At 69.9% G+C, this 57,671-nt stretch carries 50 protein-coding genes and 1 other RNA gene (2 of these 51 running past the window's edge); 12 read left to right on the top strand and 39 right to left on the bottom strand.

The genetic code is table 11. The features are described from left to right. The 8 genes from MBA17_RS35170 to MBA17_RS35135 all read right to left on the bottom strand — a co-directional run. A protein-coding gene (locus MBA17_RS35170; protein WP_238501734.1) for an acyltransferase family protein crosses the window boundary here: on the bottom strand, positions 1-1,275 show its 5' portion. The gene continues 696 nt to the left of window position 1, outside the view; the window shows 1,275 of its 1,971 coding nt (coding positions 1-1,275); its start codon is at positions 1,273-1,275; its stop codon lies off the left edge, out of view. Positions 1,276-1,487: 212 nt separating this feature from the next. Then, on the bottom strand, positions 1,488-2,474 hold the full coding sequence (locus MBA17_RS35165; protein ID WP_238501732.1) for an ABC transporter ATP-binding protein: 987 nt from the start codon (positions 2,472-2,474) through the stop codon (positions 1,488-1,490). After that, complete coding sequence (locus MBA17_RS35160) at positions 2,471-3,460, bottom strand: ABC transporter ATP-binding protein (protein ID WP_238501730.1); 990 nt, start codon at positions 3,458-3,460, stop codon at positions 2,471-2,473. The genes MBA17_RS35165 and MBA17_RS35160 overlap by 4 nt, the downstream gene beginning before the upstream one ends. Then, on the bottom strand, positions 3,457-4,308 hold the full coding sequence (locus MBA17_RS35155; RefSeq protein ID WP_238501729.1) for an ABC transporter permease: 852 nt from the start codon (positions 4,306-4,308) through the stop codon (positions 3,457-3,459). Before MBA17_RS35155 ends, MBA17_RS35160 begins: the two co-directional genes overlap by 4 nt. Position 4,309: 1 nt before the next feature. Then, positions 4,310-5,287: an ABC transporter permease gene (locus MBA17_RS35150; RefSeq protein WP_238501728.1), complete on the bottom strand. Its 978-nt coding sequence runs from the start codon at positions 5,285-5,287 to the stop codon at positions 4,310-4,312. Beyond that, positions 5,284-6,915 carry an ABC transporter substrate-binding protein gene (locus tag MBA17_RS35145; protein ID WP_238501727.1) on the bottom strand — a complete coding sequence of 544 codons (1,632 nt, stop codon included), beginning with the start codon at positions 6,913-6,915 and terminating at the stop codon, positions 5,284-5,286. Before MBA17_RS35145 ends, MBA17_RS35150 begins: the two co-directional genes overlap by 4 nt. After that, positions 6,912-7,622 (bottom strand): PIG-L deacetylase family protein, encoded by a 711-nt coding sequence (locus MBA17_RS35140; RefSeq protein WP_238501726.1) that lies wholly within the window; start codon positions 7,620-7,622, stop codon positions 6,912-6,914. The genes MBA17_RS35145 and MBA17_RS35140 overlap by 4 nt, the downstream gene beginning before the upstream one ends. Then, complete coding sequence (locus tag MBA17_RS35135; protein WP_238501725.1) at positions 7,619-8,572, bottom strand: GNAT family N-acetyltransferase; 954 nt, start codon at positions 8,570-8,572, stop codon at positions 7,619-7,621. The genes MBA17_RS35140 and MBA17_RS35135 overlap by 4 nt, the downstream gene beginning before the upstream one ends. Before the next feature lie 740 nt (positions 8,573-9,312). Here MBA17_RS35135 and MBA17_RS35130 point away from each other — a divergent pair. Continuing rightward, entirely contained in the window at positions 9,313-10,506 is a 1,194-nt protein-coding gene (locus tag MBA17_RS35130) for an SGNH/GDSL hydrolase family protein (protein WP_238501724.1), read from the top strand. A gap of 207 nt (positions 10,507-10,713) precedes the next feature. Here MBA17_RS35130 and MBA17_RS35125 read toward each other — a convergent pair whose 3' ends face one another. Together MBA17_RS35125 and MBA17_RS35120 are read right to left on the bottom strand one after the other, a co-directional pair. Further along, positions 10,714-11,283 (bottom strand): hypothetical protein, encoded by a 570-nt coding sequence (locus tag MBA17_RS35125; RefSeq protein ID WP_238501723.1) that lies wholly within the window; start codon positions 11,281-11,283, stop codon positions 10,714-10,716. After that, positions 11,268-11,480, bottom strand: coding sequence for a hypothetical protein (locus MBA17_RS35120; protein WP_238501722.1), 213 nt, complete (start codon positions 11,478-11,480; stop codon positions 11,268-11,270). The genes MBA17_RS35125 and MBA17_RS35120 overlap by 16 nt, the downstream gene beginning before the upstream one ends. Positions 11,481-11,624: 144 nt before the next feature. On the opposite strand from MBA17_RS35120, the gene MBA17_RS35115 reads away from it, so the two are divergent. Beyond that, positions 11,625-11,903, top strand: coding sequence for a hypothetical protein (locus MBA17_RS35115; RefSeq protein WP_238501721.1), 279 nt, complete (start codon positions 11,625-11,627; stop codon positions 11,901-11,903). A gap of 241 nt (positions 11,904-12,144) precedes the next feature. On the opposite strand, the gene ssrA is transcribed toward MBA17_RS35115, so the two are convergent. The 5 genes from ssrA to ftsE form a co-directional block, all read right to left on the bottom strand. Further along, positions 12,145-12,532, bottom strand: a transfer-messenger RNA (tmRNA) gene (gene ssrA / locus MBA17_RS35110). Between the two features lie 844 nt (positions 12,533-13,376). Next, complete coding sequence (locus MBA17_RS35105) at positions 13,377-15,254, bottom strand: penicillin-binding transpeptidase domain-containing protein (RefSeq protein ID WP_238501720.1); 1,878 nt, start codon at positions 15,252-15,254, stop codon at positions 13,377-13,379. Continuing rightward, positions 15,251-15,718 carry an SsrA-binding protein SmpB gene (gene smpB, locus MBA17_RS35100; protein ID WP_238501719.1) on the bottom strand — a complete coding sequence of 156 codons (468 nt, stop codon included), beginning with the start codon at positions 15,716-15,718 and terminating at the stop codon, positions 15,251-15,253. Before smpB ends, MBA17_RS35105 begins: the two co-directional genes overlap by 4 nt. Positions 15,719-15,741: 23 nt before the next feature. Then, positions 15,742-16,647, bottom strand: a complete 906-nt coding sequence (ftsX, locus tag MBA17_RS35095) for a permease-like cell division protein FtsX (RefSeq protein WP_238501717.1) — start codon at positions 16,645-16,647, stop codon at positions 15,742-15,744. Between the two features lie 27 nt (positions 16,648-16,674). Further along, the gene (gene ftsE / locus MBA17_RS35090) at positions 16,675-17,364 is read right to left on the bottom strand and encodes a cell division ATP-binding protein FtsE (protein ID WP_238501715.1); all 690 of its coding nucleotides are present in this window, start codon (positions 17,362-17,364) and stop codon (positions 16,675-16,677) included. Positions 17,365-17,585: 221 nt separating this feature from the next. Between ftsE and MBA17_RS35085 the strand changes: the two genes are divergently transcribed. Then, positions 17,586-17,777: a hypothetical protein gene (locus tag MBA17_RS35085; protein WP_238501713.1), complete on the top strand. Its 192-nt coding sequence runs from the start codon at positions 17,586-17,588 to the stop codon at positions 17,775-17,777. On the opposite strand, the gene prfB is transcribed toward MBA17_RS35085, so the two are convergent. Next, entirely contained in the window at positions 17,774-18,889 is a 1,116-nt protein-coding gene (gene prfB, locus MBA17_RS35080; protein ID WP_238501711.1) for a peptide chain release factor 2, read from the bottom strand. The genes MBA17_RS35085 and prfB overlap by 4 nt on opposite strands. Before the next feature lie 89 nt (positions 18,890-18,978). Here prfB and MBA17_RS35075 point away from each other — a divergent pair, with 89 nt between their 5' ends. After that, on the top strand, positions 18,979-20,007 hold the full coding sequence (locus tag MBA17_RS35075) for a DUF8094 domain-containing protein (protein ID WP_238501710.1): 1,029 nt from the start codon (positions 18,979-18,981) through the stop codon (positions 20,005-20,007). Positions 20,008-20,051: 44 nt separating this feature from the next. Here MBA17_RS35075 and MBA17_RS35070 read toward each other — a convergent pair whose 3' ends face one another. Then, entirely contained in the window at positions 20,052-24,923 is a 4,872-nt protein-coding gene (locus MBA17_RS35070) for an NAD-glutamate dehydrogenase (protein WP_238501708.1), read from the bottom strand. A 55-nt stretch (positions 24,924-24,978) separates the two neighbouring features. After that, positions 24,979-25,791: a tryptophan 2,3-dioxygenase gene (locus MBA17_RS35065; RefSeq protein WP_238501706.1), complete on the bottom strand. Its 813-nt coding sequence runs from the start codon at positions 25,789-25,791 to the stop codon at positions 24,979-24,981. Between the two features lie 249 nt (positions 25,792-26,040). Here MBA17_RS35065 and MBA17_RS35060 point away from each other — a divergent pair, with 249 nt between their 5' ends. Then, on the top strand, positions 26,041-27,477 hold the full coding sequence (locus tag MBA17_RS35060; protein WP_238501704.1) for an FAD-binding oxidoreductase: 1,437 nt from the start codon (positions 26,041-26,043) through the stop codon (positions 27,475-27,477). Positions 27,478-27,480: 3 nt separating this feature from the next. On the opposite strand, the gene MBA17_RS35055 is transcribed toward MBA17_RS35060, so the two are convergent. Genes MBA17_RS35055 through MBA17_RS35045 form a run of 3 tightly spaced genes read right to left on the bottom strand, consistent with a single transcriptional unit; the run spans position 27,481 to position 31,247 of the window. Next, on the bottom strand, positions 27,481-29,412 hold the full coding sequence (locus MBA17_RS35055) for an acetoacetate--CoA ligase (protein WP_238501703.1): 1,932 nt from the start codon (positions 29,410-29,412) through the stop codon (positions 27,481-27,483). Positions 29,413-29,457: 45 nt separating this feature from the next. After that, the gene (locus MBA17_RS35050; protein WP_238501702.1) at positions 29,458-30,327 is read right to left on the bottom strand and encodes a serine hydrolase; all 870 of its coding nucleotides are present in this window, start codon (positions 30,325-30,327) and stop codon (positions 29,458-29,460) included. Further along, positions 30,324-31,247: a LysR family transcriptional regulator gene (locus MBA17_RS35045; RefSeq protein WP_238501701.1), complete on the bottom strand. Its 924-nt coding sequence runs from the start codon at positions 31,245-31,247 to the stop codon at positions 30,324-30,326. Before MBA17_RS35045 ends, MBA17_RS35050 begins: the two co-directional genes overlap by 4 nt. Before the next feature lie 103 nt (positions 31,248-31,350). Here MBA17_RS35045 and MBA17_RS35040 point away from each other — a divergent pair, with 103 nt between their 5' ends. Next, complete coding sequence (locus MBA17_RS35040) at positions 31,351-32,931, top strand: penicillin-binding transpeptidase domain-containing protein (RefSeq protein WP_238501700.1); 1,581 nt, start codon at positions 31,351-31,353, stop codon at positions 32,929-32,931. 101 nt (positions 32,932-33,032) lie between these two features. Here the strand turns inward: MBA17_RS35040 and MBA17_RS35035 are convergent, their stop codons facing one another. The 10 genes from MBA17_RS35035 to MBA17_RS34990 form a co-directional block, all read right to left on the bottom strand. Further along, the gene (locus tag MBA17_RS35035; RefSeq protein ID WP_238501753.1) at positions 33,033-33,743 is read right to left on the bottom strand and encodes an HAD family hydrolase; all 711 of its coding nucleotides are present in this window, start codon (positions 33,741-33,743) and stop codon (positions 33,033-33,035) included. A gap of 106 nt (positions 33,744-33,849) precedes the next feature. Then, complete coding sequence (locus tag MBA17_RS35030; protein WP_238501699.1) at positions 33,850-34,482, bottom strand: HAD family hydrolase; 633 nt, start codon at positions 34,480-34,482, stop codon at positions 33,850-33,852. A gap of 52 nt (positions 34,483-34,534) precedes the next feature. Beyond that, on the bottom strand, positions 34,535-35,041 hold the full coding sequence (locus MBA17_RS35025) for a DUF6912 family protein (protein WP_238501752.1): 507 nt from the start codon (positions 35,039-35,041) through the stop codon (positions 34,535-34,537). Positions 35,042-35,181: 140 nt separating this feature from the next. Continuing rightward, positions 35,182-35,832: an HAD family hydrolase gene (locus MBA17_RS35020; protein ID WP_238501698.1), complete on the bottom strand. Its 651-nt coding sequence runs from the start codon at positions 35,830-35,832 to the stop codon at positions 35,182-35,184. Between the two features lie 372 nt (positions 35,833-36,204). Further along, the gene (gene nagZ / locus MBA17_RS35015) at positions 36,205-37,518 is read right to left on the bottom strand and encodes a beta-N-acetylhexosaminidase (RefSeq protein ID WP_238501697.1); all 1,314 of its coding nucleotides are present in this window, start codon (positions 37,516-37,518) and stop codon (positions 36,205-36,207) included. 28 nt (positions 37,519-37,546) lie between these two features. Further along, positions 37,547-39,220, bottom strand: coding sequence for a phosphoenolpyruvate--protein phosphotransferase (gene ptsP, locus MBA17_RS35010; protein ID WP_238501696.1), 1,674 nt, complete (start codon positions 39,218-39,220; stop codon positions 37,547-37,549). A gap of 10 nt (positions 39,221-39,230) precedes the next feature. Beyond that, positions 39,231-39,488, bottom strand: a complete 258-nt coding sequence (locus MBA17_RS35005) for an HPr family phosphocarrier protein (protein WP_238501695.1) — start codon at positions 39,486-39,488, stop codon at positions 39,231-39,233. Positions 39,489-39,607: 119 nt separating this feature from the next. After that, on the bottom strand, positions 39,608-40,054 hold the full coding sequence (locus MBA17_RS35000; protein WP_238501694.1) for a PTS sugar transporter subunit IIA: 447 nt from the start codon (positions 40,052-40,054) through the stop codon (positions 39,608-39,610). 15 nt (positions 40,055-40,069) lie between these two features. Beyond that, the gene (locus MBA17_RS34995; protein ID WP_238501692.1) at positions 40,070-40,306 is read right to left on the bottom strand and encodes a PTS sugar transporter subunit IIB; all 237 of its coding nucleotides are present in this window, start codon (positions 40,304-40,306) and stop codon (positions 40,070-40,072) included. A 34-nt stretch (positions 40,307-40,340) separates the two neighbouring features. Next, the gene (locus MBA17_RS34990; RefSeq protein ID WP_238501691.1) at positions 40,341-41,375 is read right to left on the bottom strand and encodes an SIS domain-containing protein; all 1,035 of its coding nucleotides are present in this window, start codon (positions 41,373-41,375) and stop codon (positions 40,341-40,343) included. A 156-nt stretch (positions 41,376-41,531) separates the two neighbouring features. Here MBA17_RS34990 and MBA17_RS34985 point away from each other — a divergent pair, with 156 nt between their 5' ends. The 4 genes from MBA17_RS34985 (at position 41,532) to MBA17_RS34970 (ending at position 45,923) form a co-directional block, all read left to right on the top strand. Then, a complete protein-coding gene (locus MBA17_RS34985; protein ID WP_238501690.1) occupies positions 41,532-42,272 on the top strand; it encodes a GntR family transcriptional regulator in 741 nt (246 codons plus the stop codon). A gap of 34 nt (positions 42,273-42,306) precedes the next feature. Further along, entirely contained in the window at positions 42,307-43,641 is a 1,335-nt protein-coding gene (locus MBA17_RS34980) for a PTS transporter subunit EIIC (RefSeq protein ID WP_238501689.1), read from the top strand. Between the two features lie 313 nt (positions 43,642-43,954). Further along, a complete protein-coding gene (locus MBA17_RS34975) occupies positions 43,955-45,238 on the top strand; it encodes a PTS transporter subunit EIIC (RefSeq protein ID WP_238501688.1) in 1,284 nt (427 codons plus the stop codon). A gap of 187 nt (positions 45,239-45,425) precedes the next feature. Then, positions 45,426-45,923: an Rv3235 family protein gene (locus MBA17_RS34970; RefSeq protein WP_238501687.1), complete on the top strand. Its 498-nt coding sequence runs from the start codon at positions 45,426-45,428 to the stop codon at positions 45,921-45,923. Between the two features lie 261 nt (positions 45,924-46,184). Here MBA17_RS34970 and secA read toward each other — a convergent pair whose 3' ends face one another. Continuing rightward, positions 46,185-48,986: a preprotein translocase subunit SecA gene (secA, locus tag MBA17_RS34965; protein WP_238501686.1), complete on the bottom strand. Its 2,802-nt coding sequence runs from the start codon at positions 48,984-48,986 to the stop codon at positions 46,185-46,187. Positions 48,987-49,236: 250 nt separating this feature from the next. On the opposite strand from secA, the gene MBA17_RS34960 reads away from it, so the two are divergent. Then, positions 49,237-49,521, top strand: coding sequence for an HGxxPAAW family protein (locus tag MBA17_RS34960; RefSeq protein WP_238501685.1), 285 nt, complete (start codon positions 49,237-49,239; stop codon positions 49,519-49,521). Between the two features lie 128 nt (positions 49,522-49,649). After that, positions 49,650-50,858 carry a winged helix-turn-helix domain-containing protein gene (locus tag MBA17_RS34955; RefSeq protein WP_238501684.1) on the top strand — a complete coding sequence of 403 codons (1,209 nt, stop codon included), beginning with the start codon at positions 49,650-49,652 and terminating at the stop codon, positions 50,856-50,858. A gap of 18 nt (positions 50,859-50,876) precedes the next feature. Here the strand turns inward: MBA17_RS34955 and MBA17_RS34950 are convergent, their stop codons facing one another. The 7 genes from MBA17_RS34950 to mtrB all read right to left on the bottom strand — a co-directional run. Beyond that, positions 50,877-51,578: a response regulator gene (locus MBA17_RS34950; protein WP_238501683.1), complete on the bottom strand. Its 702-nt coding sequence runs from the start codon at positions 51,576-51,578 to the stop codon at positions 50,877-50,879. 64 nt (positions 51,579-51,642) lie between these two features. Further along, complete coding sequence (locus tag MBA17_RS34945; protein WP_238501682.1) at positions 51,643-51,831, bottom strand: hypothetical protein; 189 nt, start codon at positions 51,829-51,831, stop codon at positions 51,643-51,645. Positions 51,832-51,928: 97 nt separating this feature from the next. Continuing rightward, complete coding sequence (hpf, locus tag MBA17_RS34940) at positions 51,929-52,588, bottom strand: ribosome hibernation-promoting factor, HPF/YfiA family (protein WP_238501681.1); 660 nt, start codon at positions 52,586-52,588, stop codon at positions 51,929-51,931. A 704-nt stretch (positions 52,589-53,292) separates the two neighbouring features. Continuing rightward, on the bottom strand, positions 53,293-54,012 hold the full coding sequence (locus MBA17_RS34935) for a ComF family protein (protein ID WP_238501680.1): 720 nt from the start codon (positions 54,010-54,012) through the stop codon (positions 53,293-53,295). Between the two features lie 202 nt (positions 54,013-54,214). Next, positions 54,215-54,976, bottom strand: a complete 762-nt coding sequence (locus tag MBA17_RS34930; protein ID WP_238501679.1) for an LpqB family beta-propeller domain-containing protein — start codon at positions 54,974-54,976, stop codon at positions 54,215-54,217. A 69-nt stretch (positions 54,977-55,045) separates the two neighbouring features. After that, the gene (locus MBA17_RS50675) at positions 55,046-55,999 is read right to left on the bottom strand and encodes an LpqB family beta-propeller domain-containing protein (protein WP_238501678.1); all 954 of its coding nucleotides are present in this window, start codon (positions 55,997-55,999) and stop codon (positions 55,046-55,048) included. Next, positions 55,996-57,671, bottom strand: partial view of an MtrAB system histidine kinase MtrB gene (gene mtrB, locus MBA17_RS34920; protein WP_238501677.1) — the 3' portion only. The gene runs 67 nt beyond the window's last position; the window shows 1,676 of its 1,743 coding nt (coding positions 68-1,743); its start codon lies off the right edge, out of view; its stop codon occupies positions 55,996-55,998. The genes MBA17_RS50675 and mtrB overlap by 4 nt, the downstream gene beginning before the upstream one ends.

Here is a 57,671-nt window from a genome sequence, read left to right as displayed (position 1 = left end):
GTTCGCGTAGGTGAGCGGACGGTCGTCGGCGGCGTCGGCGGGATCGGGCACGATGGCGCTCCCCTTGGCGACCCGCTGCCTCGTCTGGTTCTCCAGGTAGGCGGTCCAGCCGGTGGCGGCGACCAGCACCGGAAGCAGGCAGGCCAGCCCCACGGCGAGCGAGCGCGCCGTGGCCGGTCTGCCGCGTTTCGCCCGCTGCAGCGGGCCGGCGGTGAGGCGGGTCGTCGCGGCGGCGAGAAGGAGGGCGGCGGCCAGGACCAGGAGCCCGCCCAGCAGGCTCGCCCTGGTGCGGCCGGTCGCGGTGAGGTAGAAGACGAGGAGCGGCCAGTGCCACAGGTAGAGGGCGTAGGAGATACCGCCGACGTACATCACCGGTTTGAGCGTGAGCAGCCGGTCGGCCCCGCCGGCGACCCCGGCCACAATGATCATGACACCGGCCAGCGTGGGCCACAGCGCCGCGTAGCCGGGGAAGACCGCTCCGACCTGGAGCAGCAGCCCGCACGAGACCAGCGCGGCGAGGCCGAGCCAGCCGAGCACGAGCCTGACCGCGCGAGGCGTACGCAGGTACGGCAGGGCGATGGCGAGGATCCCGCCGAGCGCCAGCTCCCACAGCCGGGCCCCGGTGTCGAAGTAGGCCCACGCCTGGTCGGTCCCCGTGCGCACGACCGAGTAGCCGAGCGAGACGAGGAACACCAGCACGTTCACGCCGAGGAAGACCGTCCGCGTGCTCCACCGGGTCACCAGCGCCGACACCAGCACCGCCCCGGCCAGCAGCACCGGCCAGACCAGGTAGAACTGTCCCTGGATGCCCAGCGACCAGAAGTGCTGCACCGGGCTGGGAGGCGTGCCACCGGCGAGATAGTCGACGGCCGTGACGGCCAGGCGCCAGTTCTCGTAGTAGAGCCCGGACGCGAGCACCTCGCTCAGCGTGTCGCCCCACCGGGTGCGCGGCAGCCACACCCAGGTCCCGGCCAGTACGGCTAGCAGCACCAGCGCCGCGGGCGGGAACAACCTCCTGGCGAGCCGGCCCGCGAACGCGGCGAACTCCACCCGGCCGGTCCGCTCCACCGTGCGCAGCAGCGAACCGGTGATGAGGAACCCGGTCAGCATCAGGAAGACGTCCACGCCGCCGGAGACCCGGCCGAGCCAGATGTGGTAGACGGCCACCAGCAGGACGGCGACCGCCCGCAGCCCTTCGATCTCCGGCCGGTGCTCGGCGGCCTTGGGCGTCTGGGCCGCCCGGGTGCTCGGCAGAAGCCCGGGAGCTGACACCATGCACGTCCGCCTTGTGAGGTACCGATTGGCCGCCGATCAGGCTATGGGTAAGCCGTCCACTCCGACAAATCAACCATCACTTCTCGCACAGCCGATCCCCCGAGCGGACCGACTACTCACACAGCCACCGCACCGTCCACACCCGAACCCACGCGGACCGGCATGGCCACCACTTCCCACACAGCCACACCCCGAGCGGACCCGGCGTGGCCCTACTTCTCGTACTGCCAGCACTCCGTCCATCTGCCGTCGCCGAGCTGGGTGCGGGGCGGGGTCTTCTCCGAGCAGACCGGCATGGCCACCGGGCAGCGGGGGTGGAACCGGCAGCCGCTCGGCGGGTCGATCAGGCTGGGCGGTTCGCCGCGCCTGGTGGAGCCGGGCGGCGCCACCCGGTCGGGGTCGGGGGCCGACTCCAGCAGGAGCTGCGTGTAGGGGTGCTTGGGCGACTGGGTCAGTTCCTCGCTCGCGCCGCGCTCGATGAGCCGGCCCGCGTACATCACCATGATCTCCTCGGCGAAGTACCGGGCGCTGGCGATGTCGTGGGTGATGTAGAGCAGGGCCAGGCCGCTCTCGTCGGCCAGCTTCTCCAGCAGTCGCAGCACGCCGAGCCGGATCGACACGTCGAGCATCGAGACCGGCTCGTCGGCGATCAGGGCGACCGGCTGCACGGCGAGCGCTCTGGCGATGGCGACGCGCTGGCGCTGCCCGCCGGACAGCTCGTGCGGCATCTTGTCCATGAACTGGTCGGTCGGGGTGAGGCTGACCCGTTCGAGCAGTTCGGCCACCTGCTCCGTCTCCTCCGCCGCCGACCGCACGTGACCGTGGATCCGCAACGGCCTGGCGAGGTGGTAGCGGACCCGGTGGAAGGGGTTCAGCGAGGCGAACGGGTCCTGGAAGATGAGCTGGACCTGGCGGCGGTAGTCGCGGAAGGCCGCCCCGCGATGAGCCCGTACGGCCTCGCCGTGCAGCAGGACGTCACCCGAGGTCGTCGGGTAGACCTGGGCCAGCAGGCGGGCGACCGTGCTCTTGCCGCAGCCGCTCTCGCCGACCAGGGCGGTCACCGATCCGGCGCGCAGGGACAGCGACACCTCCTCCACGGCCCGGACGGGCGGGCGGCGGCCCAGCCTGCCTCTCGGGCCACGGGCGGCAGTGAAGTGCTTGGTGAGGTTCCGGCCCTCGAGCACCACCTTTCCACTCACGCTTGGACCTCCACACCGGTGTTCTCGTTGAGCAGGCAGGCGACCTCGCCGTGCGGTCCGGGCAGCAACCGCGGGGACACCCGGCCGCAGTCGTCGAAGGCGGACTGGCAGCGCGGATGGAAGGCGCAGCCCGGGGGCAGGTCGCGCAGGTCGGGGGGCGTGCCCGGGATGCCGAGCAGGTCCTCGCGCGGGCCGCGCAGCTTGGGGAAGGAACGCAGCAGGCCGAGGGTGTACGGATGGCGGGGCGAGCGGTGCAGTTCCTTGGCGGTGCCGGTCTCCACCACGCGGCCCGCGTACATGATGGCGATCCGGTCGGAGATCTCCATCAGCAGGGACAGGTCGTGCGTGATGAAGATGACCGCGAAGCCGTACTCGTCCTTGAGGGTGCGGATCTCGTGCAGGATGTCGCGCTGGACCACCACGTCGAGGGCGGTCGTCGGCTCGTCCATGACGATGACCTCGGGGTTGAGGGCGAGCGCGATGGCGATGGCGGCGCGCTGCCGCATCCCGCCGGAGAGCTCGTGCGGGTAGCTTTTGCGCCGGTCGGCGCTGATGCCGACCCGCCGGAGCAGCTCTACCACCCGTTCTCCACGAGCTTTGCGTGACATGTCGGGTTCGTGGATGCGGAGGACGTCGTCGATCTGCGCGCCGACGGCCATCACCGGGTTGAGGGAGTTCATCGCGCTCTGGAAGACGACCGCGAGCTCCTTCCAGCGGAATGCGCGCAACGCCTTGGGGGCGAGTTTCAGCACGTCCACCTGCTCGTCCTTGCGGTGGTAGACCACCGATCCGGCGGTGATCATCGCCGGTGGGCGGAGCAGCCGGCCGATGGCGTGCGCCAGGGTCGACTTGCCGCTGCCGCTCTCCCCCGCGAGCCCGAGGATCTCGCCGCGCCGCAGGTCGAGCGAGACGTCGTCGACCGCGTGCACGGTGCCGCCCGCCGACAGATAGTCGACGCTGAGCCCGCGGATCTCCAGGACGTTCATGAACGGGCCTCCAGCTTCTTCCGCCGGGGCGGTTTGATCGTGCGGAGCCGGGGATTCGCGATCTCGTCGATGCCGAAGTTCATCAGCCCCAGCCCGGCTCCGATGAGCGCGATGCACAGGCCCGGCGGGATGAACCACCACCACGCGCCCACCAGCAGCGCCTGGCCGTTCTGCGCGAAGTACAGCATGCTCCCCCAGCTCACGCTGGACAGGTCGGCCAGACCGAGGAAGGACAGCCCCGCCTCGGCGAGGATGGCCGCGACCACGGTCGCCAGGAAGCTGGTGGCGATCACCGGGAGCTGCACGGGCAGGATCTCGAAGAAGATGATCCGCATCGGGCGCTCGCCGCTGGCCTTGGCCGCCTCGACGAAGTCACGGCGGCGGATGGAGAGCGTCTGCGCGCGCAGGATCCGGGCCCCCCACGCCCAGCCGGTCACCGCGATGACGACCGCGACCGAGGTGACGCCGCGCTGGGGCAGGTAGCCGGCCAGCACGATGACCAGCGGCAACGCGGGCAGCACCAGGAAGATGTTGGTGATCACCGAGAGCGTCTCGTCGATGGCTCCGCCGAAGTAGCCGCCGATCAGCCCGACCGCGATCGACACGATGGTGGCGATGACGGCCGACAGCACGCCCACTCCCATCGAGATCCGCGCGCCGTACACGATCTGGGTGAAGATGTCCTGGCCTGTCTGGGTGGTGCCCAGCCAGTGCTCGGCCGAGGGGCCGACGAGCCCGTCGTCGCTGGTGGCCGAGGGATCGCCGGAGACCAGCAACGGCCCGAAGATCGCCATCAGGGTGAAGAACCCGAGGATCGCCATGCCGAGCCTGATCTTCCATGAGCGCATGTCAGGCCTCCTGCCGGGTCCGCGGATCGAGTACGACGTAGGCCAGGTCGGCCAGGAAGTTGGCCACCAGCACGGCCAGCGAGATGACCAGGAAGATGCCCTGCATCAGCGGGAAGTCCTCGTTCTCCACGGCCTTGAGCAGCATCGACCCGATGCCCGGGTAGGAGAAGACGATCTCGGTGAGCACCGAGCCGCCGACCACGAACCCGAGCGAGAGGGCGAAGCTGGTGATGTTCGGCAGGATCGCGTTGCGCGCGGCGTAGGCCCACATGACCCGGCGGCTGGTGAGCCCCTTGGCCTCGGCCATCACCACGTAGTCCTCGCCGAGCGTGGTCACCATGACGTTCCGCATGCCGAGGATCCGGTCGGCCATCGAGGCGATCACGATCGTGATGGCCGGCAGCGCCGCGTGGTAGAGCACGCTGGAGACGAACGGCCCGTCCCACGCCGGCACCACGTCCAGCCCGTAGGCCCGGCTCACCGGAAACCACCGCAACGTGACGCCGAAGACGAACACCAGCGCCAGCGCCACCCAGAAGTACGGCACGGCGTGCATGAACGTGGAGACCGGCAGCACCCCGTCGAGCCAGCTGCCCCGCTTCCACGCGGCGAGCACGCCGAGCAGCGTGCCCAGCAGATAACTGATCAGCGTGGCGACCCCGACCAGCCCGACCGTCCACGGCAGCGCGCCGGTGATGATCGTGGTCACCTCGGTCGGGAAGAAGGTGATCGACCGCCCCAGCTCGCCGTTGAACAGGTTGCCGAGGTAGTCGACGTACTGCACCCACAGGTTGGCGTCGCTGATCCCGAACGCCTGCTTCATCGCCTCGATCGCGGCCGGATCGACGTTGCCCTTCAGCCGCGCGACCAGCAGGTCGACCGGATCCCCCGGCATCATCCGGGGGATCAGGAAGTTGAGCGTGACGGCGGCCCAGGCCGTGAGCAGGTAGAACCCGAGCCGCCTGGCGAGAAACCTCACGTGCCCGCAGGCTTCAGGTTGAGCAGCACGATGGCCGCGTCAGGCGAGACGTAGGGCGAAGCCAGCGCGTACGGGTTCTCCTTGCTCGGCCAGCCGACGTACTTGCCGGTGCGGTACTGCGCCCACGCGGGGCTGTAGAACAGCGGCAGCACGGGGAGCTTCTCCACCATGATCTTGCCGAGTTTCTGCACGGCCTGCTGCTGCTCGGCCTCGTCCTCGGTCGCGGCGTACTCCGCGAGGAGCCGGTCGCTCTCGCCGTCCTTCCACCGCTGGTAGTTGCCGGTGGCCGAGGTGCCGACGGGCTGGGTCAGGTCGCTGAGCAGCAGCGACCGCATCGAGAAGTACGGCGTGGGCCCGAACGGGGTGGCCCGGATCGACAGGTCGAAACTGCCCTTGCCGACCTTCGACACCCAGTCCGCGAACGCAACACCCCGCGTCTCCACCTTGACCCCGATCTTGGCGAGGTCCTCCCTGATGAGCTGGGCGGCGTTCACCCAGTCGGTGAACGGCGAGGGCACCAGCAGGGTGAACGACAGCTTGTCCGGCTGCACACCGGAGTCCTTCAGGAGCTGCTTGGCCCGCTCGATGTCGACGGTGTACTTCGCGTCCTTGTGCTCCGGCGGCAGGTACGCCTCGCCACCGGGCATCACCACGCCGCTCGGGTGCGGCGGCGTCGTGTAGCCGCGCTCGGCCACCTTCACGATCTTGTCGCGGTCGATGGCCAGGTTGAGCGCCTGCCGTACCTCCGGCTTGGCCAGGATCGGGTTGGTGAGGTTCGGCAGCAGCGAGACCAGGCCCTCGGGCGGGAAGAAGTACTTGTTCTGGTCCGGCTGGCCCTGGACGTAGATCTTGTCGATGTCGGGCACGAAGGCGCCGGCCCAGTCGATCTCGCCCTGCTGGAGTCCGGTCTGCACGGCGTTGGCGGTGTAGGCGGGGAACCGCAGGGTCGGCACGACCGGCTTGCCCGGCTGCCAGTAGCCCGGGTTCTTCTTCATCTCATAGAGCTGCGCGGAGAACGAGGAGAGCATGTAGGGCCCGGTGCCGACCGGCTTGGGGTTGGTGAAGGTGACCGGGTCCTGCTTCTCGAACACGTGCTTGGGCACGATCCCCGTGTTGCCCGCGATGTTGAACAACTTCGCGTACGACGTCTCGCCGAAGTCGATCTCCACCTTGTCCGGCGCGAGCACCTTGGTGCCCGCGATGTCCAGGGCGCTCCGGTTGAGCGAGGGATGCTTGCGCATCGTGTCGAAGGTGAAGGCCACATCGTCGGCGGTGAACGGCTTGCCGTCGGTCCACTTCACCCCCTGGCGCAGGGTGAAGGTCAGCGTCTTGCCGTCGTTGGACCACTGGTGCTCGGTGGCCAGCCAGGGCTTGGACTCGCCCGGCTTGAGCTTGTTGAAGTACTCCAGCGTCTCGTGGATCAGCCCGGTGGTGCCGAAGTTCACCCCCTCCAGGTGGAAGGGGTTGAAGTTCTCCTGGTAGGAGCCGGCGTCGACGGCGTGGATGACGAGCGGCGGGGCGGTCTTGGAGCCGGTGTTCGGGCTCTGTGCGCCGCCGCAGCCGGCCAGTGCGACGACCGGAACCAACGCGGTCAACGCGACCAGCAGGCGATATCTCGGGGGGGTCATGCGGTGTTTCCTTTTCCGAAGTACCGTGCCCGGAGGTCTCGGGAGCCCTTGGGGGCTGCGAAAGCCTGCGCCCGGCGGAATCCCGCGGGGGCCCCGCGCACGATCGTGAGTGCCCGGTAGTAGTCGACGTACGGGAAGCCGTACGTCTCGCCCCGGGCATATGCGTAACCGGTCATGGCCTCCGACCAGACCTCGTAGGCCTCGTCGGTCAGCTCAACGAAGACGTCGGGCTGATAGCCCTCAGCGTCCTCCCAGTTGTCGGCGAAGTAGAGTTCCTTCGCCCAGTACGCGGGCAGATCGCGTTCGAGCGTGCGCAGCCCGCCGTAGAAACGGGCGTCGAGCACGATGCGATGGGTGCGCGCGTGGTCCTTGTGGATGCTCTCGCTCGCGTGGGTCAGGATGACGTCCGGCCGCAGCTCCCTGATCAGGTCGCCGACCCGCATCTTGACGTCCTCGTCCTCGGGCAGCAGCCCGTCCTCGTAGTCGAGGAACCTGACGCCCGCGCCGATCCGCTCGGCGAACCGCTCCGCCTCCGCGCGCTTCTGATCGGCGTATTCGGGCACGGGCATCTTGGGGTGACCGCGCTCGCCGAGGGTCAGGTGCAGCAGTGTGGCCCGGTCTCCGGCCAGAACGTGCTGCGCCAGTACGGCTCCCGCGGTCAAATCCATGTCGCCGGCGTGCGCGCCGATGGCGAGAACGTGGGTCATCGGGCCTGCCACCTCATGACGTTGAATCTCCTGGTGATCGAGTAACCGGCTTTGGTGTAGAGGTGGCCCGCCGGGCTGGCCTCGCCCGTCCACAGGAACCACGACGAGTGCAGTCCCTCGGCGCGCATCCGCGTCATGGTGGCGTGCAGAAGGATCTTGCCGAGTCCCGTTCCGCGCTCCTCCGGATCGACGCCGAACGGGCCGAAGCGCTCGGGGATGCCCCGGTAGGCGGCGTACATCGCGAAGCCCTTGAGCCCGTCGCGCCTGGCCACCACGATGCGGTCGCGGGCGATGCCCCTGCGGACGGCGTCCCTGATGGCCTCGCCCCAGTCGGGGTTGAACACGTCCGAGGCGAACCTGATCAGCTCGGGCAGTTCGCCGTCGCGCGGGCCGCGGAACTCGTAGCCTTCGCCTTCGCGCTTCGCCCGCAATTCGGTGACGTCGTCGGGCGTGACGTAGCCGACCAGGCCGCGGTCCATGGCCACCGGGGAGTAGAGGGTGCCGAACCCCAGCTCGGTCAGCAGCCGCAGCGCCTCGGGGTACGCCTGCGGGTCGACGCCGGGCAGCACGTAGTTGGGCGTGTAGGGCGCGAAGTCCACCGTGGTCCGGTGGTGGCCGGTGAGGAAGCCGAGCGCCTCGTCGAGCAGCCGCCGTCCGAGGCCGCCGCGCCGGTGCCCGGGGTCGACGAAGAAGAACGGGATCCACCCGGTCTCCGGGTCCAGCTCCGTCCCGGCGAGCGGGGTCAGCCGTCGTACGGCGTAGGCGCAGCCGACCACCTGGTCGTCCACGCAGGCGACCCGCAGCCCTTCGGGATCGAAGTTCGGGTCGAGCAGCACGCAGTCGCGGAACCAGCCGGCCGTCGTCGGGTCGCCGGGGAGGCTGCGGTTCCACGCGCCCACCAGAGAGCTCTCATCCCCGGCGGTGAACCCGCGGGTAACGATCTCGGCCATGAGGTCCTTCCATCTTTGCGCTTGGTTCGACAGCTTCCCGACATATGGCGGTTCGGGTCAATAACTTCCGGCGAAAATCTTCTCTCCAGTCACACGCGTAGAAACTTTCCTTCGCGTGGGGTAAGTTGTACGAGGCCAGCGGCATTTCGATGGCGGCGATCGTGGGTGCCCAGGCTAGCTGGCGGGTGTTTTGTACGGTTTGCCACAGTGTGTCGCGCCGGCGTTCTCACGCCGGAACATGCGAAAGGCCCGCACCGTGGCCTCTCCTTCCGGAGAGCGCCGCCGTACGGGCCTCGTGCGGGCGATCAGGTCACCCGATACGGGTGCAGCCGCTGACCGTTACCCGATCAGAGCTTGGAGACGTAGTAAATGTTGCCGCCCGGCTGGAGGATCTTGGCCAGGGTGGCGGCGCTGACGGCGTGGTAGCCGCCGGTCGTCGTCCGTCTCGGCGTACGGGAGAATCCGCAACGGGAGCAGCGGCGCGTGGCTCCTCGTCCGGGGCACCGACGAGGCCCGCACCCTGCTGATTTCAAGCTAGTTTCAGCGGACGAATGGGGCCCCCGTGGTAGGGCCCCATGTCGGTGTACGGGACTGAATCCGATGTTGCGTCACCCGTGCACGCGCTGGCTACAATCGCCCAGCTACCTCGATTGTCGTGATGTCTTTCACACCCGGTCCATCTCAGTACCTGCCATCGCATGGCCGTGGCCGACCTCGTCAGCCACTGTGAAGGAGAAACTGTGCGACCCGTACGTGTGACCGCGGCACTGGCCGCGTTGCTGGGCGCCGTGGTGGTGCCCGGTCCCGCCGGCGCGGCTCCGGCCCATTCGTCCTCGGGCGCGCAGGTGGAAGGGTGCCCGCGCGATTGGAGCGCCACCTCCGAAGCGTGCGACGGCGAGATCCTGCAGAAGCCGGTATCCGGCGTCCTGGCCAAAGCGCACACGGTCGGTCGCGTCAAGGTTGACAGAGCCTCCGTTGAGTACAGCTGGCCCGGCGTCTACTTCGAAGGCCGCTTCCGAGGCACCGGCGTCGGGATCGTCCTCAACGACTCCGACAATGACTACGACGTCGAAGTCGACGGTGCGACCGTCGCCACCCTGGTGACCCCGGGCCAGACCACGTACTGGGTCAACGGCCTCACCCGTGGCGTGCACCAGGTGCGACTCGTCAAACGTACGGAGAGCCCGTGGGCCACAAGCGCCTTCGGCGGCTTCGTCGCCGCCCCCGGTGGTGCGGTCCTCAGCAAGCCCGCGCCGCGCCACCGGCAGATCGAGTTCATCGGCGACTCCTACACCGTCGGCTACGGCAACCGCTCCGACACGCGTGACTGCACCAACGACAAGCTCGCCCGAACCACCGATGCCAACCTCAGCTTCGGCGCCCTCACCTCGCGACGGCTGAACGCCGACTACCAGATCAACGCATACTCCGGCCTCGGCATGGTGCGCAACTACAACGGCGGCAACCCCGAGGTCGACTACCGCACCTACTACGACAGGGCCCTGCTCAACGCCGACGGCGATGTCTGGCAGAACCCGGGAACCTGGCGGCCGCAACTGGTCGTGGTCGGCCTCGGCATCAACGACTTCTCAACCGCCATCAACGCGGGCGAGCGGTGGACGCCAGACACCCTGCTAGCCGCGTACCGCACCGCCTACCAGGCTTTCCTCGACAAGCTCCGGTCCCGGTACGGCCCCCGCACGATCATCGTGGTCAGTGCCACCCACATGTCCAACACCACCGTGTTCGCCGACGCCGCTCAGCAGATAGTCCGGGAGCGCAACAGCAGCGGCGACGATCGGGTCCGCTACTGGTACTACGACAATTCCGGCCTGGACTACCTCGGCTGCCACTGGCACCCATCCGCCCACGACCACCAGCTAATCGCCGAGCGGCTCAACGGTTTCATCGCCACCCTCCCACTGCGCTGGTAGCCGGACGGCGTGATCCACGACGTGACCAGAACGGCACAAAACCGCCGCGCCGCTTTCGTGGCCACTGCGACTGGTGACAGATCTTGTAGCGAAACGCGACCAGCGGAAACGCACCATGCACGGGGGCGCGGAAGCCGTTCGAGGTCCCGTCTATCCAGGCACTATGTCGCACGAGGCACTGACGCGTTCAAGAGTGCATCGCGAGACTCACAGTAGGACCGCCAGTGTTGCCCAGGTCGCCGCAACTCCCGCAGCGGCGCCCGCGAGAGCCTGGGCGGGCGTGTGATCGCGGATCTCCGCGCGGGCCCACCCGATCAACACCACCACCACGCCGCCGGCGGCGAGCACGATCAGCGGCGCGGGCAGCACCCACGCGAGCATCACCACGGCACCGGCCCCGACCGCCGTATGGAACGAGATCTTCCACACCAGGGTGATCGATCCGACGACGGTGAGACCGGCGAGCATGCTGGCCACGCACGCCACCATCACCCGCGGCGCCCCCAAGACGACGAGCAGGGTGAGCGCCAGTACGACCAGGGCGAAGATGACGCCGACGAGCTTGGGCCGCTGCCTGCGCTCACGAACGTGCCAGTCGCCGAACCAGCCGAGCCGCACCCCGGCGAAGAGGGCCACCGCGGGGATGCCGCCGCACAACGCCGCGGCGAGCACCCCCCACGCGAGCCCGGTCCAGGCGGAGGAGAGTGCCCCGACCACGAGGGGAAGGCTGATCACGATCCATGCCGGGGCGAGCAGGTCGGTTACTCGGCGCGCCACACGACCAGCCATTTGTCGTTGTCGGCGTTCGCCTGTGCGTCCGTCGTCTGTCGCAGTTTCTGCCACACCGCCAGCAGCCACGTCGCTTCCTCCCGTAGATCCGTTGACGCCGCATCTGGTAGGCCCGGCGTCTCCGCCACGGCCGACACCTCCGTCGCTTGCCGGTGCTCGGGCAGCGCGAGCGCCCGGTAGAGCATGACGGCCAGCCTCGCTGGAGCCGTCCCGGTGGATGCCCCGCATGACCACTGGCCTTTCACACGCGCTTGTCGTGTGAGGAACACACTGACAGTGGTGACAACCGCATCTGGCTCGCCCTCCGCGTCCCGGCTAGCGTCGAGGTCATGACGAAACGCTTCGCCGCTTTAGCCCTCGGCACTGCGCTTCTGGCCGCGTCGCTGCCGGCGGCTCCGGCGCACGCAGACGGCTCGCACAGTTGTTTCTTCGGCGACCGCGCCCAGGACGAGGACGGCTACACGCTGACCGCCTGGTCCTGTACCGGAACGGGCTACTCAGCCGTGACAGTCACCATCGTCTCCGGCGCCGCCGCGGGGGTGTACACCTGCCGCACGGCCTTCCCGTGGAACGGCACCCTGTCAGGGTCAGGCTGCCATATCTCCTGACGCCCGGATGTCTCGACCGGAAACGGCGGTAAGCGAAGCGCCTATAGCTGAAACTTGTCGTCCGTCTATGCGTAGCGTCCCGCCGAGCGCTAACTGCTCAGGTCGGGCCATCGGTATGACGGGAGGAAACGGCTGGGCGGATAGGGCGCGAAGCCCTGTCGAGCCCAAGGCGTGCAACAGACGAAGGGGACCCCTGGGAGCCGGCCCGTCAAGGCCGGCGATCCAAGGATCCCCTTGTCATCGGTGGAGGTGGCGGGAATCGAACCCGCGTCCTTCAACCCCAGGTCAGGGCTTCTCCGGGCGCAGCCTGCTGTGCTTTTCTCAGCCCCGGCAATCACGCAGGCGTGTCGCCGACGGGCTCAGTCACTGTTTGATTTCCCTCTCGTCCCCGTGACCGAGACGATCGGTTTAGCCTCCTAGCGATGCCGGCGTCGGACCGGAGGCGCTCCCGGGCCGGCAGAGGTTAACTCGCTGCTTAGGCGGCGAGGCCCAGGCGAGCCTGGGTTACCTCAGAGTGCGTCTTATTGGCACTTATTGTTTTGCGGTCACAGTATTAACGAGGTTATGTCCGCCGTCCTCGGCCCGCTTCCCACTGACTTGCAAGGTCAAAGTCGAAACCAGTCACCCCCTGTGCAGTTATCAACCCGCCCGGCGCCCCTGGAGGCTCCGCGCGTACTCTGAAGATACCCTTCACAACACCCCGTACGCCAACTCAATTCCCATCCCTCGCCCACGTCCCCACGAAGGATGTACGGCGACGCCCACTCTCGGCCACTCGCCGCAGCCCGCGAGCCCCTGTGGGCCCACGCTTACCGGGCGCCCCAGCCGATCGCCGTTACGGCCGGCTCCTCAGCCATGTCCGCTGGTCAAACCCGTGGTCGCCGCCGACCGCCCACACCTGACGGCTCCCGTGATGAGGAACCCGGGTGGGATGCGACCGTCTGGCGCGAGGAGTTCATGGACTGTCTGGAGACGCCCGGACAAAAGCTGCCGTAAAGGCAGGCCGAGGTGGGAACGCGGGGACCAGAGGACGTCGTTGGGGGTCGAAGCGTTGCGGTGCTCGCTGGGGGCGCTGGAGGCAGGGCCGGAGTGTCAGTGAAGGTCAGGAACCGTAGGTGGTCGAAGCGTTGCGGTGCTCGCTGGGGGCGCTGGAGGAGCGCCGGTCCACGGACGTCGGCCGGCGGCGGCGCGCGGAGCCGGCCTGGCTTGCCGTACGGACACCTGCCGCGACACAGCCGACGCAAAGACAGCCAGCACGGGTCGGCGTTGCCCCGGGAGCGCGGCACGGACGCACGCGCTCCCGGGGCCGACCGGCAGGGTCGCGCCGGTCCGGACGACAGGGCTTCCCCCGAGATGAAGCCCTGTCGTATCACGGCGACTGAGCCCGCAACCCCCCAAGCGGCGCCCAGTCAATTAGTAAGACGCTCGCGCGCATCCCGTTGGTTGCTTTAAGTGATGAAAGTTTGCGGAGAGTCACGAAGTGACGTGGGACGCGTGGAAGAACCGGCTGGCGATGGCGGCCGGATCCGTCCCCTCGGCGAGCACGGCGACCGCCACGTCACCCTGCCATCCGATGAACCAGGAGCGGTTGTCGCTGGTGGCGGAGGTGATGCCGTAGACGGGGGCGCCGGTGGCGTTGGCGGTGCGGGCGGTGCCCGACGTCACGCCGGCGCGCATGAGGGACCTGAGGGCGCTGATCCGCTTGGGGTCGAGCTTGATGGGGTCGGGCTGCGCGGCGGGGACCACCTCGGCGGCGGGATCGGGGGACGCGGGCGCGGTCACCAGGAGCGGCGGATGCCAGGTGCCGGACCGCACGGCGCCCGCGACCAGGGCCATGCTGAGCGGGCTGACCTTGATGTTCTCGCCGACGATGGCCTTGGCCCTGGCGGCGTCGCTGGTCAGCCGCGGGATGCTGCCGCTGAAGGACTTGAGGGGAAGCTGCCAGGGGCTGCCGATGCCGAAACTGGCGGCGCTGGCGGCGAGCGAGGCCGCGTCCACCCGGCGGGCGAGCGCGGCCAGGGCGGTGACGCAGCCGTTGGCGAAGCTGTTCCTGAAGGTGGGGGTGCCGCCCGCGTTGAGGCCGGCCTGCTGGAACTCGGCGCCGCCCACACTGCGTTGCGGCGGGCAGGGCAGCTTCTGCTTCGGGCTGATGCCCGCCTTGAGCAGGGCGTCGGCGGCGATGACGGAGAAGGCGCTGCCCGCGGGGAACTTCCCGGCCAGCGCGTCCTTCTCCTGGTGCAGGTCCTTGGTGCTGACGGCGAGGATCTCGCCGGTGCCGGCCTTGACGGCGACCAGGGCCGCCGGATGGCTGGTGGTGACCGCGGTCTCGGCGGCGGTCTGGATTCGGGTGTCGATGGTGGTCTGCACGGACGCGTTGGCCCGGCCCGGCCACTTGGCGAGCTCGGCGACCTTGGTGTCGGTCTTGAGGTCGAGGGTGATCACCCGGGTGTCGGTGGCCCCGGTGAGCTGGTCCTGGTACGCCTTCTGCAGGCCGCCGAGACCGACGGAGTCACCGGCCCGCTGGGGGCCGCCGAGCTGCTGCTCGCTCTCCGGAGTGACGGCGCTGACCAGGCCGATGAGCTGGCGGGGCGCGTCGGGGGCGACCGGCTGCTCCTCGGTGACGATCTTGATGCCGTCGATGGCCTCGAGTTCCGCCTCAAGCTGGGCGAACTTCTTGCGGCCGAAGGTGACGAGCGGCACCACGGTGCTCGGCGGCGCGGACCTGATCCGGCTGAGCAGGCGGTCCTGGGCGAACCCCGTCACCTCGGCGAGCTGCTCGCAGAGCCGCTCCTTCTCCTCGTCGGTGAGCGTCGCCGGCGTGGCCGCCGCCACGTAGAGGGGAAGGGGGCGCTGCAACGGGTCGTTGTTACGGTCGAGCACCGGCTGACGCCCTTCGGAGGTCGCCTCCACGGCGAACCGCTGGCCCTGGCCGAGCTGCGGGTGGAGCACGCTCGGCGACCAGCGCACCAGCCACTGCCCGCCGACGAGGTGCAGCGGGAGCCTGCTGCGGTAGACCCACAGCGGGTTGTTCTCCCCCAGGTCCACCTCGGCCTGGAAGTCGGCGACGGTGCCCTCGCCCACCCGTCTGATGCCCTTGATGTCGAAGCGGAAGGAGGCCGCGTCGAGTTGCAGGCGGACGTCCTCCAGCGCCTTGGCCACGGCCTTCCGGTCGCCGTCCGTGCGGGAGGCCGCGGCCTCGTAGTCGCCGGACTGCCAGCCGACCAGAAAGTCGCGCACCGCGTCGTGCGCGGAGGGCTCCTCGAAGCACGCGGTCAGCATGGGGGCCGTCGCCGCGAGCGCGAGCGCCGCGGCGACGGTCTTCCTGCGGGGTACGGCTGCCGCCACCGTCATCTGTTCCTGTGCCGCACGACGCGCGCCATCTCCCGCTTGGCCTGCTTCTCCGCGAGGGTCTGCCGCTTGTCCCAGTCTTTCTTGCCCCGGGCCAGGCCGAGCTCCACCTTGGCCTTGCCGTCCTTGAAGTACAGGGACAGCGGAACGATGGTGAGCCCGCCCTCCTTGGTCTTGGCGGCGAGCTTGCCGATCTCCTTGCGGTGCAGGAGCAACTTCCGGGTACGGCGGGCGGAGTGGTTGGTCCAGGTGCCCTGGGTGTACTCGGGGATGTGGGCGTTGATCAGCCACGCCTCCCCGTCCTTGATCGTGGCATAACCATCCGCCAGCGAGGCCCTGCCCTCACGCAGGGACTTGACCTCCGTGCCCTGCAGCACCATGCCCGCCTCGAAGGTCTCCTCGATATGGAAGTCGTGGCGGGCACGCTTGTTCTGAGCGATGAACTTCCGCCCGGTCTCACGTGGCATGTCTTCGAGCCTACCGGCCCGTCTCACACCCTCAGGTAACGGCGAAGCGTGACGAACGAGGCGAGCAGACAGATCAGCACGCCCACGATCATCGTTAGTGTGATCACCGAGGCCAGGTCGTTCCAGCCGAGCTGCCCGCCGGGCAGATACGTCTGGACGCTGTCGAACAGGAAGACCTTGGCGATGATCAGCAGGCTCGCCGCGACGACACCGCCGACCAGGCCGGCGATCACGCCCTCCATCACGAACGGCAACTGGATGTAGAGGTTGGAGGCGCCGACCAGCCGCATGATGCCGGTCTCTCTGCGGCGGTTGTACGCCGACAGCCTGACCGTGTTACCGATCAGCAGGATGGCCGCGAAGACCAGGATGAACGCCACCACGAGGGCCGCCCAGCGCAACTTGTCCAGCAGGGAGAACCATCGCTCCAGGATCTCCTTCTGGTTGATCACGTTGGACACGCCGGGGGCGCCCTGGAGCGCCTTGATCACCGCGTCGTAGGTCTCGGGGTCCTTGAGCTTCACCCGGAAGGACTCGGGCATGTCCTCGACCTTGACCGCGTTGACCAGCACGCTGGTCGCGCCGTACTGAATCTTGAAGTTCTCGTAGGCGGCGGCCGAGTTCTCGAAGGAGACGTCTTGGACCTGCGGCAGCGCGCGGATCTGCCCCTCCAGGGCCTTCTTCTCCTGCGCGGTGACACCCCGGCTGTTCTTGCATGCCTCGAAGGGTGCGTCCTTGGAGCAGAGGAAGACCGACACCTCGACCTTGTCGGCCCAGAAGTCCTTCATGTTGGAGACCTGGGCGTTGATCATCAAACCGACACCCAGCAGTGCCATACCGATGGCGACCGTGACGACGACCGCGATGGTCATCGTCAGGTTACGGCGAAGGCCGATCCAGACCTCGGAGAAGATGAAGTTCGCCCGCATGCTCTTCCTGTAGCTCGCTCGATCCGGTCAGTACGCCTGGCCGTACACGCCGCGCGACTGATCGCGGACGATCTTGCCGTCCTCCAGCTCCACGACACGTTTGCGCATGGAGTCGACGATGGCGGCGTCGTGCGTGGCCATGACGACCGTGGTACCGGTCCTGTTGATGCGGTCGAGCACCTTCATGATGCCGATGCTCGTCGCAGGGTCGATGTTTCCGGTGGGCTCGTCGGCCAGAAGGATCATCGGCCGGTTGACGAACGCGCGGGCCATCGCGACCCGCTGCTGCTCGCCACCCGACAGCTCGTCCGGCATCCGGTGGGCTTTGCCCTCCAGACCGACCAGCTCGACGACCTCCGGCACCACCTTACGGATGAAGCGCCTGGGCTTGCCGATCACCTCTAGGGCGAACGCGACGTTCTCGTACACGTTCTTGTTGGGGAGCAGGCGGAAGTCCTGGAACACGCAGCCGATCCGGCGGCGCAAATGGGGGATCTTGAAGTTGGTCAGCCGGGAGAGGTCCTTGCCGGCGACGTGGATCGCACCGGAGTTGGGCCGCTCCTCCTTCAGGATCAGACGGAGGAAGGTCGACTTGCCGGAGCCCGAGGGCCCGACGAGAAACACGAACTCACCCTTGTCGACGTCAACGCTGACGTGGTCAAGGGCGGGCCGGTTCTGGTTCACGTAGACCTTGGAAACGTTATCGAAATGGATCACAGGCGCATCACGGCATGCCAGTCTAGGGGTTAGGACGGTCGCGGGGGTGGTAGACACCACTTCCCGCCGCTCGCCCGCCGGGAGCGCAGATCTTTACCGTTGATCGACGTTCCGGTTGGCCATGGCTCAGTCTAGGGGGAAGACTGACATGGAACGTCCATAACGGAAACAAAACGATTCCGTGCGCGACATCAGTACGGCAAAGCGGAGAGGAGCGCCCCATGAGCTGCGAACACCTGATCTGTGCACAGTGTGCCGGGCCAGTGGTCGAAGGTCGATGCCCGGTGTGCAGGGAGGGCAGGGCGAAGCTCCACGATCAGGAGCCGGGCGGCATCTCCCCCGCGCTGGTCCTGCTGATCCTGACCGTGTTGCTCTTCTTCACGCTGGCGCTGAAGCACCTCACGGGCGGCTAGGAGCCGTCGGTCTCCTGCCGGCGCATCCAGCGGATCTCGGCCTCGATGAACTCGTCGAGGTCGCCGTCGAGCACCGAGGTCGGGTTGCCCGCCTCCACGCCGGTGCGCAGGTCCTTCACGATCTGGTACGGGTGCAGCACGTAGTTGCGGATCTGGGTGCCCCAGGACGTCGTCGACTCCCCGCGCAGCTCCGACATCTTGGCCGCCTCCTCCTGGCGCTTGCGCTCCAGGAGCTTGGCCGACAGGACCGCCATCGCCGACGCCTTGTTCTGCAGCTGGGAACGCTCGTTCTGACAGGAGACGACGATCCCGGTGGGCAGGTGGGTCAGGCGCACCGCGGAGTCGGTGGTGTTCACGCCCTGGCCGCCGGGGCCGGAGGACCGGTAGACGTCGACCCGCAGATCGTCCTCGTTGATGTCGATGTGGTCGGTCTGCTCGACGACCGGCACGATGTCGACTCCGGCGAAGGAGGTCTGGCGGCGGCCCTGGTTGTCGAACGGGCTGATCCGGACGAGCCGGTGGGTGCCGTGCTCGCCGCGCAGCGTGCCGTACGCGTAGGGGGCCTTGACGGCGAACGTGGCCGATTTGATACCGGCCTCCTCGGCATAGGAGGTGTCGTAGACCTCCGTGCCGTAGCCTCTGCGCTCGGCCCACCTGACGTACATCCGCAGGAGCATCTGCGCCCAGTCGGCGGCGTCGACCCCTCCGGCCTGGGAGTTGATGGTGACCAGCGCCTCGCGCGCGTCGTATTCGCCCGCGAGGAGGGTGCGGACCTCCAGGGCGTTGACGTCGCGGCGCAGCGCGATCAGATCGCGGTCGGCCTCCTCGCGCGTGTCGGCGTCGTCCTCGGACTCCGCCAGCTCGAAGAGCACCGAGATGTCGGCGATCCGGGCGACCAGGCTCTCGACCCTGTTGAGCTCGGACTGCATGTGGGAGAGCTTGCTGGTGACCTTCTGCGCCTGGTCAGGGTCGTTCCAGAGATCGGGTGCGGCAGCCTGCTCCCCCAAGTCCGCGATCTGCTTTCGCATAGTCTCAAGGTCGAGCACGTCCTGAATGCCCTTCAGTGTGCCCGTGAGCTCGTTGATCTCTTCTGCCGGATCGATGACTGCCACGTTTATAAAGGGTACGCGACCGTCGGCCCCTGTCTGGTACCACCAGGCCTTAACATGGGCCCCCGACGGCGTGAATCGGGGAGGCGGGCGTGGACGCGAACGGGCGGCGGCGGGTCTTCGTGCCTGCTTTGAGCCTGATGATCGTGCTTTCCTCCTGTTCGGGCGCGGAGTCCGGTCCCGCCAGGTCGACTCCGATGGCCGCCACCGGTGCGGCCTCCCTGGCCACCTCCGCTCCCGCGGCCAAGGTCACCCGGGAGCAGGCCGGGCAGGCGTTGCGCCGCTACCTGATGACCGACGACGTGCTGCGCGCGGGCGGCGAGCTGCGGATGGCGCTGGAGATCGTCCGCGACGGCCAGACCCCGCTGTCCACCGCCGCCTACCGGTCCAGCGACCTGGAGCCCACCCGCTACACCTGGGGCGAGCCCACCCTGTTCGTGCCCCGGCTGGACCGCGCGCCGTACTGGTTCACGGCGGTCGTCGAGCGCCGCGAGGGCGACGAGACGCGGCAGGCCCTGCTGACCCTGGTCAAGGAGGACGACGAGGGGCACTGGCAGCTCAGCTTCGCCTCGTTGTTGTTCCCGGGCGCGGAACTGCCGGAGATCGCCCTCGACGCCGAGGGCTACGCGACCGCGCTCGCCACCCGTGACGAGCGCATCGCGATCAGCCCGCAGCTCATGGCCCCGTTGCACGCGACGGTGGCGGAGGAGGGCGCCAAGGGCTTCTCCGCCGCCCTGATCGCGCCCGGCGCGCACACGACCGGTTACTCCAGCGAGATCGCCGAGCGCCGGCGGCAGGCCAGGCACGACGGGCTCAACTACGACTCGATCTTCGGCGCGACCTCCTCACCGGTGTTCGGGCTGCGCACCCGCGACGGCGGCGGCCTGGTGCAGTACGCCCTGACCCGGACGACCACGCTGACGGCCAAGGTGCCGAGCGCCCCCTGGATCGAGGTGCCGAAGGCCGCCAGGTGGGCGGTCGGCGACTCGGCCGCGGTCGCCAAGGAGCTCCGCCTGGTGGAGACGCACCAGTACGCCAGCGTGGTGCCGAAGTCCGACTCCCGCCGGGCCGCCGACGTGATCGCCTTCGACGGTGCGGTCACCAGGGTCACCGGACGGTGACCCTGGTGCTCCCCGGCGCGCCTCGGCCCGGGGAGACGACCGCCTCAGCTGTCGCTGTGCGGCAGGTTGCTGGTGGCGACCAGCGTGCGGATCGCGCGCAGCGCCACCGACAGGGTCGCGAGGTCGAAGTGGTCGCTCTCCCAGATCTCCGACAGCGTCTGGCGTGACCGGGCCACGGCCGCGGAGTTCGCCTCCGACCAGCGGGCTAGCCGCTCCTCCGGCGGCACACCCGGCTCGCTGTGCGCGAGCACGTCCCTGGTCAGCGAGGCGTGCGCGGCGTAGAGGTCGTCCCGGAGCGCGCCCCTGGCCATCGAGTTCCACCGGTTGTCCCGGGGCAGCGCGATGACCCGCTCGCGCAGCCTGGACAGTTGCAGCCGGTCGGCCAGGTCGAAGTAGACCTCGGCGACCTCGGTCACCGGCCGCCCGGCCTGCGAAGCGACCTCGACCAGGTCGAAGGTGGAGTAGGCGGGCACCATCGCCGCGACCCGCTCCGCCAGCTCGTACGGCACGCCGCGGGCGGTGAACCAGTCACGGCGCTCCTCGAAGGCGGCCAGGTCGGGCCCGGCGAGCAGCTTGGGCAGGTGCGGGAGCAACCCGTTCATGCCCTTGGCGAAGAAGGTGACCGTCGAGGCCAGGTCGAGCGGCGGACGACGGTTGCCGAGCAGCCAGCGCGCGCCCCGCTCGGCGAGTTTGCGCCCTTCCAGCAGCATCGCGAGCTGGGTGGCGGTGTCCACCTTGTTGTCGAGCGCCTCGACCGCGCGCCAGTGGCTCCGCAGGCCGAAGACCTCCCAGGCGACCAGGTGAGCCCTCGCGATGTCGGTCGTGGACGCGCCGGTCTCCTCGCCGAACCTGAACATGAACGTGGTGCCGCTCGCGTTGACGAGCTCGTTGACCACGCAGGTGGTGATGATCTCGCGGCGCAGCGGGTGGGAGTCCATGTAGGCGCGCAGTCGCAGGCGCAGCGCCGAGGGGAAGTAGGACACCAGCCAGGAGGCGAGGTACGGGTCGTCGGGCAGGTCGGAGGCGAGCAGTTCGGCGTCGGCGACCAGTTTGGTGTAGGCCAGCAGCACCGAGAACTCCGGCGCGGTCAGGCCCAGACCCGACTGGCGGCGCTCGGCGAGCGTCTTGTCCGAGGGCAGGAACTCCAACTCCCGGTTGACCAGTCCGTCGCGCTCCAGTTTGCGCAGGTAGCGGGCGTGCACGTGGAGCATCTGCGGGGCCTGCGCGCGGGAGGCGGCGAGCACGGCGTTCTGCGCGTAGTTGTCGCGCAGCACCAGCTTGGACACCTCGTCGGTCATGTCCCTGAAGATCTGGTTGCGCTCCTGGTCGGTCAGCTCGCCGTCGCGGACGACCCGGTCGAGCAGGATCTTGATGTTCACCTCGTGGTCGGAGGTGTCCACGCCGGCCGAGTTGTCGATGAAGTCGGTGTTGATCAGCCCGCCGTTGAGCGCGAACTCGATCCTGGCGAGCTGGGTCAGGCCCAGGTTGCCGCCCTCGCCGACGACCCTGCACCGCAGGTCGGCGGCGTTGACCCGGAGCCCGTCGTTGGCCTTGTCGCCGACCTCGACGTGCGACTCCGCGGTCGACTTCACGTAGGTGCCGATGCCGCCGTTCCACAGCAGGTCCACCGGGGCGCGCAGGATCGCGCTGATCAGCTCGCTGGGCGGCAGCGCGTTGACGCCGTCCGCGATGCCGAGCGCGACGCGCATCGGCGGGGTGATCGGGATGGACTTGGCCGTGCGCGGCCACACCCCGCCGCCCGGGGAGATCAGCGACTCGTCGTAGTCGGCCCAGGAGCTGCGCGGCAGCGCGAACAGCCGGGTGCGCTCGGCGAAGGAGCGTTCGGCGTCGGGCGTGGGGTCCACGAACACGTGCCGGTGGTCGAAGGCGGCCACCAGCCGGATGTGCTGGGAGAGCAGCATGCCGTTGCCGAACACGTCGCCGGACATGTCGCCCACGCCGGCCACGGTGAAGTCGGTGGTCTGCACGTCGACGCCGATGGTCCTGAAGTGGTACTCCACCGACTCCCAGGCGCCCTTGGCGGTGATGCCCATGGCCTTGTGGTCGTAGCCGATGGATCCGCCGGAGGCGAAGGCGTCGCCCAGCCAGAAGCCGTACTCGGCGGCCACCTCGTTGGCGATGTCGGAGAAGGTCGCGGTGCCCTTGTCGGCGGCGACCACCAGGTAGGTGTCGTCCTCGTCGTGCCGTACGACGTCCGGCGGCGGCGCGACCTCGTTGTCGACCAGGTTGTCCGTGAGGTCGAGCAGGCCGGAGATGAACATGCGGTAGCAGGAGACGCCCTCGGCCAGGGTCTCCTCCCGCGTCCCCGAAACAGGCGGCTGCTTCACGACAAATCCGCCCTTGGACCCAGTGGGCACAATGACGGTATTTTTCACCATCTGGGCTTTGACCAGGCCGAGGATCTCCGTCCGGAAGTCCTCCATCCGGTCCGACCACCGCAACCCGCCGCGCGCGACCTTCCCGAAGCGCAGGTGCACCCCCTCGACCCGCGGCGAGTACACGAAGATTTCGAACTTCGGCCTCGGCAGCGGCAGCACGCTGATCGCGTTCGAGTCGAACTTCAACGCGAGGTACGGCTTGCGCTCCCCCGCGGCGTCCGTCTGGAAGTAGTTGGTCCGCAGGGTGGCCTCGATCATCTCCAGGTAGGCCCGCAGGATCCGGTCCTCGTCGAGGGAGGCCACCTCGTCGAGCGCGCCGAGGATCTCCTCCCGCAGCGCCTCGCCGAGTTCGAGCCGCACCTCGGCCGAGCGCCGGGGGTCCAGCCGCACCTCGAACAACCGCACCAGGAGCCGCGCCAGCCGTACGTTGCCCAGCAGCACGTTCTGCATGTAGCGCTGGCTGAAGGTCGAGCCCGCCTGCCGGAGATACTTCGCGTAGGCCCGCAGGACCGCCACCTGCTGCCAGGTCTGTCCCGCCTCCAGCACCAGGCTGTTGAATCCGTCGGCCTCGACGTCGCCGCGCCACAGGGCGAGGAACGCGTCCTGGAACAGCCGCTTGAAGTCCTCCCGGCCGACCTGCTCCGACGGGCTGTAGCGGAGGCCGAAGTCGTAGATCCAGGCGTTCTTCGTCTCGGGTATGTTGTCGCGATCGATCTCGTACGGCCGCTCGTCCACGACCTCGACGCCGAGCCGCTGGAGCAGCGGCAGGATGTGCGAGAGCGAGATCGGCTCGTTCAGACGGTAGATCTTGAGCCTGCGCTCGCCCTCGGTCGCGTCAGAGGGCTCGTAGAGGTCGATGCCGATGTCCTGGCTTCCCGAGGCCAGCCGCTCCAGCCTGCGCAGGTCGGCCACGGCCGTCCGGGGCGCGAAGTCGGCCTTGAACCCCTCGGGGAACGCCGCCAGGTAGCGGGCGATCAGTCCGGGAGCCTCGTCCGCCGCGCACAGCTCGGAGATCGCGTCGGACAGGTCGTCCTCCCAGGTCCTGGTGGTCGCGGCCAGCCGCGCCTCCAGTTCCTCCAGGTCCACGCTCGCGGCCGGCAGCGGCGTGCCCCGCTCGCCGCGGACCACGACGTGCAGCCTGGCCAGCGCCGACTCGCCGATCATGGCGCTGTAGTCGAGCGTGCTGCCGCCGAGCGCCTTGAGCAGGAGATCCTGCATGCGCCGGCGGACCTTGGTGGTGTACCTGTCGCGCGGGAGGTAGACCAGGCAGGAGATGTAGCGCCCGTAGTCGTCACGCCGCAGGAACACCTTGACCTGTTTACGCTCGCGCAGCCTGAGCACGCCCAGCGCGATGGGCACCAGCTCCTCGACGGAGATCTGGAACAGCTCGGCGCGCGGGAAGGTCTCCAGCGTCTCGATCAGGTCCTTGCCGTCGTGACTGTCGGGGGCCAGCCCGGTGCCCGCGAGCACCGCGCCCAGCTTGCGGCGCAGCACCGGGATCCGCGAGATCGACTCGCTGTACGCCACGTGGGTGAACAGGCCGAGGAAACGTCGCTCGCCGATCACCTCACCGTCGGCGGAGAAGACCTTCACGCCGACGTAGTCGAGGTAGGCGCGGCGGTGGACGGTCGCCCGGCTGTTGGCCTTGGTGATGATCAGCATCTGCTTCTCGCGCGCCTTGGCCCGCAGCTCGGCGGGCATCGAGGCGAAGCTGTCCGATCCCACCTTGTCCATCCGCAGGATGCCGAGCCCGGTCCCCGGTACGGCTCGCAGCGAATCGCCCTGTTCGCCGCTCTCCAGGCGGTACTCCCGGTAGCCGAGGAAGGTGAAGTGACCGTCCGCGAGCCAGCGCATCAGGTCGATGCTGTCCTCGACCTCGGCGGGTTCGAGCTCGGGCGGGTTGATCGACAGGTCTTCCGCGGCCTGCCCGGCCAGGGCCCGCATCTTCGCGAAGTCCTCCACCGCGTAGCGCACGTCGGCGAGCACCCGCTGGAGATCGTCCTCCAGCTGCTTCAGCACCGCGGGGTCGGACTGCCGGTCTATCTCGATGTGCGTCCACGACTCCGCCAGCAGCTGCCCGGTGACGTCGTCCTGGTCGGCGCCGAGCATCCTGCCCGTCAGGTCGCGGCGGACCCGCATCTGGGGGTGGATCACCAGCTGGGCGCCGAGCCCGTGCCGGTCGAGCTCCATGGTCATGGAGTCGATCAGGAACGGCATGTCGTCCGTGACGACCTCGACCACCGAGTGCGCCGGATCCCAGCCGTTCTCCTCCGGCGTCGGGGTGAAGGCCCGCACCAGCGCCCTGCCCTGGGGGCGGTGCCCGGCGAGCCGGCGGTGGGACATGGCCGGGCCGTACACGTCGACCGGGTCGCGGTTGAGCAGGTCCTCGGGCGCCACATGCCGGTAGTACAGCCTGAGGTAGGCGAGCGTCTCCGCCACGCTCACGTGCTCGCTTCCCGGCGCGCGCAATTCCGCGGCCGTCCGGAGCAGCTCGTCCTTCGCCTCTTCGAGCGGCATTGTCGCTCTCACTCCTTTGTGAGGGGTATCACGTTGTCAACGATCTCGGCCGTGGTCACAGCCAAGACCTCAGTTCCCACAGCAGGGGGTAGTAGTGCAGGAGCGCACGACCTCTCAGGTAAGGCGCCCCCGAAGATCCGCCGGTACCCGACTTCGTGCCGATCTGCCGCTCGACCATCTGGACGTGACGCATCCGCCACATCGCGGCGGTCTCGTCGTGGGTCAGCAAGGCTTCCGCCAGTCTCCACAGGTCGTCGTGCGATCGGCGGTCACGGGCCACGGTCAGCAGTGAGCCCATGATCTCCTGGTCGGAGACGTCGAGCCCGCGCTGGGAGAGGGCGGTGAGGTAAGCATCCCACAACGTGGGTTCCGACAGGCGTCTGCGCAGCCGGGCGACCTCCGCCTCACTGGCGCCCCTGACCCTGTCGAGATAGGCGGGGTCCTTCGCCCCCGACAGGAACTCCAGCTCGCGGAACTGCACCGACTGGAACCCGCTGGCCGGCGCGAGCAGCGAACGGAACGCGAGGAAGTCCTGGGGCGTCATCGTCTCCAGCACCTCGATCTGCGCGACCAGCACCCGCTCCACCGCGTGGACCCGGCCCAGGAGGTGCCCCGCCTGCCAGAGCTCGCCCGCGACCATCGCGTCCCTGGCCGCCTCCACCTCGTGCAGCAGCAGCTTGAACCAGAGCTCGTAGACCTGGTGGACGGTGATGAACAGCAGCTCGTCGGGCGCCTCCGACTGCGGTACCTGCTCGTCCAGCAACTGGGGCAGCCGGAGATACGCCCCGTAGGAGAGCCGAGCGCCCTCCTCGCCGAAACTTCGATGCGGAGGAACGGCACCCGCCGCCCGCTCTGGCACGGCATCCACCAAGATCCCCCCAATCCGCCCGATCGTCATTGACCGGACGTCGCATCGCCGTACCGATATCACCCGAAAACAGCCAGCGCGTCAACGTGGCGCCTCCATCCTCCCCCTACCCGCACCGTCCTCGATCCCCCGCCGCTCCGGGCGAGGGCGTCCCGGTAGGTGCCCGGGAGGTGATGGAGACGTGACCAACCAAGTGGCCCGGACGGGCGTCACATCTTGCGGAGTCATCGTCCCCCGGGGAGCCCGCTCATGTCGCTTGACCGTCGCACTTTCCTGCGCTCCACCGCCCTGGTCCCACTGGTCGCCGCCGCGGCGCCCAAGCCCGCCGACTGGAACGCCCTCGCCCGCGGTCTCGACGGCCGCCTCACCAGACCGGGCGACGCGACCTACGACACGGCCCGCCGCCTGTTCAACCCGCGGTTCGACACGGTACGGCCGGCCGGGATCGCCTACTGCGACAACGCCGGCGATGTCGCCGAGTGCGTCGCCTTCGCCCGCCGTACCGGCACCCGGCTCGCCGTGCGCTCGGGCGGGCACTCCTACGCGGGCTGGTCCACCGGGCCCGGCCTGGTCGTCGACGTCTCCCCGATGCGCTCGGTACGGCACGCGCAGGGCAGGGCCGTCGTCGGGGCGGGCGCCAAGCTGATCGACGTCTACGACCGGCTGGCGGCCGACGGGGTCAGCATCCCGGCCGGATCGTGCGCCACCGTCGGGGTGAGCGGCCTGGCCCTGGGCGGCGGCATCGGCGTGGTCGCCAGGAAGTACGGCCTGACCTGCGATGTGATGGAGTCCGTCCAGCTCGTCCTGGCCGACGGCAGACGGCTGACCTGCGACGCGAACCACCACCCCGACCTCTACTGGGCGTGCCGCGGCGGCGGAGGCGGCAACTTCGGGGTGGCGACGTCCTTCACCTTCCGCACCCACCCGGCCCGCGAGGTCACGGTCTTCTTCCTGCACTGGCCGTGGGCGCGCGCCGCCAAGGCCCTGGCCGCCTGGCAGCAGTGGGCCCCCACCGCCCCCGACGCCCTGTGGGCCAACCTCCACCTGACCAGGGACCGCTCCGGCCTGGACCTCCAGATCGGCGGCCTCTACCTCGGCGGCCGCACGGCCTGCGAGAACCTCCTCGACCGGCTCACCGACCGGATCGGCGCGCCGTCCCGCACGCACATCCGGGCCACGTCCTACCGCCAGGCCATGATGACCATGGCGGGCTGCTCGGGTCTCAAGGTGTCCCAGTGTCACCTGCCGGGTTCCCTCCCCGGCCGGACCCCCGACGGCCGCCTGTCCCGCGACACCTTCAGCGCCAAGTCGCACCTCGCCTACCGCCCGCTCGGCGCGCAGGGCATCGCCGCCCTGGTCGCCCAGGTGGCCAGGTCCGGTGAGCACTCCGTGCTCCTCGACGCCCTCGGCGGGGCGGTCGCCCGCGTCGCCCCCGGCGCCACCGCCTTCCCGCACCGCTCGGCCCTCTACAGCGTGCAGTACTACAACCACGGCACCCTCGCCTGGCTACGCGGCGCCCACACCGCGATGCGCCCCCACTTCGGCGACCACGCCTACGTCAACTACATCGACCCGGAGCTCTCCGGCTGGCGCACCGCCTACTACGGCGCCAACGCCACCCGCCTCTCCCGCGTCAAGTCGGCCTACGACCCGCAACGCCTCTTCCGCCTCCCCCAAGGCGCCTGAGACTCACTCCCGCTGGACGAAGTGTGCGAGGACCTCGGGGTTGGCCATCGCGTCCGGGTTGGCGGCCTGTTCGACCGGGGTGCCGAGGAGGATCTTGCGGACCGGGACCTCCAGCTTCTTGCCCGACAGCGTGCGGGGGATGCCGGGGACCTCCTGGATGAGGTCGGGGACGTGGCGGGGCGACAGCTCGGCGCGCAGGGCGCGGCGCAGGGCGTCGGCGAGGTCGTCGGTGAGGGGACGGCCGGGGGCCATGGCGACGTAGAGGAGCAGCCGGCCCTCCTGGCCGAGCCGGCCGGTGTCGATGACGAGGCTGTCGGCGATCTCCTCGAAGCGCTCGACCACGCGGTAGAACTCGCTGGTGCCCATCCGGACCCCGCCCCGGTTCAGCGTGGAGTCGGACCTGCCGTAGATCACGCAACTGCCGTCGGGCTCGATCTTGATCCAGTCACCGTGCCGCCAGATGCCGGGATACTCGGCGAAGTAGCTCTCGCGGTAGCGCTCCCCGGAGGGGTCGTTCCAGAACATGACCGGCATGGACGGCATGGGGGCGGTCACCACCAGTTCCCCGACCTCGCCGGTCACCGGCCGCCCCGCCGGATCGTACGACTCCACCTTGGCGCCCAGGCAGCGGCACGGGATCACCCCGGCGCGGATCGGCAGCAGCGGCACCGCGCCGACGAACCCGGTGCACACGTCGGTGCCGCCGGAGAACGAGCCGAGCTGCACGTCGCCCTTGACCTCGCGGTAGACCCATTCGAACCCCTCGGGCGGCAGCGGCGACCCGGTGGACCCCACCCCGCGCAGCTTCCCGAGCCCCGAGGGCCGCACCCCCGCCTTCATGGACGCGGTGATGTACGGCGCGCCTGTGCCGAAGTAGGTCACCTCCTCCTCGGCCACCACCCGCCACAGCGCGTCGGTCTCAGGATGGGCGGCGCTGCCGTCGTAGAGCACCACGGTCGAGCCGACCAGCAGGCCGCCGATCAGGAAGTTCCACATCATCCAGCCGGTGGTGGTGTACCAGAAGAAGACGTCGCCCTCGCCGAGGTCCTGGTGGAAGCTGAGCGCCTTGAGATGTTCGAGCACCACGCCGCCGTGGCCGTGCACGATCGGCTTGGGCAGGCCGGTGGTGCCGCTGGAGTAGAGGACCCAGAGCGGGTGGTCGAAGGGGACCGGCTCGAAGGCGATCGGCTCGAACTCCGAACGCAGCCCCTGCCAGCCGATCACCTCTGTGCCGCCGCCGGGGATCCCCTGGCCCAGGCGGGGGATCCAGACGGTGGCGCGCAGGCTCGGCAGCTTGGCGGCGATGTCACGGACCGCCTGGGTACGGTCGAAGGTCTTGCCGCCGTAGCGGTAGCCGTCGACGGCGATGAGCACCTTGGGCTCGATCTGGGTGAACCTGTCGGTGACGCTCGGCGCGCCGAAGTCGGGCGAGCAGGAGGACCAGATCGCGCCCAGCGAGGCCGTGGCGAGGAAGGCGATCAGCGCCTCGGGGATGTTCGGCACGTACGCGGCCACCCGGTCGCCGACGCCGACGCCGAGCCGGGCGAGCCCGGCGCGGACCCTGGCGACCTCCTCGTGCAGCTCGGCGTAGGTGAGGGTGCGGCGGTCGCCGGCCTCGTCGCGGAAGACGACCGCGACCGTGTCCGGCTGGGAGATCGACCGGCGCAGGGCGTTGGCCGCGTAGTTGACGGTCGAACCGGCGAACCACCTCGTCTCCGGCATCTCCCCGGTGAGGACGGGGCCGTCGGCGCGCTCCCCCACCACCTCGAAGTAGTCCCAGACGGACGTCCAGAACTCGGCCGGGCTGTCCACCGACCACTGCCACAGCTCGTCGTATCCGCCGGTCCGGCCGACCGTGGCCGCGTAACGGGTGATCCTCGCCGCCGCGACGACCTCGTCGGTGGGCTCCCAGAGCAGTGCGCCTTCCTCAGCCATGTGTCCCATCCTGTCGCCGGGCCGGTCGAAAGTCATCATCGCCGGCTACACATCGGGCAGGCTCCGCAGGTGGTCGACCGCCATACGCGCGGCCGTACCGATCACCGCGTCGGCTCTCGGCTGGTTCATGGCCGTGCTGAAGGAGCGGGTGAACACCGCGACGGCGTATCGGCCGCCGTCCGGATACTCCACGACGCCCGCCTCGGCGCGGAGCGTCGGCAGGGTGCCGGTCTTGCCGCTGACCGACACGTCGTCGTAGGGGAACCCGGAGGCCAGCCTGTGCGGCCACACCTGGAGCCCGAGCAGGCCGCGCATCCACGCGCAGGACTCCGCGCCGGCCGCCTCGTCCCGCCAGATCATGCCGAGCAGCCGGGCCGTCTCCCTGGGCGTGCTCCGGTTGGCCAGGGCGGGGTCGAGGACCCTCAGCCGAGCGATCATGTCGGGGTCGGTGACCGACGACTCTCCGCCGGTGTCCTCGCGCATGGTGGCGAGGATCTGCCGGCAGTCCTGCGTGACCCGGGTCTGCACCAGGCCGAACCCGGCGAGCATCGCGTTGACCGCGTCCAGCCCCACCTTCGCCACCAGCGCGTCGGCGGAGCTGTTGTCGCTCACCGCGATCATCAGGTAGGCGAGGTCGCGGAGCGAGATGGTGACCTCGTCGCGCATCGCGGAGATGCCGGTGGGGCCGAAGACCCGATCGGCGGGCGACACGGTCACCCGCTCCGCCGGGTCGAGCCGTCCCGCGTCGGCCTGCCTGCCGACCTCCACGAGCAGCGGCAGCTTGAACACCGACGCGGTCGGCACCGGCTCGTCGGAGCCGAACCCGACCTCCGTGCCCGAGTCGATGTCGAGCGCGTGCAACCGGCCCGTGACTCCGGCCGCCCGGAACAACCCGCCCAGATCGAACGCCGTCATGTCAGGAATCCCGTCGCCGGCCGTGGCCTGACCCTGCGTGCCGGGGCCATGCCCTCCTCGGTCATCCCCGCATTCTCCCGCAGGATCCGCGCCGCCACCTCGGCGAACCCCGTCACCTCCGGAGTCGGGACCCGCCACGCGGTCGAGGCCCGCCACGCCAGCGGTGAGCCGAGCAGCGGCCGCCAGCGCACCCCGGGCATCCCCACCGGCGCGCCCAGTGCCACCGCCGACCCCGCCACCACCAGGCCGAGCGTGATCCCGTGGTGGATCTCGGCCGGCACGAACCCATGGCGCCGGCACTCCGTGACGGTCTCCGCGTACAACCCCGGTTCACCGTCCCTGGGAAACAGCAGCAACTCCCGCCCCGCCAGATCAGCCAGATGTACGGCGGAGCCCGCCGCCAGGGGATCGTTCTCGGGCAGCAGCACCCCCGGCGTCTGGACCAGTGTCTCGCCGAAGTAGACGCCGGGAGCCGTCACCGGGTGACGCACGATGCCGACGTCGATCGTGCCCTCGGCCAGCGCGCCCACCTGGTCGGCGGTCCAGAGCTCGGAGAAGGTCAGCCGCACGTCGGGGTTGGTCTCGCGGAACCCGGCGACCAGTGCGGCGATCACCGCCGCGCCCAGATCGGGCGGGACGCCGGCTCTCAGCGCCCCGGTCGCGCCGTGCCGTACCAGTTCCTTCAGCCGGTCGACCCGGGCCACGATCTCGCGGGCCTCGCCGAGCAGCAGCAGGCCGGCCTCGGTCAGCCGGACCTGCCGGGAGGACCTGTCGAACAGCCGCACGCCCAGCTCCTGCTCCAGCCGCTTGATCCGCTGGCTGAGCGGTGGCTGGGCCATGCCGAGCCGGATCGCGGCGTTGCCGAAGTGGCGTTCTTCGGCGACCACGGTGAAGTAGTACAGGTGCCGGACAAGGTCCATGAACAGGAATTATATCCAGATATATATGGGATCTAGGTTGATATCTATATTGGACATAGTTCCCTGGCCTCTGCTCTCCTCATCTCGACAGAGGGGGCAGAAGATGCACGACCAGCTCGACCATCTGAAACCGGAGGCGCCCACCCGACGGCGACCGCGACGGCGACGGCGCGGCGTGCTCATCGCCGCCGCGCTGGTCCCGGTCGTGGTGGCCGGCGGCGCGATCTGGCTGCTGCGCACCCAGGGCTCGGCCGAGCAGAGCGCGGCCGACTACCTCGCCGCATGGACCAGGCAAGACTATTCGGCGATGCGCGGGCTGGTGGCCACCCCGCCGGCCGACTTCGACCGCTGGCACCGGCGCTTCCGCGACGGCCTCAAGCTCACCGCCGCCGAGTTCACGCCCGGAGACGCCCGCGACGACGTCGTGAGCTTCACCGCCAAGCTGGACGGCCCGGTCGACTGGACCTACCAGGGCGAACTCCGCATGGTCGAGCACGAGCGCGACTGGCGGGTGTCGTGGAGCCCGGCCGCCATCCATCCCGACCTGCGCAAGGGCAGAGAACTCCGGCTCGTCAGCGAGAAGCCCGAACCGGCCCCGATCACCGCGGCCGGCGGCACCCGGATCGACACCCCCGACACGCCCGGCTCGGTGCAGCAACTCGTCGAGGGCCTGCGCAAGACGTACGGCGCGCGGCTGAACGGCACCGCGTCCGCCAAGGTGGTGCTGGCGGCGGGCGAGAAGGTGATCTCGACCGAGGCGTCCGCCGACCGCGAGGAGGGCGAGCCGCTGGCCACCACGATCGACCTGCGCGTGCACCGGGCGGGCGCGGCCGCCCTTGAGGACGTCGACAAGCCGGCCTCCCTGGTCGCGCTTCGGCCGTCCACCGGAGAGATCCTGGCGGCCGTCAACAAGCCGGGCGGGTTCAACCGCGCCCTGCTCGGAACCTACCCGCCGGGCTCGACGTTCAAGGTGGTGACCGCCTCGGCGCTGGTCGCCGACGGCGTGCGACCGGACGCCTCGGTGGACTGCCCCGCCGAGCAGAACATCGGCGGCTTCCCCTTCCACAACGCGCAGTTCCACGACTACGGGACCCTGCCGTTCAGGGACGCCTTCGCCCACTCCTGCAACACGACGTTCGGCGCGATGGCCGTGGACCGGCTCGGCGGCGACCGGCTCGCCGAGGTGTCGGCCAGTTTCGGCTTCGGCGCCCCCATCACCCCGGGCGTGCCCGCCGTACGGGCCGCGTTCCCCGATCCCAGGGACGACACCGACCTCGCCTCGGCGGCGATCGGCCAGGGCCGGGTGCTCGCCAGCCCGCTGAACATGGCCACGGTCGCCGCCGCCGTCGCCGACGGCGCCTGGCGTCCGCCCCGCTTCGTCGACGAGCGGCTTCTCCCATCCGGCGGCGCCGCCCCCCGCACCCTGGAACCCGCCGTGCTCCGCGCCCTGCGCACGCTGATGCCCGCCGTCGTCACCGACGGCACCGCGAACGCCGTGGCCTTCCCGTCCGGTTCGGCGGGGAAGACCGGAACCGCGGAGTACGGCTCGGGCAAGGAACCCCCGTCGCACTCCTGGTTCATCGGCTACCGGGGCGACCTGGCCTTCGCCGTCGTCGTCGAGGGCGGCGGCGCGGGTTCGGCCGTGGCCGCGCCGGTCGCCGCCCGTTTCCTCAAGGGCCTGTGACCGGCGACGGGACGGTGGGGGGTGGGATCAGGCCGGCGGACACCAGCCTGATCCCCCCGCCCTGCAGCGCCGACGAAGGGCGTGGATGACCGGCCGGGGTGTCAGGCGGGCTTGCCGCCGGTGAGCTGGGTGATCGCGCCCACCACCTCGGAGGCGTAGGAGAGGTCGCGCAGGACGATGTCGGCGCCGGCCTCGCGCAGTTCGGCCTCGGTGGAGCGGCCGGAGGCGACGGCGATCATGCCGGCCCCGCCGATCCGGGCGGCCTGGACGTCACGGGCGGAGTCGCCGATCAGCACCGTGTCGGCGGCGGAGAAGGCGTGGCCGTACTTCTGCTTGGCCCTCCCCTGCGCCACCTGCAGGAGGGTCGCCTTGGGGTAGACCTCCTCGCCGTAGCCGCCCACCTCGAAGTCGATCCACTTCTCCAGGCCGAACGCGCCGAGCTTGATGACCGCGTTGCCCTTGATCGTGCCGGTGAGCACCGTCTGGACGACCCCGTCGAGGCGGGCGACGGCCTTGAGCGCGTCCTTGGCGCCCGGCATCGGCCTGCCCTCCTTGCCGATCCGCTTCCGGTGCGCGGCGAAGGCGGTAACCAGCTCGTCGATGAACCTCGGCAGGTGGTCGTCCTCGGAGGGGATGCCGTTGATGGCCAGCGTCTCGAAGATGATCTCGGAGTCGGGACGGCCCATCGCGGGCACGAGCTTGACCAGTGGTCGCCCGGTGACCTGCCGGAACGCCTCGGCGTACGCGGCGCGGGTGATGATCGTGACGTCGACGAGGGTCAGGTCGACGTTCCAGAGAACGAGGCGGTTGATCGTGGCCTCCGGGTCCGGGGGGCGGCAGTGGGGGGAGTAGGGAGGCGCGGGACATGCACAGCGTACGGCGGGCGGCGGCGTCGGTCGCGCCACCCGCGGCTATCGGTCAGGCGTGCTCCAGAGCCGCGGCGAGCGTGTCCACCACCGGGAGGCCCTGGGCGTGCAGTTCCGACCTCCTGGTCATACCACCGGTGTAGAGGACGGCACGGGCGCCGACGTGCTTGGCCGCGTTGGCGTCGTCGATGCTGTCCCCGATCACCAGCACCTGGCCGGGGTCCAGGCCCAGCGCCGCGATGTGCGCGGCCATGTGCTCGGCCTTGTGCCCGCCGGACGCGCTGCGCAGGCCGTCGATCCTGCTGAAGTGGCCGTCGATGCCGTACTCCGTCACCTTGGGCACCAGCCGGTCGTGCGCCCACATGGACAGCAGCGACTGGCTGCCCCCGGCGGACTCCCACGCCGACAGGCTCGTACGGCAGTCCGCCGCGAGCCCGCAGACGAGCATCAGCCGGTGATAGTGCTCGTGGAAGCCGACGTCGAGCAGTTCCCACTCCCCGTCACGCAACGCCCGTCCCAGCAGCCGCTCGTAGGCGACCCAGATGGGCCGGGTGTAGACCTCGCGGAAGGCGTCGGCCGTCAGCTCGCCCAGCCCGTAGGGCTTGAACACCTCGTTCGTCGCTCCGACCACGGCGTCGATGTCGTGAAAGAGCGTTCCATTCCAGTCCCAGACAATGTGCTTCATATGAGATCCAAGCGTACCCAGCCTGGGTGACATTCCGGGCAGCGGAGCCGCCTCAGGGCAGGATGTCGGAGATCTCCTGGGTGGCGTACCAGAGGAGCTCGTGGGCGTCCGCGCCGTCCACGACGAACCGTGCGTCGTCGTCGCCGCTGTCGGCGGCGGCCTGCGCCGAGATCGCCGCCTCGATGTCGGCGACGGCGGCCAGGTCGTCGACGTGCACTGCGGCGATCTTGGACATCGAGATCACCTCGGCCAGCCGTACCCGGCCACGCTCCTCGAGGTCGGTGCCCGATCCGACGACGCCGTCCGGCACCTCGGCGGCGATCACGACGCGGCGGGCGACGACGGGCACGCCGTCGGCCCGGTCGGCGGCGAGCATCCGGAGGGAGGCCTTGGCGGCCTCGGTGAGCGCCACGTACTCCAGTTCCTCGGTGTCACCGGAGACGTACCACTCGACCAACGCGGGGGTGACGGCGTAGCCCGTCAGCGGGGCTGGGCCGAGCTCACCGGCGTCGGCCACGCGGGCCAGCCCCGGGAGCGTGCACGGCAGGTAGACGCGCATGAATTCCTCGATCTGGGACCCCAACAGGTCCTGAAATTTCCGAATTTGGGGGCGTCATGAGGACGCCGATCATCCCAAGAGTCTGCCAGCCCCGGCGACCCCACGTGCCGCAACACCCGAGCAGGCCGGTTCAGGCGGGTTCAAGCCGGTCCGAGGGCCACTCCGAGAAGGGTCTCCAGCCGGGGAATCGTCTCGGCGTGCGCGCGATGGTGCACCCCGGTGATGCCGAGCCCCTCCGCCACCAGGATGTTGGCCTCGATGTCGTCGACGAACACGCACTGCTCGGGGGGCAGGCCGACCACCCCGAGGGTGTGGTGGAAGATACGCGGCTCGGGCTTGCGCATGCCCACCTCGCCGGAGATCACCACCTCGTCGAACACCTCGTCCCAGTCGTCCCGGGGATAGTCGTTCGCCCACGAGTTGGACAGCAGGCAGGTGCGCATCCCCGCCGCCCGGGCCGCACGCAGCATGCCGTACATCGGCTCCACCCGCTCGAACCCCGCGAACATCCGGGCGAGCAGCCCCTCGGCCACCGGCGGCACCCCGTCGAGGGTCAGCAGCCGGGCCGCCAGATCGCGCTCGAAGGTCAGCCCGTCGATCTCGCCGCGCTCCAGGGCGTGGATCGCGTTCTCCCCGTCGGCTCCGCCCTCGTACGCGTGCTGGACCAGCTCGTGCATCACCTCGCGGTAGTGGGCGGCGTCGATCCGGTCCGCCGTCAGCCACGTCGCTATGGAGTCGGTCAGACTGGTGGTGAGCACCCCGCCCCAGTCGATCAGCACACCTTTGAACATCTCGCCTCCCGCCGCTCCCCCACCTGGGTGGGTCACCGCGATGGGGGGAGATACCTCCAGCGTAGGCGTAAGGGGATCAACCGGCATCAACCCGGGTCAACAACCACACTCCGGACCCTCTACTTGCCGCAGAACCGCGCCCACCCGGCCACCGGACGCCTGCACGAAACCCACCCGGCGGACCGACCGGCACCACCCCGGGCGCGCCGTCAACACCGTTCAGCCCGACGGACCGACCACCAGCGCGGGCCCGGACACACCGTCAACGCCGTTCAGCCCGACCACAGCCGGCACCTGCCCGGCCCGGACGGCATGCGGCACCCGGCCCATCGGCGGCCGTGATCCCGACGGACCGACCGGCGCCGGTCCGGGTCAGCGGGCGCGGGAGTTGATGAGTTTCGCGACCTTGCGGTGTGCGGGCGAGCCGATGATCCGGCCGGCCTCGGCGGCGTCGGCGACCGGGGCCTTGCTGAGCAGGCCGCGAGCGGCCTTGAGGGTGAGCAGGCGGCGCACCGACTGGTCGAGGCGGGCGGTGGAGATCCGGCCCGACTTGACCGCGGCGAGCACCGCGGCGTGCGCCTCGGCCATGTCGGGGGACATCAGCAGCAGGTCGGCGCCCGCGAGCACGGCCCGCACCGCGACCTCGCCGTCGCTGTACTTCTCCCGCACGCCCTTCATGTCCAGCGCGTCGGTGGACACCACGCCGTCGAAGCCGAGTTGCTTCCTGAGCAGCCCGGTGAGGATCTTCTTCGACAGGGTCGCCGGATCGCCCGAGGAGTCGAGCGCGGGCATCACGACGTGCGCGCTCATCACCGCGTCGACGCGGCTGTCGATCGCGGCCTTGAACGGCGGCGCGTCCAGTTTGGCCCATTGCGAGCGGGTGTGCTTGATCACCGGGAGCCCGCTGTGGCTGTCGACCGTGGTGTCGCCGTGCCCGGGGAAGTGCTTGGCCGTCGAGGCGATCCCGGCGTCGTGGAAGCCGCGCACGGCCGCCGCCACCATGGGCGAGACCTTCTTCGGATCGGAGCCGTAGGCCCGAGGGCCGATCACCGGGTTGCGCGGGTTGATGTTGACGTCGGCGACGGGCGCGAAGTCGAGGTTGATGCCCAGCGCGCGCATCTCCGTGCCGGTCACCTCGGCCGCCTTGCGCGCCAGCCGGGGATCGCGGGTGGAGCCGATGACCGAGGCCGCCGGGAGCTTGGTCACCAGCGGGGCCAGCCGGGAGACCGGGCCGTTCTCCTGGTCGGCGGCGATCAGCAGCGGCACCTCGGGCGACGACTTCTGCAGGCCGTTGGTCAGCCCGACGAGCTGTTCCACGCTCTTGACGTTGTCGGACCACGGGAAGAGGATCACGCCGCCCGGACGCCACTTCCGCACCGCCTTGGCCGGGCTGCCCACGCCGTACCTCGCCTGGTTCTCGCCCGAGACGGTGTCGGCGGACGGCCCGTAGAGCACCGGCATGAAGAGCTGGCCCACCTTGTCGGAGACGCTCATCCGGGCCAGCACGGCGTCGACCTTCGAGCGCCCGGCAGGGGTGCGAGCAGGTGTGGGGGCAGGCGTGGCGGCGGGGGCCACCGTGCTCCGGGAGACCTCCGGCGGGCCTCCCGCGGCCTGCCCCGTCCCGCCACACCCGGCGATCATGCTCATGGTCACCAGAACGCCTGCCGTACCTATGCTCCTACCCATGACCTCCACGCTATAGGTGCACGTGACCTCACAGGGCCAGGTCGGCCAGCCCGGGCAGGTGCGCACGGGCGGCCGCGCGCGCGATCTCCGCCGACGGCGCGCCCCGCGCGTCCACCGCCGCCAGGACGCACTGGTCCAGAGAATGCCTGGCCAGCGCGGCCCGTACGGCGGGCAGCGCGGGCGACGCCATGGACAGCGAGGTGACGCCCAGGCCGACCAGCACGCAGGCGAGGACCGGGTCGGCCGCCGCCTCCCCGCACACGCCGCACCCCTTGCCCTGGGCGCTCGCGGCGACGGCGGCGCCGTGGATCAGGTCGAGCAGCGCGGGCTGCCACGGGTCCTGGAGTTCGGTGAGCCCGCTGAGCTGGCGGTCGGCGGCGAAAGTGTACTGCGCGAGGTCGTTGGTGCCGATCGAGAAGAAGTCGACCGCGCCCGCGAGATCGGCGGCGCGCAGCGCGGCGGCCGGGATCTCGATCATGATGCCGGCCTCCGGCAGGCCCGCCGAACGACAGGCGCGCACGAACCACTCGGCCTCCGCCCTGGTGGCCACCATGGGCGCCATCACCTGGAGCTTCGCCTCGGTGCCCGCCGCGGCGACGGCCAGCGCGCCGAGCTGGGCCGCCATCACCTCCTGGTGGACCCGGAACATCCGGAGCCCCCGCTCGCCGAGCGCCGGGTTCGGCTCGTGACCGGGCGGCGGCAGGAACGCCAGCGGCTTGTCGGCCCCCGCGTCGAGTGTGCGCACCACGACCCGCCCGCCGGGGAAGGCGGCCAGGACGGCGCGGTACGCCTCCACCTGTTCCGCCGCGGAGGGCGGCGCGGCCCGGTCGAGGAAGAGGAACTCGGTGCGGTAGAGCCCGACGCCCTCCGCCCCGTTCGCCAGCGCGGCGGGCAGATCGCCCGGCCCTCCGACGTTGGCGAGCAGCGGCACCGGGTGCCCGTCGGACGTCCGGCCCGGCCCGGTGACCGCCGACAGCGCCGCCTGCCTCGCCGCCGCCGCGTCCCGCGCCTCGGCGACCTCCTCGTCGGAGGGCATCAGCCGTACGATGCCGGAGGTCCCGTCGACCAGCACCGGCGTGCCCGATGTGATCGCGGTCGCGCCGGCGCAGGCGACCACCGCGGGGACCCCCATCGCGCGGGCGAGGATGGCCGTGTGACTGGTGGGCCCGCCCTCCTCGGTCACGAACGCGGCCACGAGGTCACGGGAGAGCACCGCGGTGTCGGCGGGCGCCAGATCACGCGCGATCAGGACGTACGGCACGGCGGCGTCGACGGGGACGCCGGGCATCGGGACCCCGGTCAACAGGGCGACGACGCGGTCCCTGATGTCGTCGAGGTCGGCGACCCGTTCCGCGAGGTACCCGCCGGCCGACGCCAGCATGTCACGATATTTCTGGAAAGCCTGATAGACCGCGCGGGACGCCGCCATCCCCCCGCCGACCAGCGCCGAGACCCCCTCGACCAGCTCCGGATCGCGGGCCATCATCGCCTGGGCCTCCAGGACGTCCTCCGCGGTGCCACCCGCCTGGACGCCGCGCGCCTCCAGATCGGCGGCGACCCGCTCCAGCGCCACGACCGCGCGCGCCGTCTCCGCCGCCGCGTCGCCGTCGTGCCTGGCGTCCGCGGGCGGTTCGGGGATCTCGCCGACCAGCAGGTGCGCCGGACCGGCCCCGACCCCGGGGCTGACCCCGACGCCGGCCATCCTGTCCACGTCAGGGCGCCGACGCGATGGCGGCCAGGGCGTCGAGGAGCTCATCGGCGCCCTCGCCGTCCGCGCTGATCACGATGGTCTCCCCCTGGCGGACGTCGAGAGCCAGGACAGAGAGGATGCTCTTGGCGCTGACCGGCTCGCCGGACATCCTGGCCACGGTCACGTTCACCGTCGCCTTCGCGGCGGTCTGCACGAACGTCGCAGCGGGACGGGCGTGCAGACCGACCTCGGACTGCACGGTGACCTTGCGCTCTGCCACGGGTTCCTCCTCGAAGAGTCCGGGCGGTCCAGACCGCCCGGGTCGGTGCCTACAGCATCTCGGGCCGCCATCGATCATGGTCGGGCCATCGACCACGACATCGGCCGTCGCCACTTTCGTCAAGCCCATTCGAACAGGTCGTCTCCAGCATCGATCCTGCCATGGGCGAGGCCGGTGACGTAGTCCGCGTCGCCGTCGAGCGCCACCACCGGGCAGACCGGCGAACGGCCCGACGCCTCGATCGACACGGGGTTCCAGGACACGACGGGCTGTCCCGCGCGGATCCGGGCGCCCTCGGTCGTCAGCAGTTCGAAGCCGGCCCCTCTGAGCTGGACGGTGTCGATGCCGAGATGGACCAGGACGCCCCGGCCGTCGTCGCCCACGATCACGAAGGCGTGCGGGTGCAGTTTCATGATTATTCCGTCGATGGGGGCCACCGCGACGACGGGCTCGCGCACCGGGTCGATGGCGAGCCCCGGCCCAACCATGCCGGCCGAGAAGACCGGGTCGGGCACCTCCGCCAGCCGTACGGCGGTGCCCCCCATCGGGGCGAGAACGGTCGTCATGACACCCCCTCGTGCTCAGCCGATGATGTCCTCGATGTCGCTGGCGATCGTGTCGGCCTCCGGCCCCACGACGACCTGGACGATGTTCCCCGCGGCCATGACCCCGTGGGCCCCCGCCGCCCTGAGCGCGGCGGCGTCGACCTTGGAGGCGTCGTGCACCTCGGTGCGCAGCCGCGTGATGCACGGCTCGATCTCGATGATGTTGTCCACGCCACCGAGCCCGGCGATGATCGCGCCAGCGTCTGCCGCCATGTCACCCTCCTGTCATAACCGGTCAGTGACCACGCTAGTCGGTCTGCGTGACCTTGTTCAGGCCACGCGGAGCGTCGGGGTCGATGCCCAGCCTGCGCGCGAGCGCCTCGGTGAGCAACTGGCCGGGCACGATCAGGCCGAGCGGCGCGACCCACTCCGGCAGGTCGGGTCCGTTGAGCGACGCCGTGGACACCGCCGCGAGCCCGGTCCCGCCGCCCACCCCGTAGGCCGCCGCGCCCGCGCTGGTGACCCGCTGGGCGAGCGCGATGGTGCCGGACAGCGTCGGGCCGTCGCCCGCGGCGACCAGCAGCGCGGGCGTGTCCTCGTCGACCACCGCGATCGGGCCGTGCAGCAGGTCGGCGTACGACAGGCCCATGGCGTGCAGGTAGCACGCCTCCTTGAGCTTGAGCGCGAGCTCAAGCGCCGTCGAGAAGGCCATCCCGCGGCCGGAGACCACCACACCCGGCTTGTCGGCCAGCCCTTCGACGATCGCGTCGAGATCGCCCGGCTCACTGATCAGCTTCTCCACCGCGTCGGGCACCCGGCTCAGGTCACCGGGGTCCACCTCGGCGCCCAGACCCAGGCCGAGCACCGCCAGGGCGGCGAGCTGGGTCGTGTACGTCTTGGTGGCGGGCACCGCCTTCTCCTCGCCCGCCTCGGTGCACAGCGCGAGGTCGGCGCCCTGCGCGAGTGGGCTCCCCGGCCCGCCGTTGGTGATCGCGACGGTCTTCGCACCGCAGTCCTTGGCCCAGGCGAGGGTCTCCACGATCTCCTCGGTACGGCCCGACTGGGAGAGCGCCACGGCCAGCACGCCGTCGAGGTCGATCCGGCGGCGGTAGGTCGTGGCGATCGACGGCGCGGCCATCGTCGCCAGCCGCCCGGCGTGCGCCTCGGTAAGGTAACGACCGTAGACGGCGGCGTTGTCGGAGGTGCCGCGCGCGATGAACAGCAGCTGACGAGTCTTTCCGGCGAGGTGCGCGACCTCCCCGATGCGCGGGAGGAGGGCGTCCAGCGTGGCCCGCAGCGCGGCCGGCTGCTCGGCGATCTCGCTGCGCATCTTCGTCGTCATGTAGCGCTCATCCTTTGGTTCGGGGGCGGGATCTGGCCGTTATCGATCCGTCGCCGGCCCACACGTTGACACCCTTTTCCGACGTGTGGTCTAGTCCGGACTAGACCAGTACGAACCATAACTCATCACACATCTGAGATCGAGGGGGGAGGACCCGTGGCACAGATCGATCCGGACAGCCCGGTACCCAAGTATTTCCAGCTCCGCGAGATCCTGCTCGATCTGATCGAGAGCGACGAGCTCCCCATCGGCGCGGCCATCCCGTCCGAACGCGAGCTGTGCCAGCGCTTCGCCCTCTCCCGCATGACCGTACGGCAGGCCGTGGACCACCTGGTGTCCGAGGGACGGCTGCACCGGGTCGCGGGCAAGGGCACCTTCGTCGCCCGCCCCAAGATCGAGATGGCCATCCGGCTCACCTCCTTCAGCGACGACATGCGCGTGCGCGGCCTGGTTCCGGGCTCCCGCGACCTGGACCGCAGGATCGTCCGCGCCAGCGCCCACCTCGCCCGCGAGCTGGGCATCCAGCCGGGCGACGAGGTCCACTTCATCGAGCGGCTGCGGTACGCCGACGGCGAGCCGCTGTGCATCGAGCGCGCCCACATCCCGGTCGCCCTCGCACCGGACCTCTCCGCCCAGAACCTCGACGACCGCTCCCTGTACGGCCTGCTCGAAACCCGCTACGGCCTGGTCCTGGACGCGGGAGAACTCACCATCGACGGCGGCCTCGCCGATCCGGGCGACGCCGACCTGCTCAAACTTCCCCGCGGCGGAGCCGTACTACTGCTCCAGCGACGCTCCTTCGCCGGGGGCGTGTGCGCCGAACTCGGGGTCTCGACCTACCGCGCCGACCGGTACCAACTCCGCACAGTCCTGGAGATACCTCAACGTCGCAGCTGACTCCTCCCACCCCCACCCCCTGGAGGAATGCCCGATGAGTTCCACCTCAGCGGACGCGGGCCTCCCCGCGACTCCTTCGCCCCAATCGGCCTTCATCGCCGTGCTCTCCCGCATCGGCCGCTCCCTCATGCTGCCCATCGCGGCACTGCCCGCCGCCGCGCTGCTGTTCCGGCTGGGCCAGGACGACCTGCTCGGCCGTACCGACCACGTCGCCCTCGACCGGGTCGCGGCCGTCATCGGGGGCGCGGGCAGCGCGCTGTTCGACGCCCTTCCCCTGCTCTTCGCGGTCGGGGTGGCCATCGGGTTCGCGCGCAAGGCCGACGGGTCCACCGCGCTCGCCGCCGTCGTCGGCTATCTGGTCTGGGACCGGGTCACCCACCTGATGTTCTTCGAGTCCGACATCAGGGACGAGGTGTCGCAACAGGTGCTCGGCGCCGACGGACGGGCGATGGAGACGCTGAACCTTGCCTCGGCCAATCCCACCAGGGTGCTCGGGGGCATCCTCATCGGGCTGGTCACGGCCGTGCTCTGGCAGCGCTACCACCGCATCAAGCTGCCCGCCTGGCTGGCCTTCTTCGGCGGCCGGCGGTTCGTCCCGATGATCACCGCGCTCGCGGCGCTCGTGCTCGGCGTCGTCTTCGGCCTCATCTGGCCGCCCATCGGCGACGCGCTCGGCGACTTCGGCGACTGGCTCGCCACCCACTCCACGGTCGGCGCGGGCATCTACGGCCTGGTCAACCGCCTGCTCATCCCGCTGGGGCTGCACCACTTCGTCAACTCGATCGTGTGGTTCACCGTCCCCGAGTGCTCGATCAACGGCGTCACCGCCGCGGGCGACCTCAACTGCTACTTCGCCGGGCAGCCCGGCTCCGGCGAGTTCATGGCCGGCTTCTTCCCCGTCATGATGTTCGGCCTGCCCGCCGCCGCCGTCGCCATCTGGCAGGCGGCCCCGGCCCACCGCCGCCGCGCCGTGGGCGGCATCATGCTCTCCGCCGCGCTGATCTCCTTCGTCACCGGCATCACCGAGCCGATCGAGTTCGCCTTCATCTTCGTCGCGCCCGTGCTCTTCGTGGTGCACGCGATCCTCACCGGCATCTCCCTCGCGGTCACCGCCGCCTTCGACGGCTGGCTGGGCTTCGGGTTCTCGGCCGGTCTCATCGACGCGGCACTCAACTCGGGCAAGTCCAACACCAGCAACTTCTGGCTGATCATGGGGCTGGGCGTGATCTACGCGATCGTCTACTACGTGATCTTCAGCTTCCTCATCAGACGTCTCGACATCATGACGCCGGGCCGCGAACCCGAATCCGACATCGACTCGGGCGAGACCGCGGCGGCCAAGTCCCCCCACACCACCACCACCACCTGACCGCCACCCGCCTTCACCCTCGGCCTCTACTCCTGAAGCACTCGGGAGACATCCGCCGACCACCACCGGCGCCCGATCCCGCCGGGCCACACGGCAGTCACCCCCCGGCCTCTGCTCCCTAAGCGCTCGGGAGACCACCACCGGCGCCCGATCCCGCCGGGCCACACGGCGGCCACCTCTCGACGTCCGGCCCCGAAGCACTCGGGAGACGTCCGACGACCACCACCTGACCGGCCGCCGGCGCTTGATCCCTCGGGGTGCGTGGTAGGTATCCCCCATCCCCCTCCGAGCACCGCGAACGTGGGGGGCGGCGATGGCCACGACTGTGCGGTCAGCGGTGTTCGCCGTGCTGCAGCGGATCGGCCGCTCGCTGATGCTGCCGATCGCCGTACTGCCCGCCGCCGGGCTGCTCCTGCGGTTCGGCCAGGACGACCTGCTGGGCCGTACCGACAACGCGCTGCTCGACCGGGTCGCGGCCATCTTCGCCGCCGCGGGCGGCGCGCTCTTCGACAACCTGCCGATCCTGTTCGCGGTCGGGGTGGCCATCGGCTTCGCCCGTAAGGCCGACGGGTCCACCGCGCTGGCCGCGCTGGTCGGCTACCTGGTCTTCGACCGGGTGTCCAAGGTCATGTTCTTCGCCGCCCCGGCCGGGAGCGCGGTGCACGAGAAGGTCATGGTCACCGTCGTGACTCCGGACGGCACACCGGAACCGCAGGTCGATCTGGGGGCGCTGAACCCGACCGGGGTCCTCGGCGGAATCCTGATCGGGCTCATCGCCGCCGTGCTCTGGCAACGCTACTACCGGATCAAGCTGCCGACCTGGCTCGCGTTCTTCGGTGGCCGGCGGTTCGTGCCGATCGTCACGGCGCTCGCCGCGCTCGTCCTCGGGGTGGTGTTCGGCCTGGTCTGGCCGCCCGTCGGCGACTGGCTCACGAAGGCGGGCGACTGGCTCGCCGAACACGGCACCGAGGGCTCCGGCATCTACGGCGTCGCCAACCGGCTGCTGATCCCGCTCGGGCTGCACCACTTCCTGAACACGATCGTCTGGTTCACCATCCCCGAGTGCACCGTCGGAACGACCGTCGCGACGGGCGACCTGAACTGCTACTTCGCCGGTCAGGAGGGCGCGGGTGTCTTCATGACCGGCTTCTTCCCCGTCATGATGTTCGGCCTGCCCGCGGCGGCGCTGGCCATGTGGCGGGCCGCGCCGCCGCACCGCCGCAAAACCGTCGGCGGAATCATGATCGGCGCCGGGCTGACCTCGTTCGTGACCGGCATCACCGAGCCGATCGAGTTCGCCTTCGTCTTCGTCGCGCCCGTCCTGTTCGCCGTGCACGCCCTCCTGATGGGCGTCTCGATGGCCCTGATGTCCGCCCTCGACGCCCGGCTGGGGTTCAACTTCTCCGCCGGGGCCGTGGACATGCTTCTCAACGCCACCAAGGGCAACACCAGGAACCTGGGCCTGATCCTGGTGACGGGACTCATCTACTTCGTCCTCTATTACGTGATCTTCAGCTTCCTGATCAGGAGACTGAACATCCCCACCCCGGGCCGCGAACCCGAGGAGGCGGCCACGGCCGTTGAGGGAGACCGTTAACACCGGGAGGGCCTGTCGGATCACGAGCGAAGCTGGTCCCCAACCGATCCAACCGGTGGCCATCTTCTCCGCGCAAGACGACAAATCAGCCGCGCAAGCCGGGAAGCTGGCGGCCGGGGTATCCAGGGGACAGGCCGGAAACTCCTTGTCATGTCAGGAATCTCCCCCTCAGATAAGCGGAGTCGCCATGTCGCGTCATCTCCGGCCCGTGTCCCTGCCCCGTTTCGCGCCCGCGCCCGCCGTCGACCCGCCCTACGACGACGAGCGCGCCCCCGCTGACCAGCCGCCCGCCCCGCCGTACATCCAGGGGTCTCTCGCGCTCGCCTACGACGAGATCGGGCCGGCGGCGGATTCGTGGGTGCGGAGTATGGGCCCGGCGCCGGACGAGCGGCGGCTGCGGGCGCTCGGGCAGGCGTTCGCGGAGATCCTGGCCGGGCGCCGCCTGGCCCGTACCGTCGCCGCCCACACCACCGAACGCGCGTACGCCGGGCTGCTCCGCGCGGGGAAGATCATCGATGCCGACCGGCCGCCGTTCGCCTCGGTCCCGCACGTCTCCAGGCCCGCCGACGGCGTGATCGAGATGTGCCTGCTCGTGCACTGTGGCCGACGCCCGAGGGTGCTGGCCATGCGCCTGGAGCGTCAGGGGGTCCAGTGGCTGTGCACCGACTTCGAGACCACCCCCTAGCCACGAACCGGCCACCGGCCACGAAGACTTGCGTCCGGCCGACGGACGACCCACCCGAGAACCGGACGCCCACTGCAAGAGCCGACCCTGGGCCGACATTCGACCCGAACGGGTCGAAACCGGATGCCCACCACGGGGGCGGACAGCCGACGAACGACACAGCGGCGACGAAACCGGATGCCCACCACGGGGGTGGGCGTCCGGGCGAAACAAAACCGGACGCCCACCACGAGGGTGGGCGTCCGGGCGGAGAAACGGCTGTCAGGCGTCGACGTTCTTGGGGTCGCCGTGGCAGCGCTTGAACTTCTTGCCCGAGCCGCAGGGGCAGGGCGCGTTCCGCGAGACATCGCCGTACGCGGCCCGCTCCTCGGCGGTGCTGACCCGGGTGTGCTCGACCTCGCCGCTCTCACCCGGAGCGGTGTACTCCAGCTGGGTGGGGCGGTCGGGGCCGCGGAGGCCACGGGCGATGATCGAACGGGTCTCGGCGATCGACGCGTCCTCGACCGCGTCGGACTCCTCGACGATCGGGTTGGTCTGGACCTCGACCTCAAGGTTGTAGAGGAATCCGACCGACTCCTCCTTGATGCCGTCGAGCATCGCGGCGAACATGTCGAAGCCCTCGCGCTGGTACTCGATCAGCGGGTCGCGCTGGGCCATCTGGCGCAGGCCGATGCCCTCCTGGAGATAGTCCATCTCGTAGAGGTGCTCACGCCACTTGCGGTCGAGGACGGACAGGACGACCCGGCGCTCCAACTCGCGCATGGCCTCCTCGCCGAGCTCCTCCTCGCGCCTGTCGTAGGCGGCGAGGGCGTCTTCCTTGATCCGCTTGTTCATGAAGTCGGCGGTGAGGTCCTCGCGGGTGCCGCCGTTCTCCTCGATCAGCTCGTCCGCCGTCATGGAGATCGGGTAGAGCGCCCCGAGCGCCTTCCACAGCTTGTCGAGGTCCCACTCTTCGGCGAAGCCCTCGGCGGTGGCGCCGGCGACGTACTCGTCGATGACGTCGCCGACGAAGCCGCGGATCTGGTCGCGGAGATCGACGCCCTCAAGCACCCGGTGGCGCTCGGCGTAGATCACCTTGCGCTGCCGGTTCATGACCTCGTCGTACTTCAGGACGTTCTTACGCGTCTCGAAGTTCTGCTGCTCGACCTGGTTCTGCGCGGAGGCGATGGCCTTGGAGACGATCCCCGACTCGATGGGCACGTCGTCGGGGATGTTCAGCCGCGTCATGATCATCTCGACCCTGGCGGAGTTGAACAGCCGCATGAGGTCGTCGCCCAGCGACAGGTAGAACCGCGACTCGCCCGGGTCGCCCTGACGGCCGGACCGGCCGCGGAGCTGGTTGTCGATGCGCCGCGACTCGTGCCGCTCGGTGCCCAGCACGTAGAGCCCGCCCAGGTCGGTGACCTCGTCGTGCTCCGCCTGGACGGCCTTCGTGGACTTCTCCAGCGCCTCGGGCCACGCCTTGTCGTACTCCTCCGCGGTCTCGACCGGGTCGAGCCCGCGCTGGCGGAGCTCCAGGTCGGCGCGGAACTCGGGGTTGCCGCCGAGCATGATGTCGGTGCCTCGGCCGGCCATGTTGGTGGCGACGGTGACCGCGTGCTTACGGCCCGCCTCGGCGATGATCGTGGCCTCACGCGCGTGGTTCTTCGCGTTGAGCACCTCGTGGGTCACGCCACGGCGGCCCAGCGCCTTCGACAGCCGCTCGGACTTGGCGACGGAGGTGGTGCCGACCAGGATCGGCTGCCCCTTGTCGTGGCGCTCCTTGATGTCCTCGACGACGGCGTCGAACTTGGCGTCCTCGGTCTTGTAGACCACGTCGGCCTGGTCCTTGCGGACCATCGGCTTGTTGGTCGGGATCGGGACGACGCCGAGCTTGTAGGTCTGGTGGAACTCGTTGGCCTCGGTCGCGGCGGTGCCGGTCATGCCGGACAGGCGCGCGTAGAGGCGGAAGTAGTTCTGCAGCGTGACGGTGGCGAGAGTCTGGTTCTCGTCCTTGATCTTCACGCCTTCTTTGGCCTCGATGGCCTGGTGCATGCCCTCGTTGTAACGGCGACCGTGGAGCACGCGACCGGTGAACTCGTCGACGATCAGGACCTCGCCGTCGACGACGATGTAGTCCTTGTCCTTCTTGTAGAGCTCCTTGGCCTTCAGCGCGTTGTTGAGGAAGCCGACCAGGTGGGTGTGCTCGGGCTTGTAGAGGTTGTCGATGCCGAGCCAGTCCTCGACCTTCTCGACGCCCGGCTCGAAGATGCCCAGCGTGCGCTTCTTCTCGTCGACGACGTAGTCGCCGGACTGCTCCTGGCCGTCCTTGCCCTCGGTGCCGCGGCGCAGCCTCGGGGCGATCTTGGCGAACTCCTGGTACCACTTGCCGGACTGCTCACCGGGCCCGGAGATGATCAGCGGCGTGCGCGCCTCGTCGATGAGAATCGAGTCGACCTCGTCGACGACGGCGAAGCCGTGGCCCCGCTGCACGCACTCCTCAAGCGACCAGGCCATGTTGTCGCGGAGGTAGTCGAAGCCGAACTCGTTGTTCGTGCCGTACGTGATGTCGGCGTTGTACTGCTTGCGGCGCTCCTCCGGCGGCATGTTCGCCAGGATCACCCCGACCTCGAGACCGAGGAAGCGGTGCACGCGGCCCATGTTGTCGGAGTCACGCTTCGCCAGGTAGTCGTTGACCGTGACGACGTGCACGCCCGTGCCTGCGAGGGCGTTGAGATAAGCGGGCAGGGTGCAGGTCAGGGTCTTGCCCTCACCGGTGCGCATCTCGGCGATGTTGCCCATGTGCAGCGCGGCACCGCCCATGATCTGGACGTCGAAGTGCCGTTGACCGAGAACCCTGCGGCCGGCCTCGCGCACCGTGGCGAAGGCTTCGGGCAGCAGGTCGTCGAGCGACTCGCCATCGGCGTGCCGCTGCTTGAACTCGTCGGTCAGCGCGCGCAGTTCAGCATCGGAAAGGCTCTTGAAATCGCCCTCGATCGAGTTGACCTGATCGGCGATCCGCTTGAGCTTGCGCAGGATCTTGCCTTCGCCTGCGCGAAGAATCTTGTCGAGAATGGCAGCCACTGTATGTAAAGCTCCTCGCAGGTCTACCCCGGCCGGGCTGACGAGACATGGTTCCCCGTTGCCATCGTAGGCGCTTCCACCACCAGACACAGCCACCGTCAAGAACGCGGCCGCGACGCAGTAAGTTCCCGCCGACGCGTATGCAAGGCCACAGAGGGTATGGCGCACTGTATCGCCCCGCGCCAGAAGATCCATGTCACCGGCGCGTTTCCCCCGTGGCGTCCGCTACCGGCCCGGGAGGGAGAGATCGATGACACACACCATAGACGAGCAGGTGGATGTGCAGAGTCACGCCGGGCGAGCCTCCTCGTGGCTGGCGGTCACCGTGATCCTGCTGGGATTCGTGATAAGCGGGATCGCCCTGTGCGTGGGCCCGCACTGGTTCATGTTCTGGGTGGGCGGGGCGCTCATCGCCATCGGCGGGATCCTCGCGCTGGCCTTCGACATCTTCTCCGACGTGATCGTCGACTCGCCACGGGTGATCTCCGCCGCCGAGCACCACTCCCCGTTCGAGCCTCCCCAGATCCGTCGCTGACCCCGGGGCGAACCGCGCTTCCGGTTCTCCCCCTTCGAAGGTCGAGTCGAAGATCACGGGGAGCTTGAGCCGGGTCGTGGGACACCGGCGAAGTCATTTTGTCGGTGACGGGAACTAGCATCTGTTCCATGGTGACCTCTTTGACCCCCGACGAGGCTCGGCGCGTCATCCTCCGAGCCCAGGGTTTCCTCGGGTCCGACGCGCGCCGCGGCGGTGTCCCGGCCGTGCTCGGCAGGCTGGGCGCCGTCCAGCTCGACACGATCTCGGTGCTGGCCCGCTCGCACGAGCTGATCGCCTACGCCCGGCTCGGCGCCGTCGGCAGGGACAAGGTCGAGCTGGCCTACTGGGGCGGCGCCGCCTTCGAATACTGGTGCCACGCCGCCTGCATCGTCCCCATCGAGCACTGGCCGCTCTACGCCTTCAGGCGCAGGGCCTACCGCACCCGCCGCTTCCGCTGGCACCAGGTGCCGCCCACCGTGGACAAGGTCCTCGACCAGGTCCGCGACAGCGGCCCGCTCACCACCACCGACCTCGGCGGCGCCAAGAACGGCGGCCCCTGGTGGGACTGGTCCGACGTGAAGATCTCGGTGGAGTACCTGCTCGACATCGGCGAGGTCGTGTGCACCCGCAGGGTCGGCTGGCGCCGGATCTACGATCTGGCCGAGCGCGCGGTCCCCGACCACCTCCGCGCCGACGACCTGACCGACGAGGAGTGCGTCGTACGGCTGGCCCGCGTGGCCGGGGCGGCTCTCGGGGTCGCGAACAGGGCCGACCTCATCGACTTCCTCCGTCTGAAGGGTCAGCACGCGGCCTTCCTCGACGAGGCTCTCGCCAGCGGCGCCGCCGGGCTCACCCCGGTGCACGTCGCGGGCTGGCCCGCCGTACGGCGGGGCCGCGAGACCGGCGACGGCGTGCCCAACGCGTGGGCGGACCCCGCGGCCCTCGCCACCGAGCCGAAGGGACGTCATCGCACCACGCTGCTGTCGCCGTTCGACTCGCTGGTCTGGGACCGGTCCCGCACCGAGCGGATCTTCGGGTTCAACCACCGGCTTGAGGCATACGTCCCCAAAGAGAAGCGGGTGCACGGCTACTTCACGATGCCCGTCCTCGCAGGAGGGCGGCTCGTCGGACGGGTCGATCCGGCCCGCGACGGCTCGACGCTCATCGCCCGCCAGATGAGCATCGAGCCCGGGCCCGGGCAGGTCAAACGTGTCGAGGCCGTGCGGGAGGCCCTGTGGTCGGCCGCCGAATGGGTCGGCTGCACCGACGTGCGCGTCGAACGGGTCACCCCGCCCGAGCTCGCCGACCTGGCCCGGCGGCCCGCCGGCCTCGGCTGAGAGGCCGGGCCGGAGGGCTCAGGTGATCTCCAGCATCCGTTCCCTGACCGCGTAGACCACGGCCTCCATCCTGGAGTGCAGCTGCAACTTGTCCAGGATGTTGCGTACGTGGTTCTTCACGGTGTTCTCAGAGATGAAGAGCTGTTTGGCGATCTCCCGGTTGTTCATGCCCTTCGCGACGAGACGGAGCACCTCCATCTCCCGGTCGGTCAACCGGGGAACCGGAAGCTGCGGGGGCCGCTCGGCCTCCTTGCGGCTCATGTTCGCGAACTCGCTGATGAGCTTCGCGGCCATCGCCGGGTTGATCAGGGACTGCCCCTCGTGCACGCCGCGCACGGCGTCGGGAACCTCGTCGAGCTGCACGTCCTTCAGCAGGTAGCCGGTGGCACCCGCCTTGATCGCCTCGAAGAGGTCCTCCTCCTCGTCGCTCACCGTCAGCATGATGATGCGCGTGCTCGGCACCGATGCCTTGATGCCGCGCGTCGCCTCGATGCCGCTCTGCCTCGGCATCCGGACGTCCATCAACACGACGTCCGGCAGGAGGCGGTCCGCGAGCTCGACCGCCTCCTGACCGTCGCTCGCCTCACCGACCACCTCGATGTCCGCCTCCGCGGCCAGCGCCATCTCCAGGCTGCGGCGGATCAACGCGTGATCGTCAACGATCAGCACGCGGATCGGCTCGTCCTGACCGGCCGCACCCGCCTCGTCGGAATCGGTCACACGACCTCCTTCGCCGGCGGCCCGCCCGAGGTGCCGTACCCGATGATCCGCTCGCCACGCTCGCTCACACGACCTCCTTCATCGGCCGCGTGCCCACGGCGCCGTACGACGATCCGCTCGCCACGCTCACTCGCGCGGCGTTCTTCGTCGGCCGCACGCCCAAGGTGACCGTGCCCTTCGGCTCACTCGCTCGCGCGGCCTCCTCAGGCAGCCGCACGACCAAGGTGCCACGTCGAATGGCTCGCTCGCTCACGTCTCCTCCTCATGGGGGGCCCAGAGCCTCTGAACCGCCATGATTACACGGGTTACGCGGTCCTCGGGTTGGTCGAGAGGATCTTCATGCGCGGCCCCTACGGCTCGACGAGCCGCAGGACGCCGTAGTCGTATCCGCGCCGTCGGTAGACCACGCTCGGCTGGCCGCTCTCCTTGTCGCGGAAGAGATAGAAGTCGTGGCCGACGAGCTCCATCTCCAGTAGCGCCTGATCGATGGTCATCGGATCGGCCTCGTGGAACTTCTCGCGGACGATGAGCGGGCCGTCACCGTCCATCTCGATGGGGACGATAGGCTCGTCGTACTTCCTCGCCGCAGGCTCCGGCTCGGGTTCCCTCCGCTCCGCCTGCGACTCCTTGCGGAATGATTCCGGCGGGACCTCGAAGGGATCCACGGAGGTCAGCTCGGCAACGGACGGGGGGGATTGGTTGCCATGGTGGATCTTGCGCCGATCGCTGATCCGCCGGAGCCGGCCTTCCAGCTTGCCGAGGGCGAGGTCCAGTGCGGCGAAACGGTCGTCGGCCGACGCCTCCGCGCGGATCGCGGGGCCACGTGAGTGGATGGTGAGTTCCACACGCTCGCGCTGATCGCTGATCCGCGGGTTGCGCTCTTTGGACACCTCCACGTCCACTCGGATGAGTTTGTTGTCCAGACGCTCGATCCTGGCCAGCTTGGTCGTCACTTGGTCGCGGAAACGGTCACTCACACCGGTGTGCCGTCCCTTGACGATGATGTCCATGCAACAGCCCCCCTTCGCCTCTCGACTGTGGTTGAGTGCCCGGCCGGAAGCCGGGCTCCGGGACACCACGACGGGGTCGTGGCGTCGCTCAGCGGGCAACAGCGGATGGCTCCTCCTCGTTCACCTCGCGAGGACGCCGCAGGGACGCCCGTCGCTCGTTCCGGGAACTGGGGTGGCACCCGCCCGGCCGACCTGGTCTTCGACCCCACATTCGCCTGCTGAGGGGCTCGCGGCTCTGAGCCACTACTACCCTTCTCTCCTGACGAGGGGTATCTGACCCTTCGGGGAGGCAGGACTTACCTCTAAGCCGCACCGTGATCGATCGACAAAGAGTCGTCTTACGTGGACCGTTTAGCCTGCGGCTGGCATCGGCTAGCAGAGCCGGGACTCCCGACCCTGCGCAACCACGGACCCGAACGGGTGCCATGCTCGAACGCTATCCGGAACCCGCCCGAATGTCAGCCTGCACATCGGTCAACGGATCACTATGCGTGATTTTCTTTCGGGTTACCGCGCGCCCGGTGCGCCGATTACGGTGGGGCTGCATCCCCATTCGTGAGCGCTTCTCACGTCCATTGAGCAGCCACAGCCGAGGAATCCCGCTAGCAAGATGTGGCCCTCAGGTGAGCCGTATCCCACGGGCTGCCTGTTACCCTCCGTAACCCCATATTTTCGGACATTTCGGCGTGTCGCGCCACCGGGCGTCACCCTCTCACCACCCGCCCGTCCGCCACACCCCTGCCACCGGTACGGCGGGGCGTCGCCGCCAGGGTGACGGCGTGGCGAACCTCGGCTCCGGCCCCGCGCAAGGCCGCGGCCGACTCCGCCAGCGTGGCTCCGCTGGTCACGATGTCGTCGACCAGCACGACAGGCCAGGAACGCGCCCAGAGAGCCGCCGCCTCCCGCGCGTGCCGTCCCCCGACCCGATAGGCGGCCGACTGATTCACGGCACGCTCGGCGTGACTCAGGCCCGCCTGGTCCGCCACCCGCCGCCGCTGCCCGACCACCGCCGCGAGCGCCACGGACCGCCCCGCCCCCGCCAGCTCCCGTACGGCGAGCGCGGCCAGCCGGCCGACCGGGTCGTGCCCCCGGCTCCGCCGCGCGGAGCGCGCGCTCGGCACCGGCACCACCACGACCGGCCCCTCCGGCGCCGCCGCCGCGATCGTCGCCGCCACGGCACGGGCCAGCGGCCGGGCGAGCGCCGTACGGCCGCGCTCCTTGTAGGCGATGATCGCCCGCCTGACCGCCCCTTCGTACACCGCCGCCGACCAGCACTCCGGCAACCCGGGCGGCGACGGCGACGGCATCCTCGCCCGCGGCTCCCAGCACAGCTCCGCCGTACATCCGGCGCACAGCACCGCTCCCGGCGCGTCGCACCCGCCGCATCGCTGCGGCAACACGAGATCGAGCAGGTCTCCCAGCACCCCCGAAGACTGCCACCCGGCGCCGACAGTTCCGCCGCGACGCGATCCAGGCGGACCGACACGGTCGGACGACACCACCGGCCTCAGCCGACCGAACCGACACACCGACACCACGACGACGACCCCGCACCAGCCCGAACCACACGTACGCGCACGCCGACCACCGCCCCAACCCGGTCCGCACCGCGGAAACCCGGGTGGGTCAGCCCAGGGGAAGGATCGGCATGGTGGCGGGGTCCTTGATCAGGGGGATCCAGGTGCCCTTGACCGGCTCCCACTGGAGGAGCTCGCGCCTGTCCTCCTCGGTGTCCTGGGCTCCGGCGAGGACGCGGTCCTCCAGGGCGGCGATCGAGGTGATGCGGGCGTCGGCCTTGAAGGATTCGGTGGTGCCGTCGGTGACGGAGATGGCGAGGAGTTCCTGGCCCGACTTGCTGCCGGTCAACACGAGGAGGGTGGTGGCGTCGCGCCAGGCGAGGTCGACGATCTTCTGGCCCTCGGCCGCGGTGAAGAGCGTCTGGAGGTTGGCGACGCGGGTGTCGTGGCCCTGGATGATGGTGCCGACGCGGACGTGGGTGCCGAGGTCGTCGTCGACGAGGGCGGCGATGCGGACCCCGTCGCGGGCGACCCTCAGCGACCGTACGCCGACCGTCTCCAGGCCCGGCGCCGCGATCCTGGTCTGCTGCTTGCCGTTGTGGCGGAAGACGCGCGAGGAGCGCGCGCCGAGCCGGTCGGCGGCCCACACGGTGTCGTAGCGGTCCCAGGAGGGCATGGTGAGGTCCTTGCCGGTGATCCACCGTTGCCACTGGCCGCCGTCGGCGAGGGGGGCGACCTCCACGGCGTCGCCGCCGGCGTTCAGGGCGGCGACGTTCGCCTGGTTGCCGGAGACGGCGTGCTGGACGTGGCCCCCGTCCGGCTGGCCGGCCTGGCCGGGCACCGGGCCGGGCACGCCGTCGGAGTTGAGCACGTGCAGCGCGCCGTCCTTGATCAGGTAGGTGCGGGTGGCCCCGGCGTTCAGCCAGGGGTCGAAGCGGCCCTAGCGGTCGAAGCCGACGCGCAACGCGCTGCCGTCGGGGTAGAACGGCTCGCCGTTGACGCGTACCTCCACCTCCCAGCGCTCGGTGAGCTGGTTCAGCGTCCAGCCGATCTGGGCGGCCATGGCGTCGACGGCGCCGCCGCGCGCGCCCGAGGAGATCGCGTTGGCAGCCGCCTCGTTCAGGTCTACAATGATCTTGTCGTCCTCGGTGAAGACTCGCCGTAGTTCGGTGCCCGCCGGCAGCGCGTTGCTGACGGCGTCCTTGAGCGTGCCGGTCGGGCCGTCGAGCAGCCGTCTGACCATGCTCTCGGCGAAGTCCTGAGCGGGGTCGACGGGGATCCGCACCTCGTCGACGACGAGACCTTTCTGCAGGTGGTCGAGATAGTAGAGCTTGACGGGCCGGTAACTGCGCCGGATGTCGGCCTCGGTGAGCAGCAGCACGTTGAGCACCTCGGTGATGCGCCACCCCTGGGGGGTCTTGATCAGGGGGAACGACTGCAAGTTCGACTCACCCCCCGGCCTCGACCGCGCGCGGTACTTGCCCTCGCCGTCGATCGACCCGGTGACCGCGCCCTTGAGGGTCACCTCGGTCTCCATCGCGTCGTCAGGCGGCAGCGGGACCTTGACGATCTGCCCCTTGTCGTAGACGGTCACGCCCACCTGCGGCCGCCATCCCCGCGCCGCCTCCGCGGTGAGATACTTCCTGGCGATCTTCCAGCCGGGGTCGTCGAGGCTGGCCATGGCGTTCAGGAACCCCGAGACGACCTGCTGCGGGGTCCATTCCGAACGCGGTTCCGTGGCGACCACCCTGACGTACGGCTTGCGCAGCGGGTCGCCCTGGACCTGCTCCTCGTACGACACCGGGGGCCCGCCCGTGGGGATGACCGCGCAGGACGCCCCCGCCCAGACGAGGGCGAGGGCGAGCCCGGCGGCGCCGACCCTGTGGGGTCTCACGCGGAGCCTCCCTCGCGCGTCACGTCGAGCACGCGCTCGCCCGTGGCGGGCGAGAGCACGGGGGTGATGTGCGCGCGCCAGGTGCGCCGCATCTCGATCTCGGGCGGCACCAGGGACAGCGGCGAGCCCTTGAGCTCGGCGCCGGCCACCCGGGGCAGCGAGAGCCTGAACTGGGTTCCCTCGCCCGGCACGCCCCACGCCTGGAGCCAGCCGCCGTGCAGCGTGGCGTCCTCCCTGGAGATCGCCAGCCCGAGGCCGGTGCCGCCGATGGTCCTGGCCCGTGACGGGTCCGCCCGCCAGAAGCGGTCGAAGACCAGGTTCTCCTCGCCGGCGCGGAGCCCCACCCCGTGGTCGCGCACGGCCACCGCCACGGCGTCCCGGTCGGCGCCCACGGTGACCACGATCTCCTTGCCCTCGCCGTGCTCGATCGCGTTGAACAGCAGGTTGCGCAGGATCCGTTCGACCCGGCGGCTGTCGACCTCGGCCATGCACGGCTCGCTGGGCAGGCGCAGGGCGAAGCGGGCGCCCTGTTTCTCGCCCAGCGCCTCGGAGTCGGCGACGGCCCGCAGCACCACGTCGCGCATGTCGACCGAGTCGACGTCGAGGGTGGCGGCGCCCGCGTCGTACCGGCTGATCTCCAGCAGGTCGGTGAGCATGGACTCGAACCGTTCGAGCTGGGCCTGCATCAGCTCGGCCGAGCGCGAGGCCGCGGCGTCGAAGTCCGCACGGGCCTCGTAGAGCAGGTCGGCGGCCATCCGCACGGTGGTCAGCGGGGTGCGCAGCTCGTGGGAGACGTCGGAGACGAACTGCCGCTGCACCTGTGACAGCTCCTCCAGCTGGTGGATCTTGAGCGCCAGGTTGGCCGCCATCTCGTTGAACGAGGTGGCGAGCCGGGCCAGGTCGTCCTCGCCGCGCACCTTGAGCCGTTCTTCGAGCTGCCCGGCGGCCAGCCGCTCGGCCGCCTGGCGGGCCAGCCGTACGGGAGTGACGACCTGGCGGGTGACCAGCGAGGCGATGGCCGCGAGCAGCACCACCAGGCCGACGCCGACGCCGACGAGCGTCTGCCGGACCGACCAGAGGAGGTTCTCCTCCTCGGTCAGCGGAAAGAAGTGGTAGATCTCGTAGCCGTTCTCGACCTTGACGCCGATCGCGATGCCGGGCTCGGGCTGCGCCTTGCCGAAGTAGTAGAGCTCACCGGTTCGTGACTGGGTGTCGTTGAGGCGGCCGTCGCGCACCTTCTGCTGGAGGTCGGCGGTGATGCTGCGCGGGTCGATCTCGTTGGTGGCGCGGTACTCGCCGGGGATGGCCTCGTTCTTGATGATCACGGTGTAGCGGCTCGCCTCGCCCGCCCGGTTGGCCATCGCGATGGCCGCGCGGTCGAGGGAGGAGTCGCCCGCGCTCGGCGCCGGGTCGCCGAGGCCGGTGGTGCTCGGCTTGCTCACCTCGCCCGGCGGCTGGTTGAGCTGGCCGACGATCGAGGCCCGGTCGGAGATCGCCTCGGTGAGCGCGGCGTTCGTGCGCCCCTCCACCACGGTCTTGGTGAACTGCTGCATCAGGGTGACGCCGAGCACCGCCACCACCGCCACCGAGATGACCAGCGTGCTGGTGACCACCCGGAGTTGCAGGGAACGCCGCCAGACGCGGCGGAGCCTGCCGGCCGCGCGCCGCGCCC

The organism is Dolomitihabitans soli (genome assembly GCF_022213955.1).
GTDB classification, from domain to species: domain Bacteria; phylum Actinomycetota; class Actinomycetes; order Streptosporangiales; family Streptosporangiaceae; genus Streptosporangium_A; species Streptosporangium_A soli.
This window is presented reverse-complemented; position numbering and strand designations above follow the sequence as displayed.

What these genes read in the sequence shown, in the direction of transcription:
- smpB (WP_238501719.1), bottom strand. Translation starts at nt 15,718, where the DNA reads ATGCCACGTGAGACCGGGCGGAAGTTCATCGCTCAGAACAAGCGTGCC.
- MBA17_RS34995 (WP_238501692.1), bottom strand. Translation starts at nt 40,306, where the DNA reads ATGGCGGCAGACGCTGGCGCGATCATCGCCGGGCTCGGTGGCGTGGAC.
- MBA17_RS35140 (WP_238501726.1), bottom strand. Translation starts at nt 7,622, where the DNA reads ATGACCCACGTTCTCGCCATCGGCGCGCACGCCGGCGACATGGATTTG.
- MBA17_RS35155 (WP_238501729.1), bottom strand. Translation starts at nt 4,308, where the DNA reads ATGCGCTCATGGAAGATCAGGCTCGGCATGGCGATCCTCGGGTTCTTC.
- MBA17_RS35000 (WP_238501694.1), bottom strand. Translation starts at nt 40,054, where the DNA reads ATGACGACCGTTCTCGCCCCGATGGGGGGCACCGCCGTACGGCTGGCG.
- MBA17_RS35060 (WP_238501704.1), top strand. Translation starts at nt 26,041, where the DNA reads ATGTCGCTTGACCGTCGCACTTTCCTGCGCTCCACCGCCCTGGTCCCA.
- ptsP (WP_238501696.1), bottom strand. Translation starts at nt 39,220, where the DNA reads ATGGCCGGCGTCGGGGTCAGCCCCGGGGTCGGGGCCGGTCCGGCGCAC.
- MBA17_RS34955 (WP_238501684.1), top strand. Translation starts at nt 49,650, where the DNA reads ATGGTGACCTCTTTGACCCCCGACGAGGCTCGGCGCGTCATCCTCCGA.
- MBA17_RS35070 (WP_238501708.1), bottom strand. Translation starts at nt 24,923, where the DNA reads ATGCCGCTCGAAGAGGCGAAGGACGAGCTGCTCCGGACGGCCGCGGAA.
- MBA17_RS35030 (WP_238501699.1), bottom strand. Translation starts at nt 34,482, where the DNA reads ATGAAGCACATTGTCTGGGACTGGAATGGAACGCTCTTTCACGACATC.
- MBA17_RS35055 (WP_238501703.1), bottom strand. Translation starts at nt 29,412, where the DNA reads ATGGCTGAGGAAGGCGCACTGCTCTGGGAGCCCACCGACGAGGTCGTC.
- MBA17_RS35160 (WP_238501730.1), bottom strand. Translation starts at nt 3,460, where the DNA reads ATGAACGTCCTGGAGATCCGCGGGCTCAGCGTCGACTATCTGTCGGCG.
- MBA17_RS34970 (WP_238501687.1), top strand. Translation starts at nt 45,426, where the DNA reads ATGTCGCGTCATCTCCGGCCCGTGTCCCTGCCCCGTTTCGCGCCCGCG.
- MBA17_RS35020 (WP_238501698.1), bottom strand. Translation starts at nt 35,832, where the DNA reads ATGTTCAAAGGTGTGCTGATCGACTGGGGCGGGGTGCTCACCACCAGT.
- hpf (WP_238501681.1), bottom strand. Translation starts at nt 52,588, where the DNA reads ATGGACATCATCGTCAAGGGACGGCACACCGGTGTGAGTGACCGTTTC.
- MBA17_RS35135 (WP_238501725.1), bottom strand. Translation starts at nt 8,572, where the DNA reads ATGGCCGAGATCGTTACCCGCGGGTTCACCGCCGGGGATGAGAGCTCT.
- MBA17_RS35145 (WP_238501727.1), bottom strand. Translation starts at nt 6,915, where the DNA reads ATGACCCCCCCGAGATATCGCCTGCTGGTCGCGTTGACCGCGTTGGTT.
- MBA17_RS35040 (WP_238501700.1), top strand. Translation starts at nt 31,351, where the DNA reads ATGCACGACCAGCTCGACCATCTGAAACCGGAGGCGCCCACCCGACGG.
- MBA17_RS35050 (WP_238501702.1), bottom strand. Translation starts at nt 30,327, where the DNA reads ATGACGGCGTTCGATCTGGGCGGGTTGTTCCGGGCGGCCGGAGTCACG.
- MBA17_RS35120 (WP_238501722.1), bottom strand. Translation starts at nt 11,480, where the DNA reads ATGCTCTACCGGGCGCTCGCGCTGCCCGAGCACCGGCAAGCGACGGAG.
- MBA17_RS34960 (WP_238501685.1), top strand. Translation starts at nt 49,237, where the DNA reads ATGACACACACCATAGACGAGCAGGTGGATGTGCAGAGTCACGCCGGG.
- MBA17_RS34975 (WP_238501688.1), top strand. Translation starts at nt 43,955, where the DNA reads ATGGCCACGACTGTGCGGTCAGCGGTGTTCGCCGTGCTGCAGCGGATC.
- MBA17_RS35105 (WP_238501720.1), bottom strand. Translation starts at nt 15,254, where the DNA reads ATGACGGTGGCGGCAGCCGTACCCCGCAGGAAGACCGTCGCCGCGGCG.
- MBA17_RS35085 (WP_238501713.1), top strand. Translation starts at nt 17,586, where the DNA reads ATGAGCTGCGAACACCTGATCTGTGCACAGTGTGCCGGGCCAGTGGTC.
- MBA17_RS35025 (WP_238501752.1), bottom strand. Translation starts at nt 35,041, where the DNA reads ATGCGCGTCTACCTGCCGTGCACGCTCCCGGGGCTGGCCCGCGTGGCC.
- MBA17_RS34980 (WP_238501689.1), top strand. Translation starts at nt 42,307, where the DNA reads ATGAGTTCCACCTCAGCGGACGCGGGCCTCCCCGCGACTCCTTCGCCC.
- nagZ (WP_238501697.1), bottom strand. Translation starts at nt 37,518, where the DNA reads ATGGGTAGGAGCATAGGTACGGCAGGCGTTCTGGTGACCATGAGCATG.
- MBA17_RS35115 (WP_238501721.1), top strand. Translation starts at nt 11,625, where the DNA reads ATGACGAAACGCTTCGCCGCTTTAGCCCTCGGCACTGCGCTTCTGGCC.
- MBA17_RS34990 (WP_238501691.1), bottom strand. Translation starts at nt 41,375, where the DNA reads ATGACGACGAAGATGCGCAGCGAGATCGCCGAGCAGCCGGCCGCGCTG.
- MBA17_RS35045 (WP_238501701.1), bottom strand. Translation starts at nt 31,247, where the DNA reads ATGGACCTTGTCCGGCACCTGTACTACTTCACCGTGGTCGCCGAAGAA.
- ftsX (WP_238501717.1), bottom strand. Translation starts at nt 16,647, where the DNA reads ATGCGGGCGAACTTCATCTTCTCCGAGGTCTGGATCGGCCTTCGCCGT.